Below are 45,333 nucleotides of genomic sequence, written 5' to 3'. Positions count from 1 at the left end.
CCCCGGCAGTGCCCCCGGCCGGATCAGGGCGTGTCGGGGCGCATACGGAAGTCGTGGCGGCCGGGCAGCGGATCGTCGCCGAGGCGGGCCCACAGCCGGCCGATCGTCTCGTCCCCCTCCCGCAGGTCGGCCACCTCGAAGCCGTCGTCGAAGACGGCCCTGGCCTCCTCGCGCCGGCCCTCCACGAGCAGCAGCTCGGCCTCCAGGAGCCGGAACCGGCCCCGCTCCCGGACGGCCGGAAGCAGCCGCTCCCACACGGCACGCGCCTGGGCCGCTCGCCGGACCCTGAGCAGTGCGTGCAGGGTCTCGCGGCCGAGCGCGGCGGTGGCGGCCGTCCACAGGCCGCCGTCGTCGCGCCGCTCCTGGCACAGGTCGTCGAATGCCTCGGCGTACCGGTCGGCGGCCCGCTCGTGGTGGCCGGACTCCTGGTCGGCCACGGCCAGACAGCGCAGCAGCGGCCACAGCGAGGGCGCGAGCGGCAGGGCGCGCTCCCAGCTGCGCACCGCCTGCGCCCGGTCGCCGGAGTGCCACTGGGCGACGCCGAGGTGGTACTCGGTGAGCGGGGTGGCGGGCGCGGTCTCCAGCATGTCCCGCCAGTGCGCGGCGACGAGCGTCTGGCCGGGCGGCCGCACCCGGCGCGGTTCGGGCAGGGACCCGGAGCGCAGCAGCTCCAGCCAGGGCGTCTGGGCATCGCCCAGCGTGGCCTCGTCGAACGGAGTGCCGGGCAGCTTCAGATCGCCGCGCAGCACCTCCAGCGCGCCCCAGCCGGAGCCGGTGGCGAGCCGCTCGCCCGGTTCGGTGTCGGCGCACGGCTTCCAGGCCGCGTACGCGGCATCGACGTCCGCGCGCGGCAGGGCCGTCTCCAGCCGTGCCTCCGCCGTGCGCAGCACCGAGGGCCACTCGCCCCGCGGCGGCGCGTCGAACGGCCCGTACGCCTCCAGCCAGGACACCTCGCTCTCCGCCTCCAGCCGCACATGCTCCAGCTGGGTGCGGGCGAGCCCGGCCTGGATCTCGCAGTAGCCGCCGGTACCGGGTTCGGTGAGCCACTCCTGCCAGCGCCGGCCGCCCGGCCCCGAGCCCCACACGAACAGCTTGCGGCCGCGCAGCGCATCGGTCGAGGTCTGCACCAGCCCGTGCCCGTCCGCGTCGAGCGCGGCGATCCAGCGCCGCCGGCCGTCCGGCACCTCGTAGAAGTAGTCGGCGGCGTAAGGGCTGTTGAGCGGGTACGTGCGGTCGATGCCGTCGTACGACGGGACGGGCACCCGGTGCAGTCGGCGCTCGTAGCCGAAGTGCCAGGCCTCCTCGGCCGGGGCGAGCACCCGACACTCCTCGGGCACGGCGATGTTGGACCACCAGTAGGTGGGCACGGGCCGCTCGTGGGGGTTGCGGATCCGGACGCCGACGTACAGGAAGTCGGAGCCGTCGGGCAGCCACAGGTCGACCTGGAAGGGCAGGTCGCGCAGCCGCTCCCACTCCCACAGGCGCAGCATCTGGCCGCCGTCGGGGGCGGGGACGCGGGCGGCGTGCAGGGGTGCGCAGGAGAGGGTGGTGTGGCCGGTGGCGCCGATGTTCCACTCGATGCCGCCGGAGTACCAGGCGCCGTTGAGGGCGAAGTTCGCGGGCTGGAACACCGGGTTGCGGTAGAGGAGTTCACGGCCGGACGGCAGCTGGACCAGCGACACGACGCGGCCGCCGAGGCCGGGCAGGACCGTGGCGCGCAGCCGGTCGTTCTCGATCACGAGCGCGTCGACGGCACGGGGTTCGCGCACTCTTCCGTACCCGTCCCGGACGCGCACGGGCAGCAGACTGCGCAGCGGCTCGTAACCGAGCTGCCGGGCCATGTCCCGGGGCAGGTCCCCCCGGTCGCGGTCCTCGATGCGGTGGACCTCGTCGAGCGGCCGCAACGGGGGCAGCGGGTTGTCCGTTCCCAACTCCGCGGCGGGCAGGGTCAGTACGTCACGTCGGATCGTCGTCACGATCACCATGGAACCCGCCGACCGCCGAACCGGCCAGGGGACGTACCGGTCAGGATTCCGCAAAGGCCGCCACGAGGCCGGGTCGGAGGGGGCGTCGGGGGCCGTGAAATTTTGTGTGGGGGTGCGTCCCGCCGACGTACAGTCGGTCGTCCATCGGTATCGGCAAGGGACGGAACGGCGCAATGAGCGAGCAGCACACCTACCGGGTCATCGTGCGGGGCACCTGGGACGGGCTGAGCGACGAGAGCCGGGAGCGGCTGCTGGCCGGGGCGGCCGAGCACGGGCTGACCAGCATGCGGTTCACCGAGGAGGGCACGCTGTCGTACGAGCCGTCGCCGCTGAAGCACTTCTCGATGCGGTACGTGGTGGTGTCGGACGCGGCCGACGGCGAGGAGATGGCGGCGGCGATCGCCGAGGACCGCGCCGAGACCACGCTGCGGGGCCTCGGCCACGGCTTCACGGGTCTGAAGTCGACGGTCACCGACCTCGACACCATGAAGATCAACCGGAAGCCCGCATCTCGGCGGTGATCGCCCACCGCTCGTGGTCCCGCCAGGCGCCGTCGATGTAGATCATGTCGGGCGAGAAGCCCTCGTGCCGGAAGCCGGCGCCGCGGGCGAGGGCGATGGAGGCGGCATTGCCGGGCTGTGCGTTGATCTCCAGCCGGTGCAGCCGCATCGGTCCGAAGGCATGGCCGATCACCAGGTCCAGGCCCTCGCGCATCAGCCCGCGCCCGGCCGCGTGCGCGAAGGCGCCGTAGCCGAGGGCGCCGCACTGGAAGCCGCCCCCGACGATGTTGTTGATGTTGATGAACCCGGCGATGGCCCCGCTGTCCTTCTCGCAGACCAGGAAGCCGGCCTTGGTCGGGTCCTCGATCAGCCGCCCCGCGTAGGCGGCGTACGCCTCCTCCGTGGCCGGCGGGAACAGCCACGGGTGGTGCAGGTCCTTGCTCTCCCGGGCCCGGGCCGCGAACTCCGGACCGTCGTCGTAGGTGAAGTGGCGTATACCGACGCGGGGGCCTTCGGCGAGATAGCGGGATGCGGTGTGCGGCATCTCGCCACCCTACGGCCTGGCCGAGGAGCCCGCCGCCGGACGCGACCTTCCGGGTGAGGATCAGCGCAGGGCGGGCTCGTCCAGCGTCAACGTGCCCGCGTCCGCGTCGAGTTCTGCCGCCGACCCGAACGGGATCGTCGACGCCCCCTCGCAGTGGCCGAATCCGAGCTCCTCCAGCACGGGCACCCCGAGGCCGCCGAGCCGGTCGGCGAGCACGGCCCGCACCCGCTCATAGGGTCCGCAGCCGCTCCAGGACCCGAGCCCGATCCCCGAGACCCCGTCCAGCCAGCCGGTGCGCAGCAGCTGGGTCAGCAGCCGGTCGATCCTGTACGGCTGTTCGCCGACGTCCTCGATCATCAGCAGCCCGCCCCGGGCACCCGGGTGGGCGTGGGGTGTGCCGAGGTCGCTGGCGAGCATGCTCAGACAGCCGCCGAGCGTGACCCCCCGGGCCCGCCCCGGCACGAGGGCCGTACCGCGGGAGGTGAGGGTGCGCACCGTCTCCGGGGCGAAGAGCGTGGCCCGCAGATGCTCGCGCGCCCGCTCGTTCTTGATGAAGTCGACACCGGCAGCCGCCGGGCCGTGCAGGGTGACCAGGCCCAGCCGGGTGGCGAAGGCCTGGTGCAGGACGGTGATGTCGCTGAAGCCCACGAACACCTTGGGCCCGGCGGCGCGCATCGCCTCCCAGTCGAGGAGGTCGACCATGCGCTGTGCGCCGTAGCCGCCGCGGGCGCAGAACACGGCGTCCACGGACGGGTCGCACCAGGCGCGCTCCAGGTCCGCGGCGCGGTCGGCGTCGGCGCCCGCCAGATGGCCGAGGTCCGCGTGCACGTCCAGGGCGTGGGGGGCGAGAACCGGTTCCAGGTCCCACCCGCGCAGCAGGTCGAGACCGGCCTGCAGGCGCTCCTCGGCGACCGGTCCGCTGGGAGCGACCACGGCCACCCGGGCGCCCGGGGCCAGCCGGGACGGCCGTCGGAGTCGTTTCACTTGGCCAGCTCCAGCTTCGGTACTCCGGGCGGGTTCAGCCCGAACACCTGAGCGTACAGCGAGAGCTCCGCCTCCAGCGCGCGCACCAGGGTGTCGGCCCGCCGGAACCCGTGTCCCTCCCCCTCGAAGGCGATGTACGCGTGCGGCACCCGCCGCCCCTCGATGCGGGCGAGGAAGCGCTCGCACTGCGCGGGCGGGCAGATGACGTCGTCCAGGCCCTGGAGCAGCAGGAAGGGCGCGGTGAGCCGGTCGGCGTGCTCGACGGGCGAGCGCTGCGCATACCGGCCCGGGACCTCGGCGAGCGGCCCGACCAGGCTCTCCAGGTACCGGGACTCGAAGTCATGGGTCTCCCCGGAGCCCCAGGACGCGAGGTCCAGCACGGGATAGCGGATCGTGCCGCAGGCGTAGACGTCGGTCGCGGTCAGGGAGACCGCGGTGGTCCAGCCGCCGGCGCTGCCGCCCCGGATCGCGAGCCGGGCCCGGTCGGCGGTGCCCTCGTCGGCGAGGGCCAGCGCCACCGCCGCGCAGTCCTCGACGTCCACGACGCCCCACTGCTCGCGCAGCCGCTCGCGGTACGCGCGGCCGTACCCGGTCGAGCCGCCGTAGTTCACCTCGGCGACCCCGATGCCGCGCGAGGTGAAGTAGGCGATGTCCAGGTCGAGCACCAGTGGCGCCCGGCCGGTGGGTCCGCCGTGCGCCCAGACGACATACGGCGGCAGCTCACCGGGTGGGGCGACGCAGCCGGGATGGTGGGGCGGGTAGATGTGGGCGTGCACCTCGCGTCCCTCGGGTCCGGTGAAGGTGCGGATCTGCGGTTCGGGGTAGAAGGCGGGGTCCACCGGGTCCTGGTGCGGGGCACCGGCCACCCGGGCCCGGCCGGTCCGTATGTCCAGCTCCACGACCTCGTACGCGCTGCGCGGGCTGGCGCCGACGCCGACGACCCGCTCCCCGTGCACCGCGAGCGTGGGCGTGAACTCGGTCCATGGCCCGGCGGCGTCGACCACCTCGCCGGTCTCCGGGTCCAGTATCCCGAGGGCGGTGGTGCCGCGGCCGTGCACGACGGCGATCAGCCCGCTGCGCAGCGGGGCGAACCAGCGGTGGCCGAGCTTCCACAGCGGTCCGCCGAACTCCTCCTCGCGCGGGCACAGCGGTTCGCCGTCGCGGTAGAGGTTCCACCAGCCGCCGCGGTCGCTCGCGTAGAGCAGACGGCCGTCCGCCGACCACTCGACCTGGGCGACGGCCTCCTCGGCTCCCCCGGCCACCGTCCGCGCCCCGTGCAGCGTGCCGTCGTCGCCGATCTCGGCCAGGACCAGCTCCGTGCCGTCCCACGGCATCCGCGGATGGTCCCAGGCGAGCCAGGCGGCGCGCCGCCCGTCGGGCGAGATCCGGGGGCCGGTGACGAACCGGTGGCGTTCCTCGGTGAGTTCACGTACGGCGCCCCGGTCCGCTGCCGCCGATCCGTCCAGGGGCACCGCGGCCAGGACCCGGCGCAGATCGCCGGGGCCCTCTCCCGTGAACTCCTCCAGCACGCACCACACTTCGCCGCGTCGCAGGTCCAACTGCGGCTCCGCCCAGCGCAGTCCACCGCCCACGGAGGAGACGGGGGTCAGCGGGCGCGGCTCGCCGCCGGGCTCGTACGCGTACAGCCGCTGGTCCGCGAAGTGCGTGAACACCACGAACGGCGCCTCGCCCCGCACGGTCCCGGCCCACGGCCGTCCGCCGTACTCGACGACCCGGCTGCGCACGTTCCACGGAGCGGCCAGGACGGACTCCTCCCGGCCGTCCGCCCGCCTGCGCACCAGCGTCCGGCGGCCGTTCTCCTCGGGCCGCGGCTCGGTCCACCACGTCTCGTCCCCGACGAAGTCGACCCACTCGGGGGATCCGTCGTGCGCGGCGGCCAGGGCCGCGTCGACGGGCGAGGGCCAGGAACCGTACGCCAGGGTCCGCACGTCGTCTTCCACCGCCTCTAGGCCGTCCGCAGGAAGCGGTCGAGGACCCGGACGCCGAAGTGCAGCGCCTCGACCGGGACGCGTTCGTCGACCCCGTGGAACATCGCCTGGTAGTCGAAGCCCTCGGGGAGCCTCAGCGGTGTGAAGCCGTACCCGGTGATGCCCAGCCGTGAGAACTGCTTGGCGTCCGTGCCGCCCGACATGCAGAACGGCACCACGTGCCCCTCGGGCGCGAACTCCTGCACGGCGGCACGCATCTTCGCGTACGTCGGCGAGTCCACCGGGGCCTGCAGGGCGACCTCCCGGTGGTGGAACTCCCACTCCACGTCGGGTCCGGTCAGCCGGTCGAGCGTCGAACGGAACTCGTCCTCGCCGCCGGGCAGATACCGCCCGTCGACGTAGGCGACCGCCTCCCCGGGGATGACGTTGACCTTGTAACCGGCCTCCAGCATCGTCGGGTTGGCGCTGTTGCGGACGGTGGCCTCGACGAGCTTCGCGGCCGGGCCGAGCTTGTCCAGGAGCCGGTCCACGTCGCTCAGGTCCGCCTCGATGCCGTACAGGGCCGCGAGTTCGGTGAGGGAGGCCCGCACGGTCGGGGTGAGCCTCAGCGGCCACTCGTGCGCGCCGATCCGGGTGATCGCGGCGGCGAGCCGGGTCACCGCGTTCTCCCGGTTGACCTTGGAGCCGTGCCCGGCCCGCCCGCGCGCGGTGAGCTTCAGCCAGCCGGTGCCGCGCTCGCCCGCGGCGATGGGGTAGATCTGCCGTCCGGTCCCGTCGTGGAAGGTGTACGCGCCCGACTCGCTGACGCCCTCCGTACAGCCCTCGAACAGCGCGCCGTGCCGGTCGGCCAGGAACCCGGAGCCGTCCTCGGCGCTGGCCTCCTCGTCGGCGGTGAACGCGACCACGATGTCGCGCCGGGGCCGTACGCCTTCCCGGGCCCAGGCCCGTACGACCGCCAGGACCATCGCGTCCATGTTCTTCATGTCGACCGCGCCCCGGCCCCACACGACCCCGTCGCGGACCTCCCCGGAGAACGGGTGCACACTCCAGTCCTCGGCCCGCGCGGGCACCACGTCGAGGTGTCCGTGCACGAGCAGCGCGTCGGCGGACGGGTCGGTGCCCTCGATCCGGGCGACGACGTTGGTCCGCCCGGCGGTGCGCTCCAGCATCGAGGGCTCGAGACCGGCCCCGGCCAGCTGCTCGGCGGCGTACTCGGCGGCCGGCCGCTCGCGGCAGTCCCCGCCGCCCCGGTTGGTCGTGTCGATCCGGATCAGTTCCGAGGTGAACCGGACGACCTCGTCCAGCGCCTGCGCGTCAGCCATACTGCTCCTCCACCGCGGCCGAGACGATCGTGGTGACCGCCTTGAACGTCCGGATCCCCTCGTACATGGTGCCGCTGGTGTACGCCACCTTCCGCTCCCCGACCCGTGCGACCCCCGGTACGACGGTCGCGGCCTGCGCCAGGTGCTCGGCGTCGAATTCCAGGGCGATGGTGAACGGCCCGCCCCGCACCGGCTCGTGACGCACCGCCAGCGCGGCCGCCTCCTTGGCCGCGGCGCGGATGTCGGCGGCGGTCCTGGCCGGGGTGCGGCACACGGCCGCATACCGCGACACATGGTCCTTGACCGCGACCTTGAGCGCCTCCGGGGCGTAGCCGAGCGCGTCCTCGCAGGCCACGTCGTCGCCGGTGACGAGCACGACGGGCACCCCGTACTCGGCGACGACATGCGCGTTCAGCAGCCCCTCACTGGCCCGTACGTCATTGAGCCACACCCCGGTGATGGAGTTCGCCAGGTAGGTGTGCGCGAGGACGCCCTCCGCGCCGGCGCCCGCGTGGTAGCCGACGAACGCGATGCCGTCCACGTCCCCGTGCTGCACGCCCTCCACCATGGACAGCGACTTGTGCCGCCCGGTGAGCATCCGCACCCGCTCGTCCAGCCGCTCCAGGAGCAGGTTGCGCATGGACGAGTGCGCCTCGTTGACGATCACCTCGTCCGCGCCGCCGTCGTAGAACCCGCGCACCGCGGCGTCGACGTCCGAGGTGAACATCGCCCGGCACCGCTCCCACTGCGGTGTCCCCGGCAGTACGTCCGCCGGCCAGGTGACACCCGTGGCGCCCTCCATGTCCGCAGAGATGAGGATCTTCATGCTCCGTCACGTTACGCGCGAACGGCGGGGCAGACCAGCAGGCGGGACCCGCGCCCGGGGCAGGGGCCGGGGACCCGGCCTACGCCACCCTGCCGCGGCCGGCCAGGACGAACCAGCGTGCGGGCAGGTCGATCCGGGTGCCGTCGGACATGTACTCGGTCTGGGGCAGGGTCGTTTCGCCGCTCGCGAGGATTTCGAGTCCCGCTTCCCCCAGCAGCTTCGGAATCTCCTCGTCCGACGCGTCGGCGGGCTTGAGCCCGTGCTGGAACACCCGGCGCAGCTTGGGCGGCGGCCCGCCGGGATCCGCCGCCGCGCGCTGCAGCACCTGCCGGGAGGCCGACGTGAGTTCGACGACGAACGCCCGCCCCCGGGCACCGATGATCTCGGCGACCGCGTCGGCCACCAGGGGCCGGGCCGACGGCTCGCTCTGATGGATGACGGCGCGCATGTACACGTTGCTGTCGCCGAGACGGGCGTGCAGCGCGCGCACCGCTTCGGTCTCGGTGAGGTCGAGTTGCTCGAACTCGACGGTGTCGCCGCCCGCCGCACGGCGGGCGTGGTCGATGGCGGCGTGCGAGAGATCGACGCCGACGGCCTTCGCGAACCGGGTGGCCAGATACCGCGTCTGGGTGCCGTTGCCGCAGCCGAGGTCGACGATGGCGCGCGCGTCGTCCGCATAGTGCAGAAGCAGTTCACTGTGCGGCACCGCCGTCAGTGAGGGGTCCGAGTCCCAGATCGCCTCACCCGGTCTGTCGGAAGTCTCCCGCCAGTAACTCTCCCAGGAATTGCGGTAGTCCGCCGAAATGTTCATATCCGCTCCCCACCGGTCGGTTCCGTGATCGGAGTATCGCGGTGAGCGGGCGCACGGCAAGAGGGAAGCGCCAACCTCCACCAGAACTTCCGGCCCGCGCACGCCCAGGGGCGCACTCTGTTTGGACGCGCGCCCCTCAGGTCCCGCCCCTCAGGTCCTGCGCCGAGGCGGTGTCAGGGACTGCTCGAACCACACGGTCTTGCGGTGCCCGGCAGCGCTGGCGCCCCACTCGCGGGCCAGGCGGCTGACCACGCGCAGGCCGCGGCCCGACTCGTCGTACACGCCCGCGCCGAGCAGGGCGGGCAGCTCCGGTTCGTCGTCCGTGACCTCGAACAGCAATGCGTCGGTGCGGACCAGCCGCAGCCCGATCCGGGCACCGCCCGCGTGCTGTACGGCATTGCTGACGACCTCGCTGATCAGCAGCTCCGCCGTGTCCACCGCGTCGTCGAGGCCCCACTCCAGCAGCTGGGCGCGGACCAGTCGACGGGCACGTGCCACCTCGCGCGGGTCGCAGGACAGGTGCCACTCGGCGACGTCCTCGGCCGGGATGCCGTTGAGCCGGGCCATGAGCAGCGCGACGTCGTCCTTGCGGCCGCCGCGCGTGTTCAGTGCCCGGATGATCGTGTCGCAGGCGTCGTCCATCGAGGCCGCGGGGTGTGCGGCCGACTCGCAGAGCGCGGCGAGGCCCTCGCCGATGTCGGCTCCGCGCACCTCCACCAGGCCGTCGGTGCACAGCACCAGCCGGTCCCCGGGCGAGACCGGCACGACGACGGCCTCGAAGGGGACGCCGCCCACTCCTATGGGCGCGCCGGTGGGCAGTTCGAGCAGTTCGCTGCTGCCGTCCTCGGCGCGTACCAGGACGGGCGGGATGTGCCCTGCGTTGGAGAGCTGCAGCTCACCGCGGATCGGGTCGTACACGGCGTACAGACAGGTGGCGAGGTAGTTCTCGCCGAGCCGTCGGGCCAGGTCGTCGAGATTGCGCAGCAGTTGGGCGGGCGGGGTCTCCATGGTGGCCATGGTCTGCACGGCCGTCCGCAACTGGCCCATCATCGCGGCGGAGTTGAGGCCGTGTCCCATGACGTCACCGACCACGAGAGCGGTGCGCGAGGCGGGCAGTTTGATGGTGTCGAACCAGTCGCCGCCGATCCGGCCGAGCCGGGTGCCGGGCAGATAGCGGGTGGCCACGTCACAGCCGGGCATGCGCGGGGTGACCTGCGGCAGCATGCTGTCCTGGAGGGTGTCGGCGACGTTCTCCTGGTACGTGTACATGCGGGCGTTGTCGAGCACGAGGCCTGCCCGGGCGGCGAGTTCGGCGCCGGTGGTCCGGTCCATGTCGTCGAAGGCCGCACGGTCGGGGCGGCGCATCAGCACCATGAAGCCGAGGACGACGTTGCGCGCCTTGAGCGGGACGATCAGGAGGGAGCGTCCGTTGATCAGCGGCCTGAGGTCGCGCTTCTCGAACTCGCCGGAAATGCGGTTGCCCAGCTCCTCGGTGACCCTCTCGATGAGGACCGGTTCGCCGGTGACCATGCACTTGTAGAACGGGGTGTGCTCGGGGAAGGCGAAGGTCTCGCCGACCGGCACGGTGTCGTCCCAGCGGCCGGGCTCGTCGTTGTGCTCGACCCAGACCCGGTGCATCACGGTGGTCGCGTCGGGCGGGCCGTCCGGGAAGCCCTCGCCCGCCAGGACCGCCGAGCGCAGATGGGTGCCGGCGAAGTCGGCGAAACGGGGCACGGCGGCGTTGGTGACCTCGCGAATGGTCTCGCCCAGGTCGAGGGAGGAGCCGATGCCGGAGCTGACCTCGTTGAGGAACTCCAGCCGCTCGCGCACGGCGGCGTACTCCAGCTCGTGCTCGGCGCCGGCCGGGACGACGACCGCCGTCCCCTCCCGCGGCACGGACTCGGCGCGGCTGCGTCCGGCGCGTCGGGGCACGCCCCAGTCGGGTGTCACCGGCACCCGGTCGTACTGGCTGAACTCCATGACCGGGTAGCCGAGTTCGAGCACCTGGGAGACGATGCGGCCGCTCAGTCCTGGACCCATGTTGGGCAGGATCTCGGGCAGCCGCCGGGCGAGTTCGTCGAACGCGGGGAGTTCGGTGTAACGGGCGAAACCGGGTGAGATCCGTTCGGCGGTCTCCGCGTCGTAGCCGCGCTCGGCACGCAGGCGCGCCGCGTCGGCGGCGAGCACCAGGAGCCGTGCGGGCCCCGGGCCGACCAGCGGGTAGGCCCACCACAGCACGTCGAGCCGCCGGTCGCCGGGCCCGGAACCGGGGTCGTCCCGTGCGGGCCGTTCGCCGTCCCGCTGGGAGATCCGGGCCCGGCCCGCCGTCGCGTAGGCGGTACGGCCGCCGAGCGAGGCCTCCAGATCGGGCCCCAGCCCGTCGTAGGCCTCGTAGGGTCCGGAGGAGTCCAGCAGCGGTTCGGCCTGGGGGCCGTCGGGCAGTGCGCCGGAGACCGGCAGGAGATCGCCGGCGGGACGCCCCACGGCGTCCTCCCTGGTCACGCCGAACAGCCGCCGCGCGCCGCTGCTCCAGTGGGAGACCAGCCCGTCGCGGTCGACGACCACCACGGCCAGCGGGATGCGCCCGGACGCGACGGTGCCCGCCGCGCCGTCCCCAGCTCCGCGGCTGGGAGGTGTGTCCCTCTCGGTGCCACGGTCCATGGCCAAGGCCCTCTCTCCCCACGGCTCCGCATAGATCTGTGCCGCCCGCCACTACCGTACGGGGACCGCTCGTCGCGATGTGTGGCAATCCTGGAATTGGTTTCACTTGATCGCCCGGGAGCGCCCCCGATGGTGCGTCAGTCCTCGTGTCCCAGCTGGAGATCCCGCTCCGTCCGTCCTCCGCCCGCCACTTGGAGCACGGTGGCAACCGGCGGGTAACCGGCCGCGATGACGGTGTATTCGCCGGAGGAGAGGTCGACGAACCGGAACGTTCCGTCGGCACCGGTGGTGAGCGTGTCCACGACGTTCCCGGCCGCGTCGAGCAGGGTCACGCGCGCGTCCTCGACGGGCCGTCCGTCGCCGGCCCGCACGGTGCCGCGCAGCAGGGCACCGCCCGCGAGCTCCACGTCCTGCCGGGTCTCCCGGGAGGCCTGCACGCTGACGGGGAGCGCGGCGGGCCGGAAGGCGGGCGCGCTGGCGGCGAGGGTGTACTCCCCGGCCACCAGCTCGCCGATGACGTATCCGCCCTCGCGCCCGGTGCGGGTGCTCGCGACGACCTCGCCGTGGACGTTGGTGAGCGTGACGGCGGCGTCCCGCACGGGGGCGCCGTCCGCGGTCAGCACGGTGCCCGCGAGGCGTCCGGCGCCGCCGAGGACGACGTCGAGTTCGACGGGCCGCTCGCCGACGGTCACGGACACCGCCTGCGGCTGATGGCCGCCCGCCGCGGCGATCAGGACGTACGCCCCCGAGCCGGGCGTGGACAGCGCATACCGGCCGTCCTCCCCGCTCGCGCCGCGCCCGATCTGCTGTCCCGCCACGTCGATGAGGGTGAGCGCGGCCCGGGGCACCACGGTTCCGTCGGAGTGCTGCACCGTGCCGCAGACGGGGACTCCGGCGGCGAAGGGCGAGCGAAGCGAGCTGGGGGTCCCCCCGGCCGAAGGCTGGGGGCGTGCCTGCGGGATCGGGGCGTTCACCGGTGCGGCCTGCTGGTGGGTGGCGGGGGTGTTGTGGGACACCAGCGGTTTCTCCTTGAGGAAGAAGGCGATGAGCAGGCCGAGGCCGAGCACCGGGACGAGGTAGAGGAAGATCCGGGGCATCGCGTCGGCGTAGGCGCGGACGTAGGCGTCGCGCAGCTCCGGGGGCAGCGCGTGCACGAGCTGCGGGGTGAGGGACTCCGGGTCGGGGAGCCGGGCGCCCGTGTGTGCGGGCAGACGCCGGTGCAGGGCGTCGGCGAGCCGGTCGGCGAAGAGGGTGCCGAAGACGGCGGCGCCGACGCTGCCGCCGATCTGCCGGAAGTAGTTGTTGGCGCTGGTGGCGGTGCCGAGGTCGGCGGGGCGCACGGAGTTCTGCACGGCGAGGACCAGCACGGGCATCACCATGCCGATGCCGGCGCCGAGGACGGCCATCCAGATGCTGTAGTGCAGCCGGGGCGTGTCGACGCCGAGCCGGGACAGCAGCCACATGCCGGCGACCGAGAGCAGGCCGCCGAGGACCGGGAAGAGCTTGTAGCGGCCGGTGTGGCTGATGAGCTGCCCGGAAAGGATCGAGGCGCCGACGATACCGGCCATCATGGGCAGCATCAGCAGGCCCGACTCGGTGGCCGAGGCGCCGTCGACCATCTGCAGGAAGGTGGGCAGATAGCTGGCGGCCCCGAACAGCGCGACGCCGGTCACCAGGCCTGCCAGACCGGTGACGTTGAAGACGGAGTCCTTGAACAGTCTGAGCGGGATGAGGGGTTCGGCGGCGCGCAGCTCGGCCACGAGGAAGAGGACGGCGGCGGCCAGCGCGCCCGCGCCGAGGCCGAGGATCTGCCGCGAGTCCCAGGCGTACTCGGTGCCGCCCCAACTGGTCAGCAGGACCAGGCAGGTGGACACCGCGGCGAGCAGCAGCGCGCCGACGACGTCGAAGCGCGCCCGGACCTCTGGCTTGGGAAGCTTGAGCACCATGGTGACGACGGCCAGGGTGAGCAGGCCGAAGGGCACGTTGACGTAGAAGCACCAGCGCCAGGAGAGATGGTCGGTGAAGTAGCCGCCGAGCAGCGGGCCGGCGACGGAGGCGAGGCCGAAGGCCGCGCCGATGAGGCCCATGTAGCGGCCGCGCTGCCGGGGCGGCACGATGTCCGCGATGATCGCCTGCACGCCGATCAGCAGGCCGCCCGCGCCGATGCCCTGGACCGCGCGGAAGGCGATCAGCTGGTCCATGCTCCGGGCCCGGCCGGCGAGCGCCGAGCCGATCACGAAGACGGCGATGGCGAACTGGAAGACGCCCTTGCGGCCGAGGAGGTCGCCCAGCTTGCCGTAGACGGGCAGGCCGACGGTCGCGGTGAGCAGATACGCGGTGATCGCCCAGGACATCCGGTCCAGGCCGTGCAGTTCACCGACGATCCTGGGCAGCGCGGTGGCGACGATCATCTGGTCGAGCGCCGCCAGGAGCAGGGCGAGCATCAGCCCGAAGAACACCAACCGGACGCGACGCGGGCGGAGTTGGGCCGCGGACCCGGGGAGCGGAACGGGGTCGTCCGAAGGTGCCACGGCCGGTTCGTCCTGCACCAGCGTCCCGCCCACGTACCGCTCCCCTCGTCGCGCTGCCGCACGAATTCCGCGTAAATCCACGCGTAAATCGACAACTGCGAGCAAGCGCGACGAGTTACGGCCACTCAGGGCGGCGAATCGGAGATCCACTCGAACCGGTGAGGGATCAACCCGCCTTCCCTGCTTGTCGTTTGGCCCTTCGGGGCTACTTCTCGACCTCAGTGGCGAGCTTGGCGAGGATCGCGTCGTAGATCCGGCCGAGACCCTTGGGCGCGAACGTCCGCTCGAAGAAGCCGCCGATGCCGCCGGCACCCTTCCAGGTGCTGGTCACGACGACCCTGCACCTGTCCTCACCGGCGGGGGTGACGCGCCAGGTGGTGACCATGGAGGAGTTGCGGTCCTTCTCCACCAGCTCGCCGTCGGTCGGCTCGCTGACCTCCAGGAGGCAGTCGCGGACGCGCTTGCTGGTGGCCTGGAGCTTCCAGTGGACGACGGTGCCCTCGCCGTCGCCGCCCTCGCGCACCTCGTACTCGCTGAAGTGCTCGGGCAGCAGCCGCTCGCGCGTGCCGCTGTAATCGGCGAGGGCGTCGAACACCTTCTCCGCGTTCGCCGCGACGACCCGCTCCGTAGTGGCCTCGACCTGCGCCATTGACTTCCTCCAGGACCTGAGTTCTCGGGGTTGGGCAAAGCCAACCACCCCGGTCCCCGGCCGCCCAAATCGGGGTGCCTCCGGCTGTCCGAAGCGATCGGAAAACACCCTTGCACGATCATGCGAACAGGTGTTCTATTCTGTGCGCAGTACTACCGAGGAGGCGTCATGCGCTGGGAGAACCTCACAGTGGAGTCCGAACACGGCCGGGCCGCCGACGCGGCGCTGTTCGGCGCGGACGCGGTGACCACCCGCACCTTCGACACGCCCGAGTTCCGCGGGATCACCTTCCACGAGATCCGGGCCCGCTCGATCCTCAACCGGGTGCCGGGCGCCTCGCGCATGCCGTTCGAGTGGACGGTCAATCCGTACCGGGGCTGCACGCACGCGTGCGTGTACTGCTTCGCGCGCAAGACGCACAGCTATCTGGACCTCGACACCGGGATCGGCTTCGACACCCAGATCGTGGTCAAGGTGAACGCGCCGGAGCTGCTGCGCCGCCAGCTCGGCTCGCGCCGCTGGCAGGGCGAGCACGTCGCGATGGGCACGAACGTCGACTGCTACCAGCGCGCCGAGGGCCGCTACCGCCTGATGCCGGGCATCATCTCCGCCCTGCGCGACCACGCGAACCCCTTCTCCATCCTGACGAAGGGCACCCTGATCCTGCGCGACCTCGACCTGCTGAAGCAGGCGGCCGAGGTCACGGACGTCGGCATCTCGGTCTCCGTCGGCTTCACCGACCCCGCCCTGTGGCGCACGGTCGAGCCGGGCACGCCCGCGCCCGAGCGGCGTCTGGAGGTCGTGCGGACGCTCGGCGAGCACGGCATCGGCTGCGGGGTGCTGATGGCGCCGGTGGTCCCGTTCCTGAGCGACGACCCGGCCCAACTGCGCGCCACGGTGCGGGCGATCGCGGCCGCCGGGGCCACCTCCGTGACCCCGCTGGTGCTGCATCTGCGGCCGGGGGCCCGTGAGTGGTTCATGTCCTGGCTGTCGGCGCACCATCCGCACCTGGTGCGCCGCTACGAGCGGCTGTACGCGGAGGGCGCGTACGCGCCGAAGTGGTACCAGCGCCGGATCACCCGTCAGGTCCATGAACTGGCACAGGAGTACGGCATCGGCCCCACGCGCGCGGGGATGCCGCGCCGGATCCGCCCGCCCGAGCCGGCCGAACCCGCCGGTTCCGCCGGGTCCACACCCCCTGGGGCCGGAATGTCCGAACCGACCCAACTCACTCTGCTCTGAGAGCGTTCGAGGGCAACATCCAACCCAATTGGGTCAATTATTGCCATAACATGTTCTTCCGGGCTCCCACTCCGGGACGATGCGGCGAGGACCGTGGCCCTCGCGGTCCGCACACCCTGCGTCCCGGGAGGACCCATGGGAACACGCGCAGCCGTGCTGTGCGCTGCCGCGGTCGTGCTGGCCGGTTCGTTCACGGCCGTCCCCGCGCAGGCGGCCCCGGCCGCGAAACTCACCTGGAAGAAATGCGGCACCGCCGACTATCCGACGCTCCAGTGCGCCTCCGTGAAGGTGCCGCTCGACCACACGCACCCGTCCGGACGGCAGATCACGCTCGCCGTCTCGCGCGTCCCGCACACCGCCAAGACCTACCAGGGCCCGCTGCTGGTCAACCCCGGCGGCCCGGGGGCCAGCGGGCTGATGCTCGCCGGGTTCGTGGCGTCCGCGCTGCCCAAGACGGTGGCCGCGCAGTACGACGTCATCGGCTTCGACCCGCGCGGCGTCGGTGCGAGCACCCCCGCCCTGAACTGCGAGCCGGGGTACTTCAAGCCGGTGCGCCCGGACTCCGCCCCCCGCACGGCCGCCCTCGAACGGGCGGGCCTCACGCGCGCGGCGGGGTTCGCCGCCGCGTGCGCCAAGAAGTACGCGAGCGTCCTGCCCTTCATCGACACCGTCAGCTCCGCGCGGGACCTGGACGCGATCCGGCAGGCGCTCGGCGCGAAGAAGATCAACTACCTGGGTTACTCGTACGGCACCTACCTCGGCGCCGTCTACGCCAAGCTGTTCCCCGAGCGGGTACGCCGCCTCGTCCTGGACTCGATCGTGAACCCCAAGGGCGTCTGGTACGACGACAACCTCGCCCAGGACCACGCCTTCAACGACCGTCACCGCGCTCTCATGGCCTGGATCGCCAAGTACGACTCGACGTACCGGCTCGGCACCGATCCGGCGAAGGTCGAGGCCAAGTGGTACGCGATGCGGGCGGCGCTCGCCAAGAAGCCGACCGGCGGCAAGGTCGGGGCCTCCGAGCTGGAGGACACGTTCATGCCCGGCGGCTACTACAACGGCTACTGGCCCTATCTGGCCGACGCGTTCGCGGCGTACGTGAACCACAAGAGCCCGGACCTGCTGGTCGCGTTGTACGGCAAGCTCGCCGCCGTCGACTCCGTGGGCGAGAACAACTACAGCGTCTACGCCGCGGTCCAGTGCCGTGACGCCTCCTGGCCGCGCAGCTGGGACCGGTGGCGCGGGGACGGCTGGGCGGCGTACGAGAAGGCGCCCTTCATGACCTGGAACAACGCCTGGTACAACGCACCGTGCGCGTTCTGGCCGACGGCCTCGCTGAAGCCGGTGAACATCGCCAACGCCCAGCTCCCGCCGACGCTGCTCTTCCAGGCGACGAACGACGCGGCCACCCCGTACGAGGGCGGTGTCACGACCCACCGTCTGCTGGTCGGCTCCAGCCTGGTGGTCGAGGACGGCGGCGGGAACCACGGCGTCACCCTGAGCGGGAACAACTGCCTGGACAAGCACCTGGCCACCTACCTGACCAACGGCAAGGTCCCGCGCGGCACCGGCGAGGCCGACGCAGTGTGCCGCAGGACACCGGACCCGACGCCACTGACCACCAAGACGGCCTCCATCTCCTCCGGCGGCTCGACCCTGCACGGCCTGCTCGGCATCCGGCACTGATTCCGGGGCCGCTGCGACACAGGTGATCAACTGGCCACGGCCAGGCGCTTGACGAGGCGCTCGGCCGGGCCCCGGTCGAGCGTCCGCGCCCGCCAGGTCATCGGGGCGTGTGCGGACAGGTAGGCCGTCGGCGTCCCGTTGGACCCGCGCTGCGGGCTTCCCGGATCTCGAAGCCTCTCGCACCCCTTGAGCCGGGGTGCTGCGACGACCATGAGAACGGAAGGCCCACCGGGGGCGTTGTCAGACCCCTGGTCCACCATGGACCCATGAGTGAGCCGACCAGGATTCCCGCCCCCGAAGGCGTCGCGCCCGCGGCCCAGTACAGCCATGTCGTGCTGGGCACCGGGCGTTTCGTCGCCGTCTCCGGTCAGCTCGCCCTGGACGAGGAGGGCCGGCTCGTCGGCGAGGGCGATCCGGCGGCCCAGGCACACCAGGTGTTCGAGAACCTGAGGCGCTGTCTGGCCGCCGCCGGGGCGACCTTCGAGAACGTCGTCAAACTCACCTACTTCGTCACGGACATGGCACACATGCCGGCGATCCGCACCGCTCGCGCCGCGCACATACCCGACGACCGACTCCCGGCGGCGTCGGCCGTACAGGTGGCCGCGCTGGTGGGGCCGCAGTTCCTCATGGAGATCGAGGCGTTCGCGATCGTGGACGAATAATCACGGGCCACTGCGCCGGACCGTTCCTTAGAGTGCGGCCATGGACGGCACTCCTCCTCTCATCCGCGTCATGGCCCTCGCCGACTGCGACCGCGTCTCCGAGATACGGGTCCGTGGCTGGCAGCGCGCCTACCAGGGGCTCATGCCGCAGTCCCACCTCGACGGGCTCAGCGTGGCGGAGGACGCCGAGCGGCGGCGCGCCCGCTTCTCCCGGCACACCGGGGACGGGGTGGTGAACCTCGTCGCCGAGCGGGGCGGCGAGGTCGTCGGCTGGGCGGCGTACGGGCCGTACCGGGACGGTGAAAGGCGTACCGGGGACGGTGAGCTGTACGCGATCTACGTCGACTCCGCGCATCTGGGGAGCGGGGTCGGACGGGCGCTGCTGGAGAGCTCGGTGCGGCGGTGCGTGCCCCTGCACGCCCGTATGTATCTGTGGGTCCTCAAGGAGAACAAGCGCGCCCGGCGCTTCTACGAGCGGGCGGGATTCCGTGCCGACGGCGCCGAGGAGCCCTTCGAGGTGGACGGTGTCGCCGTGCCCGAGGTGCGGTACGCGATGGAGCTGCCCCGCTGACCGCAGGTCACCGTGGCTTCGGGATTCGGGACAGTGCGTGTACGGCTGCCTCGGCGAGGGTCGGGTGGGCCAGTGCCTCGCTGAGGACGCGTCTCGCGCGGACGTCGCCGAGCGTGCCGAGGCCCTCCACGCAGGCGAGGGCCACCCGGCGATAGGGGTCGTGCGGGCGCAGCCGGCGCTCCAGGGTGGTGATCAGCGCGGGCACGGCCTCGGGGGCGCGCAGCTCGACCAGGAGCCGTACGGGATGCAGGGCGTAGGCGACGCGCAGTTCGTTGGTGGCCAGGGCGGCGGCCGCGCGGGCGGTGCGGGGGTCGTCGAGCCGGGCGAGGGCGTAGGCGGCGGAGGCGCAACGCGGCGGATCGCGGTGGTTGAGCAGCAGCACGAGGGACTCGAAGGCGCGCCGGTCGCCCACCACCCCCAGCCGGAACGCGGCCAGCTCCCGCGCCCACAGCGGCTGTCCGGGCGCGGTGAGCACATCGGCCAGTTCGTCGTGGTCCCCGGTCGCCAGCAGACGCTCGTACGCCGCCGTGCCGCGCGACTCCTGCCGTAGACGCTCCGTGAGCGATCGCAACTCTTCGTCCACGAAGCCCACATTAGGCGGGTCCTGCGGCAGTGGGGACCTACATCACAAACTCGGGGGCTGGCGCGCTCGTTACCCACCGGTTAAGCTCATACGAGCGAGTCACCCACTCGCGCATCTGCTTACGACGGTTTGGTGACGCAGCCGTCGTGAGTGCAGGTCGGTTCGGTACCCCGCGTACCACCAGTACGACTCGGCTTCGGGACAGAGCCGGTCGGTTCTCAGCCGCTCCCCGGGCGTGTGCGCGCCCGCGGCGGACGGCACCGGGCGTGTGCGCTTGCAGCCCGGCTACACCCGCACTCCATTCCGCACCCGGTGCGCCTCTTCGGCGCACCTGGGCGCGTTCATCAGTCGTCACCCTCTTCTCCAGGAGTCCCGCGATGGCCACTCCCCTGTCCGACACCCCTCTGTCCCCGCTCAAGACCATTGCCGTCGTCGGCCTCGGCACCATGGGCACCGGCATCACCGAAGTCCTCGCGAAGGCCGGCCGCCAGGTCGTCGGCATCGACATCAGCGAGGCCGCCGCCGCCCAGTCGCTCGCCGCCCTGGAGTCCTCCACCGCCCGCGCCGTGGAGCGCGAGCGGCTCACCGAGCAGGAGCGCACGGAGCTGCTCGCCCGCGTCCGCACCTCCACCGACCTGCGTGCCGCCGCCGACGCCGACCTCGTCATCGAGGTGGCCCCGGAGTCGTACGGGACCAAGCACCAGATCTTCCGTGAACTGGACGGCATCGTCCGCCCGGAGACCATCATCGCGACCGGCACCAACGCCCTCTCGGTGACCCGGCTCGCCGCCGACTCCGCGCGCCCCGAGCGCGTGCTCGGCCTGCACTTCTTCAACCCGGCCCCGGCGATGCGCCTGGTCGAGGTCGTCTCCTGCGTGCTGACCGCGCCGCAGGCCGTCGCCGCGGTCACGGACCTCGCCATCGAGCTCGGCAAGGAGCCGGTCGCCGTCGGTGACCGCCCCGGGTTCGTCGCGGACGGGCTGCTGTTCGGCTACCTCAACCAGGCCGCCGCGATGTACGAGGCGAAGTACGCCTCCCGCGAGGACATAGACGCCGCGATGCGGCTCGGCTGCGGTCTGCCGATGGGCCCGCTGGCCCTGCTCGACCTGATCGGCATCGACACCGCCCGGACCGTCCTGGACGCCATGTACGCCGAGTCCCGCGACCGGCTGCACGCTCCCGCCCCGATCCTCAAGCAGCTCAGCGAGGCGGGCCTGACCGGCCGCAAGTCCGGCCGCGGCTTCTACACCTACGAGGCGCCGGGCAGCGCCACGGTCGTGCGGGACGCGCTGACCCCGCTGGAGGGCGGCACCCTCACACAGGGCCGTTCCGTCCACTCGGTCGGTGTCGCGGGTTCCGGCACCATGGCCTCCGGCATCGCCGAGGTCTTCGCCAAGGCCGGCTACCAGGTGGTCCTCGCCGCGCGCAGCGACGAGAAGGCGCAGGCCGCCAAGGCCCGCATCGGCAAGTCCCTGGCGCGCAGCGTCGACAAGGGGCGGATGACCGCCGAGGCCGCCGCGAAAACCCTCGACCTGATCACACCGGCGGGCTCCTACGAGGCCTTCGCCGAGGTCGACCTGGCCGTCGAGGCCGTCGCCGAGGACCTGGAGATCAAGCAGCAGCTGTTCGCGACGCTGGACAAGGTCTGCAAGCCGGGCGCGGTCCTGGCGACCACCACGTCCTCGCTGCCCGTCGTGGCCTGCGCCCGCGCCACCTCGCGTCCGCAGGACGTGATCGGCATGCACTTCTTCAACCCGGCGCCGGCCATGAAGCTCGTCGAGGTCGTCCGTACGGTGCTGACCACCGACGACGTGCACGCCACGGTCCGCGAGGTCTGCGGCAGGATCAAGAAGCACGCCGTCGACTGTGGCGACCGGGCCGGATTCATCGTCAACGCGCTGCTCTTCCCGTACCTCAACAACGCGATCAAGATGGTGCAGGAGCACTATGCGTCTCTTGACGACATCGACGCGGCGATGAAGCTGGGCGGCGGCTACCCGATGGGCCCGTTCGAGCTCCTGGACGTGGTCGGGCTCGATGTCTCCCTGGCGATCGAGAAGGTCCTGCACCGCGAGTTCCGCGACCCGGGCCTCGCTCCGGCACCGCTCCTGGAGCACCTGGTGGCCGCGGGCTGCCTCGGCCGCAAGACCGGCCGCGGCTTCCGCGAATATGCCCGCCGCTAGGGGGCGTCCCGTGGATCCGGCCGACTCCGAGGAGCAGCCTCTCTCAGCGGACCCGAGCGGGGTCATGGGGGTGCCCCCTGGTCGAGCGAAGCCGAGAGCTTGGGGGAGCGTGCAGCTGCAAGGCGGAGGAGGGAGTCGACGCGGAGCGTCGGCGAGTGACGACAACGCGGCAGATGTGCGTGCCAGACCCCGCGACCCCGGCGGGATCCACGGGACGCCCCCTAGGCGTCCAGGCGACTGGTTCGACGACGAGAGAGAGTGGGGCGGGCTGCTCGGCCCCACTGGCGGCCCCCCGCCCCTCGCGGGTGGGGGAAACCCGGGGCATGCGCATCGAGCTGCGCACATGCAGTACGTTCGGGGCATGTCCCAGCCCGCCAAGTCCTCACGTACACCAGCTACGCCCGACGCGCCGGAAAGTGCCGCAGGCAGTCGCGCGGCCGCCCAGCGGCTCAAGATGCGCCGAGAACTGGCGGCCGCGGCGATGGAGCTGTTCGCGACCAAGGGGTACGAGGCGACCACCGTCGACGAGATCGCGGCCGCGGCCGGGGTCGCGCGCCGCACGTTCTTCCGCCACTTCCGCTCCAAGGAAGAGGCGATCTTCCCGGACCACGACGACACGTTGATCCGCGCCGAGGCGGTGCTCAATGCCGCCCCAGCGCACGAGCATCCGCTCGACACGGTGTGCCGTGGGATCAAGGAAGTCATGAAGATGTACGCGGGCCGGCCGGAGATCTCGGTCGCCCGCTACAAGCTCACGCGCGAGGTGCCCACCCTGCGCGAGGCCGAGATCGCGTCGGTGGCCCGCTACGAGCGCCTCTTCACCCGCTACCTCCTCGGCCACTTCGACGAGCACGCGCACGACGACGACGCCAACGACGACCCGCTGCTCGCCGAGGTCGCCGCGTCCGCCGTCGTCACCGCCCACAACCACGTCCTGCGGCGCTGGCTGCGGGCGGGCGGCCAGGGGGACGTCGAGGCACAGCTCGACCACGCCTTCGCGATCGTACGGAAGACGTTCGGCACCGGGATCGAAGCCGGGCGCACCTCGGTGCCCAGGCCCGCGGCCGTCCCGGAGGCGGTCGCCGCCCACGGCGAGGTCCTGGTCACCGTAGCCCGTACCGACGCGCCCCTCGACGAGGTCATGCGGACCATCGAGGAGGCACTCAGGGACCGCTGAGGCCTCCTCGCCACTGTGATCACGGCCACCCCTCGGGGTGGCCGTTTTGGCATGTCAGGGGAGCTTTTCGAGCGGATTTCAAGAGGCGTTCGATCGATCATCGCTCATTTGTTACGTAAAGATTTCATCTGAGGTCAAGTTCTGGCACTCAGTGCCTTGCCGGATGACACGCGGTGTCATACGTTGAAGGAGTCCGGGCGGCCGGCGCGCAGAGACCATTCGTGCGCCGGCTGTCCCAGCAAGCCGATGGCCTGCACGCCCGGACGCCTGCGTCACAGGCAACCTCCCGCGCCACAAAGCGCTGCCGAAGCACCACCCAGCCGAACCGACGGCACTTCTCCACCAAACCCTCAGCAGCACCGACGAACCCTCAGCGCCCCTCCCTCAGGGCGCTCACCGCCGGAGGCAACACCGTGACCGTGAAGGACATCCTGGACGCGATCCAGTCGCCGGAATCCACACCGGCCGACTTCGCCGCTCTGCAACTCCCCGAGTCGTACCGTGCCATCACCGTGCACAAGGACGAGACGGAGATGTTCGCGGGTCTCCAGACCCGCGACAAGGACCCGCGCAAGTCGCTCCACCTCGACGAGGTCGCCGTGCCCGAGCTCGGCCCGGGCGAGGCCCTGGTGGCCGTCATGGCCTCCTCGGTCAACTACAACTCGGTGTGGACCTCGATCTTCGAGCCGCTGCCGACCTTCGGCTTCCTGGAGCGCTACGGCAAGCTCAGCGAGCTCACCAAGCGCCACGACCTGCCGTACCACATCATCGGCTCCGACCTCGCGGGCGTCGTCCTGCGCACCGGCCCGGGCGTCAACGCCTGGAAGCCCGGTGACGAGGTCGTCGCCCACTGTCTGTCCGTCGAGCTGGAGTCCAGCGACGGCCACAACGACACGATGCTCGACCCCGAGCAGCGCATCTGGGGCTTCGAGACCAACTTCGGCGGCCTGGCCGAGATCGCCCTGGTCAAGTCCAACCAGCTGATGCCGAAGCCCGGCCACCTCAGCTGGGAGGAGGCCGCGGCCCCGGGCCTGGTCAACTCGACCGCCTACCGCCAGCTTGTCTCCCGCAACGGCGCCGGCATGAAGCAGGGCGACAACGTCCTGATCTGGGGCGCGAGCGGCGGCCTCGGCTCGTACGCCACCCAGTTCGCGCTGGCCGGCGGCGCCAACCCGATCTGTGTCGTCTCCAGCGACCAGAAGGCGGACATCTGCCGCTCGATGGGCGCCGAGGCGATCATCGACCGCAACGCCGAGGGCTACAGGTTCTGGAAGGACGAGAACACCCAGGACCCGAAGGAGTGGAAGCGCCTCGGCAAGCGCATCCGCGAGCTGACCGGCGGCGAGGACGTCGACATCGTCTTCGAGCACCCGGGCCGCGAGACCTTCGGCGCCTCGGTCTACGTCACCCGCAAGGGCGGCACGATCGTCACCTGCGCCTCCACCTCGGGCTACAACCACGAGTACGACAACCGCTACCTGTGGATGTCCCTGAAGCGGATCATCGGCTCGCACTTCGCCAACTACCGCGAGGCCTGGGAGGCCAACCGGCTCGTCGCGAAGGGCAAGATCCACCCGACGCTGTCGAAGGTGTACTCCCTGGAGGACACCGGCCAGGCCGCGTACGACGTGCACCGCAACCTCCACCAGGGCAAGGTCGGCGTGCTGTGCCTGGCCCCCGAGGAGGGCCAGGGCGTGCGCGACGAGGAGATGCGCGCCAAGCACATCGACGCCATCAACCGCTTCCGCAACATCTGAGCACACCCGAGGTCACAGATGACTGAGCGTCAGCCCGCCGAGGTGAAGCGGGAGAAGGACCGGCCGTGGCTCATGCGCACGTATGCCGGCCACTCCACCGCCGAGGCGTCCAACGAGCTGTACCGGCGCAACCTCGCCAAGGGCCAGACCGGCCTGTCGGTGGCGTTCGACCTGCCGACGCAGACCGGCTACGACCCCGACCACATCCTCGCCCGCGGCGAGGTCGGCCGGGTCGGGGTCCCGGTCTCGCACCTCGGTGACATGCGCCGGCTGTTCCAGGACATCCCCCTGGAGCAGATGAACACCTCGATGACCATCAACGCCACCGCCATGTGGCTGCTGGCGCTCTACCAGGTCGTCGCGGAGGAGCAGGGCGCGGACATCACCAAGCTCCAGGGGACGACCCAGAACGACATCGTCAAGGAGTACCTGTCCCGGGGCACGCATGTGTTCCCGCCGGGGCCCTCGCTCCGGCTGACGACGGACATGATCGCGTACACGGTCTCCCACATCCCGAAGTGGAACCCGATCAACATCTGCAGCTACCACCTGCAGGAGGCCGGGGCCACGCCGGTGCAGGAGATCGCGTACGCGATGTCCACCGCGATCGCCGTCCTCGACGCCGTGCGCGACTCCGGCCAGGTGCCGCAGGAGCGCATGGGCGACGTGGTCGCGCGCATCTCCTTCTTCGTGAACGCGGGCGTCCGCTTCGTCGAGGAGATGTGCAAGATGCGCGCCTTCGGCCGCATCTGGGACAAGGTCACGCACGAGCGGTACGGCATCGAGAACCCCAAGCAGCGCCGGTTCCGCTACGGCGTCCAGGTCAACTCGCTCGGGCTGACCGAGGCGCAGCCGGAGAACAACGTCCAGCGGATCGTGCTCGAAATGCTGGCGGTGACCCTCTCCAAGGACGCACGCGCGCGTGCCGTCCAGCTTCCGGCCTGGAACGAGGCCCTGGGCCTGCCCCGCCCCTGGGACCAGCAGTGGTCGCTGCGCATCCAGCAGGTGCTGGCGCACGAGAGCGATCTGCTGGAGTACGAGGACATCTTCGAGGGCTCGCACGTCATCGAGGCGAAGGTGGCCCAGCTGGTCGAGGAGTCCCTCGCGGAGATCGACCGGATCCAGGAGATGGGCGGCGCGATGGCCGCCGTAGAGTCCGGCTACCTCAAGTCGCAGCTGGTCGCCTCGCACGCCGAGCGCCGGGGCCGGATCGAGTCCGGCCAGGAGAAGATCGTCGGCGTCAACATCTTCGAGACGACCGAGCCGAACCCGCTGACCGCCGATCTGGACACCGCGATCCAGACCGTCGACCCGGCCGTCGAGGCACAGGTCGTCGAGGCGATCGGCCGCTGGCGCGACACCCGCTACCAGCCGCCCTTCAACCACCCGCGCCCGTGCAAGGCGCTGGAGCGGCTGAAGGAGGCCGCCAAGGGCACCGACAACCTCATGGAGGCCACTCTGGAGTGCGCCCGCGCCGGAGTCACGACCGGCGAATGGGCGGGCGCGCTGCGGGAGGTGTTCGGCGAGTTCCGCGCCCCCACGGGCGTCTCGTCCGCGCCGGTGGCCGTCCCCGTCGAGCAGGGCTCGGCACTGGCCGAGGTCCGCGCCAAGGTGGACGCCACCGCCCGCGACCTGGGCTCCGGCAAGCTGCGCTTCCTGGTCGGCAAGCCCGGCCTGGACGGTCACTCCAACGGCGCCGAGCAGATCGCCGTACGGGCCCGTGACGCCGGCTTCGAGGTGGTCTACCAGGGCATCCGGCTGACGCCCGAGCAGATCGTGGACGCGGCCCTGGCCGAGGACGTGCACGCGGTCGGCCTGTCCATCCTCTCCGGCTCGCACGCCCAGCTCGTTCCGGACGTACTGGAACGCCTCCGTGTGGCCGGTGCCACAGATATACCGGTGATCGCCGGTGGCATCATCCCGAATGGCGACGCGGAAGAGCTGCGGGCCGCCGGAGTCGCCGCGGTCTTCACCCCGAAGGACTTCGACATCACCGGCATCATCGGCCGCATCGTCGACGAGATCCGGAAAGCGAACAAGCTCGACCCCCTGGAGGTCCCCGCATGACCACGCCCGTCAACCGTCTGCGTCCGCGGCGCTCGTGCCTCGCGGTCCCGGGAAGCAACCCGCGCTTCCTGGAGAAGGCGCAGGGCCTCCCGGCCGACCAGGTCTTCCTGGACCTGGAGGACGCGTGCGCGCCGCTCGCCAAGCCCGAGGCGCGGCACACCATCGTCAAGTTCCTCAACGAGGGCGACTGGACCGGCAAGACCCGGGTCGTGCGCGTCAACGACTGGACGACCGAGTGGACGTACCGCGACGTCGTGACCGTGGTCGAGGGCGCGGGCCAGAACCTCGACTGCATCATGCTGCCGAAGGTGCAGACGGCCCAGCAGGTGGTCGCCCTGGACCTGCTGCTGACGCAGATCGAGAAGACCATGGGCTTCGAGGTCGGCAAGATCGGCATCGAGGCGCAGATCGAGAACGCGCAGGGTCTGAACAACGTCAACGAGATCGCGACGGCCTCCCAGCGCGTCGAGACGATCATCTTCGGCCCGGCCGACTTCATGGCGTCCATCAACATGAAGTCGCTGGTCGTGGGCGAGCAGCCGCCCGGCTACCCGGCGGACGCCTACCACTACATCCTGATGAAGATCCTGATGGCCGCCCGCGCCAACAACCTCCAGGCGATCGACGGCCCCTACCTGCAGATCCGCAACATCGACGGCTACCGCGAGGTCGCCCAGCGCGCCGCCGCCCTCGGCTTCGACGGCAAGTGGGTGCTGCACCCGGGCCAGGTCGAGGCGTCCAACGAGATCTTCTCGCCCTCCCAGGAGGACTACGACCACGCCGAGCTGATCCTGGACGCGTACGACTACTACACGTCCGAGGCGGGCGGCAAGAAGGGCTCCGCGATGCTCGGCGACGAGATGATCGACGAGGCCAGCCGCAAGATGGCCCTGGTCATCTCCGGCAAGGGCCGCGCCGCCGGCATGCAGCGCACGTCGAAGTTCGAGATCCCCGGCAACTGAGGAGCCCTGAGCACGATGCAGTTCGGACGCACCTACGAGGAGTTCGAGGTCGGGGCGACGTACAAGCACTGGCCGGGCAAGACGGTCACGGAGTACGACGACCACCTGTTCTGTCTCCTCACCATGAACCACCACCCGCTCCACATGGACACCAACTATGCGGAGAAGACGACGGACTTCGGCAAGAACGTCGTCGTGGGCAACTACATCTACTCCCTCCTGCTCGGCATGTCCGTCCCGGACATCTCCGGCAAGGCGATCGCCAACCTGGAGATCGAGTCGCTCAAGCACGTGGCGCCGACCTTCCACGGCGACACGATCTACGGCCAGACGACCGTGCTCGACAAGTGGCCGTCGAAGTCGAAGGACGACCGCGGCATCGTCTACGTCGAGACCAAGGGCTACAAGCAGGACGGCACCCTGGTGTGCGTCTTCCGCCGCAAGGTCATGGTGCCCACCGAGACGTACATCAAGGAGCGCGGCGGCGAGCAGCCGGGCCGCCCTGAGCTGAACGCACCTACCGAAAAGACGGAGAAGTAGGCCATGGCCCGACTCGCCCAGACCGCCGGTCTGACCGACGTCCAGCAGGAGATCCTCTCCACCGTCCGCGACTTCGTGGACAAGGAGATCATCCCGGTCGCGACCGAGCTGGAACACCGCGACGAGTACCCGCAGCAGATCGTGGACGGCCTGAAGGAACTCGGCCTGTTCGGTCTGATGATCCCCGAGGAGTACGGGGGCCTGGGCGAGTCGCTCCTCACCTACGCCCTGTGCGTCGAGGAGATCGCCCGTGGCTGGATGTCGGTCTCCGGCATCATCAACACGCACTTCATCGTCGCGTACATGCTCAAGCAGCACGGCACGCAGGAGCAGAAGGACCACTTCCTGCCGCGCATGGCGGCCGGCGACATCCGGGGCGCGTTCTCGATGTCGGAGCCGGGCCTCGGCTCGGATGTGTCGGCGATCACGTCCAAGGCGGTCAAGGACGGCGACGAGTACGTCCTGAACGGCCAGAAGATGTGGCTGACCAACGGTGGCACCTCGTCCCTGGTGGCCGTTCTGGTCCGAAGTGACGAAGGACACCCCGAGGGCACGGCGCCCCACAAGTCCATGACGACCTTCCTGGTGGAGAAGGAGCCCGGCTTCGGCGAGGTCCGCCCGGGTCTGACCATCCCCGGCAAGATCGACAAGATGGGCTACAAGGGTGTCGACACCACCGAGCTCATCATGGACGGTCTGCGCATTCCGGCCGATCGGGTGCTCGGCGGCGTCACCGGCCGAGGTTTTTACCAAATGATGGACGGAGTCGAGGTCGGCCGGGTCAACGTGGCCGCCCGTGGCTGCGGTGTCGCCCAGCGCGCCTTCGAGCTCGGCGTCCGGTACGCCCAGCAACGTCACACTTTCGGCAAGCCGATCGCCCAGCATCAGGCCATCCAGTTCAAGCTCGCGGAGATGGCCACCAAGGTCGAGGCCGCGCATGCCATGATGGTCAACGCGGCACGCAAAAAGGACTCCGGGGAACGAAACGACCTTGAGGCTGGGATGGCGAAGTACCTCGCCTCCGAGTACTGCAAGGAGGTCGTGGAGGATGCCTTCCGGATCCACGGCGGCTACGGCTTCTCCAAGGAGTACGAGATCGAGCGCCTCTACCGCGAGGCCCCGATGCTGCTGATCGGTGAAGGTACCGCCGAGATCCAGAAAATGATCATCGGGCGCAGGCTGCTCGAAGAGTATCGGTTCCAAGGCTGATTGTCCGGGTACGGGGTGTTTTCTTCGAGAAGAAGATCACACCCCGTTAACGGTCTTCAGCTGCCGACTCGGCTTCCTGGCTTGCCCAGTTGCGGCCCAGGACCGGTACGATCCCGGAAAGCCGCCGTCCCCTGTTCTTGCGCGGCATCATCCGCTACGAAGGTCATCCATGCCCCACAGCCAAACCTCTGCACATCGAGACAGCCTGGCCGGCGTACGCCTCGCGCGCGGAGCATCGCCGTGGCTCCTCCCGACCGTCGCCACCGCAGCCGTCAGCCTTCTGCGCGCCCGCCGCTCGGGCGCCGCCAAGGCCGTCGCCGTGCCCGCCACCGCGCTCGCGGCGGGCATGCTCTGGTTCTTCCGCGACCCCGAGCGAGAGATCGCCGCGGGCCGCGTCATCTCGCCCGCCGACGGTGTGGTGCAGAGCATCATGCCCTGGAAGGACGGGCGCACCCGCGTCGCGATCTTCATGAGCCCGCTCAACGTCCACGTGAACCGTGCGCCGCTCTCCGGCACGATCACGTCGGTCGAACACGTCCCCGGTGGCTTCGTTCCTGCCTTCAACAAGGAGAGCGAGAACAATGAGCGCGTAGTCTGGCATTTCGACACCGAACTCGGCGACATCGAGATGATCCAGATCGCCGGCGCGGTGGCCCGCCGTATCGTCCCGTACGTGCCCCAGGGCACGAAGGTCGAGCAGGGCGACCGTATCGGTCTGATCCGCTTCGGCTCGCGTGTCGACCTCTATCTGCCCGAGGGCGTGGAGGTCGCGGTCGAGGTCGGCCAGAAGACGGTGGCTGGGGTGACTCGCATTGACCGTGATTGATCCGGAGACACAGGCGGGCTGGGTGCCCGAGGCCGACGAGGTGGACGACGAGGAGGAGATGCCCCTCTCGCTCCGCCTCTCAATAGCGGACACCCTCACCCTCGGTAACGCCACGTGCGGCTTCATGGCGGTGTACTTCACCACCACCGGCATTCTGATCCCGCACCTGACGGGCAACGACGAGTCGGCCGGCATGGCTCGCCACTCGGCCGCCACCGCAGTCATCCTCATGCTCTGCGCGGCGGTCTTCGACCTGTTCGACGGCCTGGTGGCGCGCAAGCTGCGCAGCTCGCCGATGGGCGCGGAGCTGGACAACCTCTCCGACCTGATCAGCTTCGGCCTGGCGCCCGCGTACTTCGTCCTCGTCTACGGCATGGTGGCGGACGACGCGCACCAGAGAGTGGCGGCGCTCGGGGCAATCGTGGTGCTCCTGGCCGTCGTGCTCCGACTGGCCCGCTTCTCGTGCGTGACGCCGAGAAACGGCATGTTCCAGGGCATGCCGTCCCCGTTCGGCGCGCTCACGGTGGTCTCCATCGTCCTGCTGGAGCTTCCCTTCGTGGCGACGCTCCTGGCCATCCTGGGCACGGCATGGCTGATGGTGAGCCGGGTGGAGTACCCGAAGCCGCGCGGCCGCCTGGCCGTGGCCATGCTGGCCTGGATCGTCCTGTCGATGGGCCTCCTGGCCGCCTGGGCCTTCGACGCCCCCAGCGGCCAGCTCCTCCTCCAGACGGGCTGCGCGCTGCAGCTGGTCATGGGCGCGGTGATCCCCCTGTTCGCCACGGCTCGCCGGGTGAACAACTTCCGCGACAACCGACGGGAGGCGCGGGCGGCGCAACTGCCGTAACGCCGGCCGCGAAGGGCCCCGGACCTGTTTGGGTCCGGGGCCCTTCGCTTTGCGGTCACCCGGCGCTGGTTCCGGCGTCCACTGGGGGGCGCCCCCAGACCCGGCTGTCGGCCTGAACGGCCTCGTCCTCAAACGCCGGACAGGCTGGGTTGTGCCGGGCGGCGCGAGGATTGGTCAGGGGTGCAGGGGACGGAGTCCCCGCCTGGGGGTCCGGGGCGGAGCCCCGCGACGGGCCACCGCTTGAGCCACCGAGTCAGGTGGGTGGGAAACAAGGGTGCAGGGGACGGAGTCCCCGCCTGGGGGCCGGGGCGGAGCCCCGTGGCGGGGACTGCTCGAGTCACCGAGTCGGGTGGGTGGGTGGGCGCAAGAAGTCCTCGGCTATCAGAGACGCGACCCGCTCAAGAATCGGCCCCGCATCGGCGATGCACTTCGCGACATCCGGCTCGACGGACGTCAACGGATAGGCCCGCACGATCCCCGCACCCTCCAGCTCCGCCGACGCAAGCGCGAGCCTCCCGCACACGGCGACAACCTCCTTGCCCGCACGCCGCGCGGCCGCCGCAACCCCCGCCGGAGCCTTCCCGTGCAGCGTCTGCTCGTCCAGGGAACCCTCCCCGGTGATCACCAGCGACGCCCGCTCCAGCGCGGGCGCGAAGCCCAGGACGTCCAGCATGACCTCGATACCGGGCCGGAACCGCGCCCCCAGCAGCAGCGCCCCGTACCCGATGCCACCCGCCGCCCCGGCCCCCGCCGACGCCGCATACTCCGCCGCCCGCGGCCCGACCGCGGCCTCGACCACCTTCGCGAAGTGCCCGAGCGCCGCGTCCAGCGCCTCCACATCGTCCGGCGAAGCCCCCTTCTGCGGGCCGTACACCGCCGGCGCACCCTTCGGACCCGTCAGCGGATTGTCGACATCGCTCGCGAGCACCAGGTCGACCGAGGCAAGCCGAGGATCCAGACCGGACAGGTCCGCCCGCGCGAGATCGGCGAGCCCGCCCCCGCCCGGCGGCACCGGCTCCCCGTCCTCGTCCAGGAAGCGCGCGCCGAGCGCGGACAGCATCCCCGCCCCACCGTCCGTCGTGGCACTGCCCCCGACGCCGAACACGATCGTCCGCGCCCCCGCGTCCAGCGCGGCCAGCAGCAGCTCCCCCGAGCCGTACGTCGACGCCGTGAGCGGCGCGAAGACCCCGGCAGGCAGCCGCTGCAGCCCGCTCGCCTCCGCCATCTCCACGACCGCGGTACCGCCGCGCAGCGCGAACGCGGCGGTGACCTCCTGCCCCAGCGGCCCCGCGACCCGGATCTCCCGCCGCTCGAAGCCGGCGGCGACCGCCGCGGCCACCGTCCCGTCACCGCCGTCGGCCACCGGCAGTGACTCCACCTCAAGGCCCGGCACGACCCGGCGCAGTCCGGCCGTCACCCGCTCGGCGACCTCGACGGCCGTCAGTGAGCCCTTGAACTTGTCCGCGGCGATGAGCACCCTTCGGGTCCCGTTCACAGCAGCGTCCGCCACCTTGCATTCCCCTTGCTCTCCGGGCCCTCGCACAGCGGGGCCAGTCGCGCCGCTGCGACCATAACCGCAGGACACCCCCGCCGTCATGCCCCGACCGAACCCTGGGAAGCTCCTGGGACGTCCCTGGGGAGCGCCTGGGATGCCGCTGGGAACTCCCTGTGCCACTCGCCCTGAACAGCCCCCGATACGGCACGCCCGCCCCCGAAATCGGGTAAACCGGAGCCATGACCCCTGTGGGCACTGAGCCAGAGCTCGCCGACCGCATTCTCGGGGGCTGGCTCGGCCGGATCGCGGGCAACATGCTCGGTAAACCGGTCGAGCAGGGCGACCTGTGGACGCGCGACCGCATCGACCGCTACCTACGGCAGGCCGCCGCCCTGCCCCTGACCGACTACCTCCCCGAGCCCGCCGACGACACCGACGGCCTCCAACTGCGCCCGGAGTGGCGCCAGTGCGTCCGCGGCCGTATCCACGGCAGCTGCCGCGACGACGACGTCGACTACGCGATCCTGGGTCTGCACCTCCTGGAGACCCACGGCTTCGACTTCAGCACCGAGCAGGTCGGAGACCTGTGGCTGCTGCGGCTGCCGTATCTGCAGACCTTCACGGCGGAGCGCGCGGCCTACCGCAATCTCGCCAACGGTCTGAAGCCGCCGCTGACGGCGACGTACGAGAACCCGTACCAGGAGTGGATCGGCGCCCTGATCCGCGCCGACGTCTACGGCTGGACCTGCCCGGACGCCCCGCAGCGCGCGGCCTCCCTGGCCCGCCGGGACGCGGTGCTGTCCCACACCGGCAACGGTGTGTACGGCGCGATGTGGGCCGCGGCACTGATCTCGGCGGCGTTCACGGCGCCGACCGTGCGGCACGCGATCGACACCGCGCTCACCGTCGTACCGGCGACCTGCCGCCTGGCGCGTACCGTACGCCGGGTCATGTCCCTCCATGAGACCCGCCTGACCTGGGAGGACACGCTCACGACCGTCTCCGAGGAGACCGCGGGCCTCGGCTGGATCCACACCATCCCGAACGCCGCCGTCCTCACCGCCGGGCTCCTGTACGGCGACGGCGACTTCACCCGCACCATCACGCTCACCGTCCGCGGCGGCCTGGACACCGACTCCAACGGCGCGACGGCGGGTTCGGTGGCCGGGGTGCTGACCGGCGCGGCGGCCATCCCGGCCCAGTGGAAGGACCCGCTGGAGGACACCGTGCGCAGCGCGGTGTTCGGCTTCGACGGCGTCCGGATCAGCGACCTGGCGGAGCGGACGCTGCGCCTGGCCGGGGCGGCGGTCCGGCCGACCCATACGGCGGTCTAGCCGACGTACGGCCGAGGGGTACGGCGACAAACCGGTCGACAAACCAGTCGACGAAACAGTCGACAAACCGGTCGACGAACCGGTCGACGAACTCCTCGCCACCGGCCCCGAGTTCGCCACGCTGTGGAACGACCGGGCTGGTTACCCTTCCTCGAGTGACCACCATTCAAGACTTCGCCACGTACATCGCGGGCCTCCCCCGCGTCCTCGCCGGGGCGGCCGCCCTGTTCCGTGACGCCGAGGACCGGGTGCTGCTCGTCGAGCCCAACTACCGCGAGGGCTGGGCGCTTCCGGGCGGCACCATCGAGTCCGACGACGGGGAGACACCGCGCCAGGGCGCCCGCCGTGAGACGGCCGAGGAGATCGGCCTCGACCGCGAGCTCGGGCGACTGCTCGCGGTGGACTGGGTGCACGGCACGGGACGGCCGCCGCTGGTGGCGTATCTGTACGACGGCGGGGTCCTCGCCGAGTCCGAGTTCGCGGCGATCAGGCTCCAGGAGGAGGAGCTGCTGTCCTGGCGTCTGGTCCCCCGCGAGGAGCTCTCCGCGCATCTGCCCGGCGCCCTGGGCCGCCGCGTCCTGGCCGCACTGGACGTCCTGGCCCAGGGCTCGGGAACGGCGGAGCTGGAGAACGGCCACCGGGTGGTCTGACGACGGCCCCGCGGCCACCGCTCGCGGGTCATGCGGGCGGCAGGGGCTGCTCCGTCCAGACGGTCTTGCCGTCGTGGGTGTAGCGGGTGCCCCAGCGCTCCGTGAGCTGCGCGACCAGGAAGAGCCCGCGCCCGCCCTCGTCCGTGCTGTGGGCCCGTCTGAGGTGCGGGGAGGTGTGGCTGGTGTCGGACACCTCGCAGATCAGGCACTGCGTACGGATCAGGCGCAGTGTGATGGGGCCCTCCGCGTACCGGTAGGTGTTGGTGACGAGCTCGCTGGCGACCAGCTCGGTGGTGAAGGCCAGTTCCTCCAGCCCCCATTCGGTGAGTTTCGCCGTGGCCAGCTCCCTGGCGCGGGCGGCGGCGGTCGCCTCCAAGGGCAGCTGCCACGAGGCGACGTTCTCCGGCTGCAGTACCCGGGTACGGGCGATGAGCAGCGCGATGTCGTCGGCGGGGACGTGGCCGACGGGCAGCAGCGCTTCGATCACGGCGTGGCAGGTGTCGTCCAGCGGATCGGTGGAGTGGGCGAGGCATGCGGAGAGGTTCTCCAGCGCGGCGTCGATGTCGCCGCTACGCGCCTCCAGGAGGCCGTTGGTGTAGAGCGCGAGCAGGCTGCCCTCGGCGAGGTCGAGGTCGTACGTTTCGAACGGCAGTCCGCCCAGGCCGAGCGGTGGCCCCGCGGGCGGGTCGAGCACGGTCACCTCGCCGTCCGGTGTGGACACCAGGGGTGCCGGGTGGCCGGCGCGGGCCAGGGAGCAGTGCCGGGAGACCGGGTCGTAGACCGCGTAGAGGCAGGTGGCGCCGAGCACCTGCTCGTCCACCGACCCGTTGCCGTCGGCGTTCGCCTCCACCTCGGTGGCCAGCAGGCTGACCAGGTCGTCCAGCCGGGCCATCACCTCGTCGGGTTCGAGGTCGAGGCTGGCCAGGGTGCGCACGGCGGCCCGCAGGCGGCCCATCGAGGCCGCGGCGTGGATGCCGTGGCCGACCACGTCCCCCACGACGAGCGCGACCCGGGCTCCTGACAGCGGGATCACGTCGAACCAGTCACCGCCGATACCCGGTTCACCGCTCGCCGGGAGATACCGGCAGGCCACCTCGACGGCCGGCAGGTCGGTCACCGCGCTCGGCAGCAGACTGCGCTGGAGGGTCAGCGCGGCGCTCTGCTGCTGGGTGAATCGGCGCGCGTTGTCGATGCAGACGGCCGCACGCGAGGAGATCTCCTGGGCCACCGCGGCATCGTCGTCCTCGAAGGGCTCCGAGTGGCGCGCCCGCCACAGGCTCACCACGCCCAGTACCAGTCCGCGCGCCACCAGGGGCACCGCGATCAGCGAATGGACGCCGAGTCCCGCGGCGACCTCGACCCGTCGCCGGTCCATGGCGTACCACTCGGCGCGGAGGGACAGCTGCCGGTCGAGAATCGTGCGCCGCTCGGCCAGGCACCGCGCCTGCGCCGACTCCGGAAGGAGCGGGACCACCTCGCCCTCGTGGAACGGTATGCGGCGCTCCGGGGGCGAGAGGGCCACTCGGAGCAGCGGGCCCTTCACACCGGGGGGTGGTTCGTCACCCAGTGTCACCGGCTTCAGGAGGTCCACGGAGCAGTAGTCGGCCAAGCCGTCGACGGCCACCTCGGCCAGTTCCCGGGCGGTGCGGGTCACGTCCAGTGAGTTGCCGACCCGGGCGCTCGCCTCGTTCAGCAGGGCGAGCCTGCGCTGGGCCCGGTGGCGGTCGGTGACGTCCTCGATCGTCTCGGCCACGCCGAGAACCCGGCCCGAGGGGTCCTCCATCCGGAACGCGGAGACGGACACGATCCGCTCCCGGCCGGGGTCGTGGCGTGCCCGGGCGGACTGTTCCGTGAAGATCAACGGCTCGCCGGTCTCCAGGACGTGCCGTACCCGCTCATCGGCGGGACCCGCGTCCTCGTCGACCATGAATTCCCGGGGGTGATGGCCCACCGGTGCCTCGGCCGGGACGCCGCTCGCCTTTTCGACCGCACGGTTGACCCGGAGCACTCTCCTGTCCGGGCCGTAGGTGACCAGACCGATCGGGGACCGGCGGTACAGGCCGTCCAGCAGCGCACGGTCCCGCTGCCAGGCGATGACTTCGGCGGCAGGGGCTCCGACGAGGATCCACTCCCGGCTGTCGCCGTCCCGGGTGATGGCACGGGCCCGAAAGCCCATCTGGACCCGCCGTCCGTCGCGGTGCCGGACGGACAGGACCCCGAACCATCCCCCCGTCCGCACGGCGTCCACGACGACGGACCGCGCGGCAGGCAGATCACGGGCGTCGATCAGCACGTCCCGCCACGCCCGTCCGATCACTTCCTTGGCCGAATAGCCCAGCAGTTCCTGTGCACGTGCACTCCAGCCGACCACGGTGCCGTGGTCGTCGAACACGGCCGAGGCGCCATGCCCGAGAGCGAACGGATCCTCCGGACTCTCACTGAAAAGCATCGACGGCGTCCCCATTAGCCACCACCTTGCCTCCGTGATTCCGATGTTCCTCCCCCCGCTCTCCGTCCGCGACTCCCCGTCCGTCCCGGCGCCCCGAATATCCGTTCGCCCCACAGGGGCAGCCGTCCTACTCTCGGCCCATGACCAAGCCCCTCGTCGCGATCCTGAGCGGCGCCGGTATCTCCACGGACTCCGGCATCCCCGACTACCGCGGTCCGAACGGCCTGTGGCGGCGGGACCCCGAGGCCGAGAAGCTCGTGACGTACGAGTACTACATGGGGGACCCCGACATCCGGCGACGCTCCTGGCAGATGCGGCGCAAGAACCGCACCCTGAAGGCCGAGCCGAACGCCGCGCACCGTGCCGTCGCCGAGTTGGAGCAGTCCGGGATCCCGGTGCGGGTGATCACGCAGAACGTGGACGGCCTGCACCAGCTCGCCGGGATGCCCGCCCGCAAGGTGCTGGAGCTGCACGGCACCGTCCGCAGTGTCGTGTGCACAAGGTGTCACGCCCGCGGGCCGATGGACGACGCGCTGGCCCGGGTCGAGGCCGGCGAGGAGGACCCGCCCTGCCTGGAGTGCGGCGGCATCCTCAAGTCGGCGACCGTGATGTTCGGCGAGCGGCTCGACCCGGTCGTGCTCGGCGAGGCCCTCGCCATCACCAAGGCATGCACCGTCTTCATCGCCGTCGGCTCCAGCCTCCAGGTACAGCCCGCCGCCGGGCTCGCAGGCGTCGCCGCCGACAACGGCGCCCGGCTCGTCATCGTCAACGCCGAGCCGACGCCGTACGACGACCGGGCCGACGAGGTGATCCGCGAGCCGATCGGCAGCGCGCTGCCCAAGCTGCTGGAAGGGATGCGGAACGGTTAGAAGAGGCCGGCGCCCCGTTCGAAGTCCAGCAGGCGCTGCTTGCGAGGCAGGCCGCCGCCGTAGCCCGTGAGGCTGCCGTTCGCGCCGATGACGCGGTGGCAGGGGACGATGATGCCGATCGGGTTCTTCCCGTTGGCGAGGCCGACCGCGCGGGAGGCCTGGGGATTGCCGAGGGCTTCGGCGAGTTCGCCGTACGAGCGGGTCTCCCCGTAGGGGATCAGCCGCAGTTGTTCCCAGACGCTGCGCTGGAAGGGGGTGCCGTTCAGGCGGAGTTCGAGGGTGAACTCCTTCAACTCGCCCTTGAAGTAGGCGGTGAGCTGTGACTCCGTCTCGGTGAACAGGTCGTCGTCGCGGGTGCCGAAGGTCTCCTCGGGCGGGCGGTGGCGTTGGTCCTCCATGTAGAGACCGCAGAGGGTGCCGTCCTCGGCGACGAGGGTGAGGGGGCCGTACGGGCTGGCGGTGACGGTGTGGTGTTTCACGGCAAGGTCCTTACACGGGAAGGAAGTTGATCGGGTGGCTGTCCGTCGCCCACAGGTACTGGACTGCGTAGGCCCGCCAGGGCCGCCACGCCGCCGCGCGCGCGGTGAGCGCGGCGGGGGTCGAGGGCAGGCCCAGCTCCTGTGCGGCACGCCGGATTCCGAGGTCGGTGGGGAGGAAGGCGTCGGGGTCGCCGAGGGCGCGCATCGCGATGACGTCGACCGTCCAGGGGCCGAACCCGGGCAGCGACAGCAGCTTGGCGCGGGCCTCCGTCCAGTCGCTCTCCACGCCCAAGTGGAGGTTTCCGTCGGCCAGTTGCTCGACCAGTGTGGTGAAGGTGGTGCGGCGGGTGCGTGGCATCGCCAGCTGGTCGGGATCGAGGGCGGCGAGCGCCTCGGGGGCCGGGAAGAGATGGGTCAGGCCGCCCTCCGGGTCGTCGACCGGTTTGCCGTACGCGGTGACCAGGCGGGCCGCGTGGGTGCGGGCCGCCGCGGTGGAGACCTGCTGGCCGAGTACGGCGCGGACGGCGAACTCGGCCTCGTCGACGGTGCGCGGCACGCGCCGGCCGGGGGCCTTGTCGACCAGCGGCGCGAGGAACGGGTCCGTGCGCAGCTGGTCGTCGACCGCGACCGGGTCGGCGTCCAGGTCGAGCAGGCGTCGGCAGCGGCTGATGGCGACGGTCAGATCGCGCAGGTCGCTGAGGGTGAGGCGGCAGGCGATGTGGTCGGGTTCGGGGGTCAGGGCCACGATTCCATGGCCGTACGGCAGGCGCAGCGTCCGCCGGTAGGCGCCGTCCCGCCACTCCTCGACGCCCGGTACGGCGGTGGCCGCGAGATGGCCGAAGAGGTTGTCGGGGTTGAGCGGGGCGCGGAAGGGCAGGCGCAGGGACAGCGCGCCCGGGGCGCTTCCGGTCTGCCGCTTCGGTGCGCGGGCGCGCAGCTCGCTCGGGGAGAGGGCGAATACCTCGCGCACGGTGTCGTTGAAGGTACGGATCGAGGAGAAGCCGGCCGCGAAGGCGATCTCCGCCATCGGCAGCGGGGTCGTCTCGACGAGGATCCGGGCGGTCTGGGCGCGCTGGGCGCGGGCGAGCGCGAGGGGGCCGGCGCCCAGTTCGGCGAGCAGTTGGCGTTCGACCTGCCGGGTGCTGTAGCCGAGGCGGGTGGCGAGTCCGGGCACGCCCTCGCGGTCCACCACGCCGTCGGCGATCAGCCGCATGGCGCGGGCCACCAGGTCGGCGCGCTGGTTCCACTCCGGGGAACCGGGGCTGGTGTCGGGCCGGCAGCGCTTGCAGGCCCGGAAACCGGCCTGCTGACAGGCGGCCGCGCTCGGGTAGAACGTCATGTTGTCCGGCTTGGGCGGTACCACCGGGCAGCTGGGCCGGCAGTAGATACGTGTCGTCACCACGGCCGTGAAGAACCATCCGTCGAACCGCGCGTCCTTGGACTGCACGGCCCGCACACATCGATCCCGATCGAGGTGCATCCCTTTCTGCATGTGTCCAGCATCGGCCACGGGCCGGGCGTCCGCTGGCGAGAATCCGACACCTACCTTGCCGGACCAGGACAACGAGTAGGGCCGGGCCGGAGCCGTCAGGAGCAGGCGTAGCCGAAGGTCGCCTGTGCCTCGACCGGCTTTCGCTGGTGCGCGATCCGCAGGCGGGCGGTGCCCCGGAAGCTGCCGGGGCCGCGGACCGTCCAGCGCAGGTGCACGGTGACCCTGCGGTCTCCGCGGTGGGTCATGTGCACCAGCTCGCCGGAGTCGTGGCCGTCGCTGCGCAGCCAGTGGTACGTCACCGGGCCGCCGCGGCCGTCGGTGGTCACGACGCCCACCAGATCGGCGGTCTGCCCGCAGTGCAACCGCCCGGCGGGCGCCTGGACTTCGACCGCCGTGACCGTCGGGGCGGGGCTCGGGCGCAGAAGCAGCCAGAGCAGGACCGCGGCGATCGTCAGGACGGCGGTCGTGGCCATCCAGCCCCGGCGTCTTCGGCGTTGGCGGCGGTCGGGGTCATCAGGCAGGTGCGGCGTGCCCCACTGCGCGCGGAGGGCGTCCTGGGCCTCGACGGGGATGCCGGGGCCGAAGCGCAGGAGGATCTCGCCGTCGTCCTGCGAGGGCGGAGAGGGTGCGGCCGCCGGGGATTCGGCCGGGACGCGGTTGCGTCTGCCGAGGACGGTGGCCTGGTCGTCCGGGGCGGCGGTGTGGTGGGCCTGGTCCGGGACGGAGCGGGAGCGGGCGCGGCTGGGCATGGTGAGCTGATCGTCCGGCGTGGCACGGTCGTCCGCTTCGGGTGCTACGGGCTCGGCGGCGGTGGGGGCGGGGTCGGGGTCGGCGCCCCCGCTGTCCGGCCCCGTGCCCGCCGCCGACGGCGCCTCGGTGATCTCCGGTGCCGCCGCTGCCACCGCCGCGCGGAGCGCCGTACGGAGCAGGAAGTCGGCCGGAAGCGCCGTTCGCCCGGCGACCAGTGCCGCCCGGGCCGCCGCAAGGCCCTCGGCGGCGGCCGTGGTGGAGCAGTGCGCGAACAGGGCCGCGGCGGGCGTGCCGCCGGGCGCCCAGGCCTCGCCGAGAATGCGGCACAGCCCGGCCCAGGCCACGGTGTCGGCCTCGCGGCGCGCGCGGTCCGGGACGTCGCCCAGCACCGCGCCCAGTGCGGCCCCGGCGAGCAGGGCGACACCGTCGGGGGCGAGGACGACGGTGTCCGTGTCCAGGGCCCCGTGGGCGAGGCCGGCCGCGTGGAGCGCGAGCAGGGTCTGCGCGGTCTCGTTCAGGACACTGGCCGCGCTCCCCGCGTCGAGGTCCGGTCCGCCGCCGGCCAGCAGGTCCGCGAGCGTGGGAGCCGGTGGCCGGGCGGTGATCAGCCAGACCTCCCCGGCCTCCCCGACGAGGTCGACCGTGCCGAGCACCCCGGGCAGCCGGAGCCGGGCCACGGCGAGCACCGCGGACGCCAGTCGCTCCCGCGTGCCCTCCGGGGCGAGCAGGGCGCGGTCGATGCGCAGCGCGCCGAGCGCGGGCTCGCCGGACCCGGCCGGGAGCAGCGCGTGCCAGGTGCCGTGGCGGGCGTCGCGCGACCAGCCCGACAGGGGTCGTCCGGCGAGGGTGGTGGCTGTCATCGTGTCGGTCCGTTCTCGTTCTCGCTCGGTACGGCGCTCAGCACGGCGGCGCGTCCAGGGAAGCCGTCTGCGGTCCGTTCGCGGCCGCCGGAGTGCTGGTGAGCGTGACCATCCAGGTGCCCCGGCACGGGTGGTTGGAGAAGTCGGCCACGAAGGTCACGGGGTAGTGCGTGCTGCCGGACAGCTTCTGGGTCTGGTGGCCGTAGGGATCGGCGGGCGTGTCCACGTAGTAGTCGGCCGTGACGGTCACGGGCCCGGTGCCGGTGGTGTCGACGGTGACGTCGGCGACCAGTGTGCCGGGGGTCTGCCCCCGCTGCCAGGAGCCGATGGTGATGGTGATCGTGCCGGGGGTGGGTGTGGCCGGGCTAGCGGTGCTCGGCTCGGGGGACTCCGTCGGCGGGGCGGTGCTCGCGGTGGGGGTGGGCGAGGCCGTCGGGCTGTCCGAGGGGGTTGCGGTCGGGGTGGTGTCGGCCGTGGGGGAGGCACCGGTCGCGGACGTGGAGGGCGAAGAGGCCGGGAGAGTCGGGGAGTTGACTTCTGACGGCACCGAACTGGCCACCGTCGTCGATGTGTCGTGCGGGCGGGCCGCTACGGATGTCAGCCCGCCCGCGACGACCGCCAGCGCGGCGGCTCCGGTGGCGGCCTTCCAGCCGCTGCGCCTCAATCGGCCGAGCAGCGTCAGGGCCCGGGCCGGAGGGTCGAGGGTCGCCGTCGCGGTGAACGGGAACAACAGGGCGAGCAGCGCGGTGAGTTCGGCGAGCCTGCGGCGTCCGCGCTCCTCCCAGTCGGCGCCGTACCCCTCGACGGCGGACCGCTCCAGGTCGGCGAGGAAGTCCTCGATGCCCGGCCGCTGCGCCGGGTCCTTGGCCATCCCCCGGCGCAGCAGGCCGCGTACGGGCGCGGGTACGTCGTCCAGGGGGACGGAAGCCCTGAGGTGCTGCAGGCGCAGGGCGGTCACGTCGTCGCCGGTGAACGGGCGGCGCCCGGTCAGGCACTCGTGGAACACCGCCGCCGCGGCGTACACGTCGCCCGCGGGTCCCGCCGGTTCGCCCTCCCACTGCTCGGGAGCCATGTAGGCGGGTGTGCCGGCGGCCTCGGTCTCGCGTCCGGTGCGTACGGCGATGCCGAAGTCGGCGAGCGCGCTGGTGCCGTCGGCGCGGACCAGCACGTTCTCCGGCTTGTAGTCGCGGTGGACCACCCCGGCCGTGTGGGCCGCGCCGAGCCCCAGCAGCGAGCCCTTGAGCAGCACCAGGGCGGCCTCGGGACCGGTCGCCCCGTGCCGGCGCAGCAGGTGGCGGAGGCTGACGCCGTCCACCGCCTCCATCACGATGGCGGCACCGCCGCGCGCCTCGACGTACTCGTACAGCCGCACGACGCACGGGTGCCGCAACTCGCCCAGCAGCCGGGCCTCCGCGCGGAAGCGGGCGAGGAACTCACGGTCTCCGCGCAGGCGTTCGCCGAGGTACTTGATCGCCACGGGTACCCCGGTCGCGGTGTGCCGGGCCAGTACGACCCGTCCGCCGGCGCCCTCGCCGAGCGTACGCACGCCTTCGTAACCGGGGACGGCCCACTGGCCGGGTCTGCCGGTGTCCTCGGTCATGCCGCTCCCTCCACGGCCGCGCCCACTGTCGCGGCCGGTGCCGCGTCCCGTGCGTCACGTCGGCGCCGCACCCGGCGGGCCAGCCACCGCACCGGCGCGGACCACACCGGCAAGGCCACCAGGGCGACCACGACGGCTTCGACGACCGTGGTCCAGGGCTGGGACAGCCATCCGTCCAGCAGGTCGCCGATCCGGGAGCGCCAGGCCAGCAGGGCGAGGACCAGGAAGCCGTACGTCCCGACGACGACCGCGAGGCCGTACGCGGCCATGCCCGCCTGCCGCGGGCCGGGCCTGCTGCCCGCGCGCAGGTCCTGCCAGAGGCCCTTGCGGAAGTACGCGCTCGCCTCCTCACGCAGGCGCGGCACGCGCAGTGCGTCGGTCAGGGCCTGGTAACCGTCCAGCGGCATAAGGGGGTTGAAGTTGTAGAGCGTGTTCAGATAGAGGCCGAAGGCCAGTTGGAAGAGGACGGCCGAGGCCGGTCCGGCGGGCAGGAAGGCCGCGCCCGCCGCGCACCAGCCGGCCAGTGCCGCCGTCGACAGCGGTCCGGACAGCGCCACGACGACCCGCGACCGGCGGGTGCCGAACCACATGTCGCTGGTGTCCACGAACGCGAACGGCATGCCCATCATGAGCAGGAACCCGCCGCGCCGGACCTTGCGGCCGTACGACTTCACGGCCAGGGCGTGCGTCAACTCGTGCACGACGAGGGCGGAGACGTATCCGGCGGCGAGCAGCACCGGGCCCCAGACGCCCGCTCCGCCGAAGTCCAGCAGGTGCTGCCTGCCCTGGGCGACGAAGAACGCGGCGAGGCCGGCGACCACCGACAGCCAGACCAGCGTCACGCCGGTCCGGGTGAAGAACCGCCAGCCGAAGGCGTGGTAGACGCGGGTGACGGACCTGTCGAGGCCGGGGACCGAGACCTCCAGCTTCAGCAGCGCCCGGTACACGGCGTGTGCCACGCGCCGCCAGCCCTTCCGCTCCGCCTCCTCGGGGCGGCCGGGCAGGCCGCGCAGCAGTCCCGCGTTCGCGAACGCCGCGAGCGCCGCCTCGATGCGCGGCAGGGCCAGCTCGCCGAAGCGGGCGGCGTAGGCGAACAGCAGGTCCCGTACGGTGTTCTCGCCGTCGACGGCGTGCCAGAGGAAGACCTCGCGCTCGTCCAGCTCCAGGTACACGCCGGTGCGGGTGTTGTTCAGCACCCAGCGGGGTTCGCCGCGGTCGGTGGGCACCTGCTTCAGCGCCCAGCCGGAGCGGCGGCGGGGGCGTGCGGTGAGCGGGCCGTTCGCCTCCGGCGCCGCCTCCTGTACGGCGGTGGGGAGTTGGGTGAGCTGGGTGCCGACGACCTGGGTGCGCTGGCCGATGTGGGCCTCGCGGGGCTGTTCGAACAGCAGGCGTACGTCGCCGACGGACAGCTCGGTGCCGTCGGCGAGGTGGGCCGCGCCGCCGTGCAGATCGACGCCGGCCACGGCCGTGCCGTTGAACGAGTCCAGGTCCTCGACCCGGAAGCCCGACTCGGTGCGGACGATCCGGGCGTGGCTGCGGGACACGCTGGCGTCGGACAGGACGACGTCGTTGTCCGCGCCCCGGCCCAGCGTGGTGACCGGGCCGGTGAGCGGGACGAGCAGGGTGGGGTCGTCGAGGCCGCGCAGCTGCGGCGCGGCGTACGACGTCGGTGCCGCACTGCGGCGGAGGGTGCCGCAGTGCAGGCAGTAGGGGAAGTCGCGTCGCACATGGACGCGGCAGGCGTGGCAGAGCATGCGTCGGCTCAGCCCGCGCCGGATCCGCTGATGAACGTTCCGCCGGAGAAGCCGCCGTCCGTGTCGGGCGCGGGCGCGGAGGGCGACAGGTGTGTGGCGATGTCGCCGATGCGGGAGGCACCGGGGAGGTTCACACCGCCGCGCACGGTCTCGGAGCCACCGCCGATGGTTTCCCGGCCACGGCCGCCGTTCTCACCACCGCCGCCTTCACCGCCACCTTCACCGCCGCCGGAGGGACGGTCGCCGTTCTCTCCGCTTCCGGAGGGACGGTCGCCGTTCTCTCCGCTGCCACCGCCGCCTTCGCCTCCGCCGGAACCGCCGCCGCCGTCCTCGCCGCCACCGCCGCCTTCACCGCCACCATGGCCGCTGCCACCGGAGGGACGGTCACCGTTCTCACCGCTGCCGCCGCCCTCACCACCACCGCCGCCACCGGTGCCGCCACCCTCGCCACCGCCGTCACCGCCACCATGGCCGCTGCCACCGGAGGGACGGTCACCGTTCTCACCGCTGCCGCCGCCCTCACC

The 45,333-nt window shown here is 71.8% G+C and carries 35 protein-coding genes and 1 pseudogene; 18 read left to right on the top strand and 18 right to left on the bottom strand.

The window, feature by feature from the left end; genetic code table 11:
- Nucleotides 1-23: 23 nt before the first annotated feature.
- Entirely contained in the window at nt 24-1,985 is a 1,962-nt protein-coding gene (locus AB0I54_RS06125) for a DUF5107 domain-containing protein (protein WP_363294697.1), read from the bottom strand.
- Between the two features lie 173 nt (nt 1,986-2,158).
- Here AB0I54_RS06125 and AB0I54_RS06120 point away from each other — a divergent pair, with 173 nt between their 5' ends.
- On the top strand, nt 2,159-2,506 hold the full coding sequence (locus tag AB0I54_RS06120) for a DUF6204 family protein (RefSeq protein WP_363294696.1): 348 nt from the start codon (nt 2,159-2,161) through the stop codon (nt 2,504-2,506).
- Here the strand turns inward: AB0I54_RS06120 and AB0I54_RS06115 are convergent.
- The 9 genes from AB0I54_RS06115 to AB0I54_RS06075 form a co-directional block, all read right to left on the bottom strand.
- The gene (locus AB0I54_RS06115) at nt 2,478-3,029 is read right to left on the bottom strand and encodes a GNAT family protein (RefSeq protein WP_363294695.1); all 552 of its coding nucleotides are present in this window, start codon (nt 3,027-3,029) and stop codon (nt 2,478-2,480) included. The two genes, AB0I54_RS06120 and AB0I54_RS06115, sit on opposite strands and share 29 nt — an antisense overlap.
- A 60-nt stretch (nt 3,030-3,089) precedes the next feature.
- Complete coding sequence (locus AB0I54_RS06110) at nt 3,090-4,013, bottom strand: LD-carboxypeptidase (protein WP_363294693.1); 924 nt, start codon at nt 4,011-4,013, stop codon at nt 3,090-3,092.
- Nucleotides 4,010-5,974 (bottom strand): prolyl oligopeptidase family serine peptidase, encoded by a 1,965-nt coding sequence (locus tag AB0I54_RS06105; protein ID WP_363294692.1) that lies wholly within the window; start codon nt 5,972-5,974, stop codon nt 4,010-4,012. Before AB0I54_RS06105 ends, AB0I54_RS06110 begins: the two co-directional genes overlap by 4 nt.
- Before the next feature lie 5 nt (nt 5,975-5,979).
- Nucleotides 5,980-7,284, bottom strand: a complete 1,305-nt coding sequence (locus AB0I54_RS06100; protein WP_363294691.1) for a M20/M25/M40 family metallo-hydrolase — start codon at nt 7,282-7,284, stop codon at nt 5,980-5,982.
- The gene (locus tag AB0I54_RS06095) at nt 7,277-8,110 is read right to left on the bottom strand and encodes a M55 family metallopeptidase (RefSeq protein WP_363294690.1); all 834 of its coding nucleotides are present in this window, start codon (nt 8,108-8,110) and stop codon (nt 7,277-7,279) included. Before AB0I54_RS06095 ends, AB0I54_RS06100 begins: the two co-directional genes overlap by 8 nt.
- Before the next feature lie 79 nt (nt 8,111-8,189).
- The gene (locus AB0I54_RS06090; RefSeq protein ID WP_363294689.1) at nt 8,190-8,921 is read right to left on the bottom strand and encodes a methyltransferase domain-containing protein; all 732 of its coding nucleotides are present in this window, start codon (nt 8,919-8,921) and stop codon (nt 8,190-8,192) included.
- A 150-nt stretch (nt 8,922-9,071) separates the two neighbouring features.
- On the bottom strand, nt 9,072-11,582 hold the full coding sequence (locus AB0I54_RS06085; RefSeq protein WP_363294688.1) for a SpoIIE family protein phosphatase: 2,511 nt from the start codon (nt 11,580-11,582) through the stop codon (nt 9,072-9,074).
- A 137-nt stretch (nt 11,583-11,719) separates the two neighbouring features.
- Nucleotides 11,720-14,146 (bottom strand): MFS transporter, encoded by a 2,427-nt coding sequence (locus tag AB0I54_RS06080; RefSeq protein ID WP_363294687.1) that lies wholly within the window; start codon nt 14,144-14,146, stop codon nt 11,720-11,722.
- Between the two features lie 172 nt (nt 14,147-14,318).
- Nucleotides 14,319-14,762: an SRPBCC family protein gene (locus AB0I54_RS06075; protein ID WP_363294686.1), complete on the bottom strand. Its 444-nt coding sequence runs from the start codon at nt 14,760-14,762 to the stop codon at nt 14,319-14,321.
- Nucleotides 14,763-14,930: 168 nt separating this feature from the next.
- On the opposite strand from AB0I54_RS06075, the gene AB0I54_RS06070 reads away from it, so the two are divergent.
- From AB0I54_RS06070 to AB0I54_RS06055, 4 genes are all read left to right on the top strand, one after another.
- Nucleotides 14,931-16,004 (top strand): Rv2578c family radical SAM protein, encoded by a 1,074-nt coding sequence (locus AB0I54_RS06070; protein ID WP_363294685.1) that lies wholly within the window; start codon nt 14,931-14,933, stop codon nt 16,002-16,004.
- Nucleotides 16,005-16,139: 135 nt separating this feature from the next.
- Nucleotides 16,140-17,693 (top strand): alpha/beta hydrolase, encoded by a 1,554-nt coding sequence (locus tag AB0I54_RS06065; RefSeq protein WP_363294684.1) that lies wholly within the window; start codon nt 16,140-16,142, stop codon nt 17,691-17,693.
- Between the two features lie 266 nt (nt 17,694-17,959).
- Nucleotides 17,960-18,358, top strand: a complete 399-nt coding sequence (locus tag AB0I54_RS06060; protein ID WP_363294683.1) for a RidA family protein — start codon at nt 17,960-17,962, stop codon at nt 18,356-18,358.
- Between the two features lie 40 nt (nt 18,359-18,398).
- Nucleotides 18,399-18,929, top strand: coding sequence for a GNAT family N-acetyltransferase (locus tag AB0I54_RS06055; RefSeq protein ID WP_363294682.1), 531 nt, complete (start codon nt 18,399-18,401; stop codon nt 18,927-18,929).
- A 7-nt stretch (nt 18,930-18,936) separates the two neighbouring features.
- On the opposite strand, the gene AB0I54_RS06050 is transcribed toward AB0I54_RS06055, so the two are convergent.
- Complete coding sequence (locus AB0I54_RS06050; protein WP_363294681.1) at nt 18,937-19,512, bottom strand: adenylosuccinate lyase; 576 nt, start codon at nt 19,510-19,512, stop codon at nt 18,937-18,939.
- A 377-nt stretch (nt 19,513-19,889) separates the two neighbouring features.
- Between AB0I54_RS06050 and AB0I54_RS06045 the strand changes: the two genes are divergently transcribed.
- The 9 genes from AB0I54_RS06045 to pssA all read left to right on the top strand — a co-directional run bounded on the left by AB0I54_RS06045 (nt 19,890) and on the right by pssA (nt 31,077).
- Nucleotides 19,890-21,695, top strand: a complete 1,806-nt coding sequence (locus AB0I54_RS06045; RefSeq protein ID WP_363294680.1) for a 3-hydroxyacyl-CoA dehydrogenase family protein — start codon at nt 19,890-19,892, stop codon at nt 21,693-21,695.
- Between the two features lie 361 nt (nt 21,696-22,056).
- The gene (locus AB0I54_RS06040) at nt 22,057-22,872 is read left to right on the top strand and encodes a TetR family transcriptional regulator (RefSeq protein ID WP_363294679.1); all 816 of its coding nucleotides are present in this window, start codon (nt 22,057-22,059) and stop codon (nt 22,870-22,872) included.
- Between the two features lie 413 nt (nt 22,873-23,285).
- Nucleotides 23,286-24,629, top strand: coding sequence for a crotonyl-CoA carboxylase/reductase (gene ccrA, locus AB0I54_RS06035; protein ID WP_363294678.1), 1,344 nt, complete (start codon nt 23,286-23,288; stop codon nt 24,627-24,629).
- 18 nt (nt 24,630-24,647) lie between these two features.
- Nucleotides 24,648-26,696, top strand: coding sequence for a protein meaA (locus tag AB0I54_RS06030; RefSeq protein ID WP_363294677.1), 2,049 nt, complete (start codon nt 24,648-24,650; stop codon nt 26,694-26,696).
- The gene (locus tag AB0I54_RS06025) at nt 26,693-27,658 is read left to right on the top strand and encodes a CoA ester lyase (protein WP_363294676.1); all 966 of its coding nucleotides are present in this window, start codon (nt 26,693-26,695) and stop codon (nt 27,656-27,658) included. The genes AB0I54_RS06030 and AB0I54_RS06025 overlap by 4 nt, the downstream gene beginning before the upstream one ends.
- A 15-nt stretch (nt 27,659-27,673) precedes the next feature.
- The gene (locus AB0I54_RS06020) at nt 27,674-28,198 is read left to right on the top strand and encodes a MaoC family dehydratase (RefSeq protein ID WP_363294675.1); all 525 of its coding nucleotides are present in this window, start codon (nt 27,674-27,676) and stop codon (nt 28,196-28,198) included.
- Nucleotides 28,199-28,201: 3 nt separating this feature from the next.
- A complete protein-coding gene (locus AB0I54_RS06015; protein WP_356940999.1) occupies nt 28,202-29,407 on the top strand; it encodes an acyl-CoA dehydrogenase family protein in 1,206 nt (401 codons plus the stop codon).
- Between the two features lie 169 nt (nt 29,408-29,576).
- A complete protein-coding gene (locus tag AB0I54_RS06010; protein WP_363294674.1) occupies nt 29,577-30,233 on the top strand; it encodes a phosphatidylserine decarboxylase in 657 nt (218 codons plus the stop codon).
- 22 nt (nt 30,234-30,255) lie between these two features.
- On the top strand, nt 30,256-31,077 hold the full coding sequence (pssA, locus tag AB0I54_RS06005; RefSeq protein ID WP_263216781.1) for a CDP-diacylglycerol--serine O-phosphatidyltransferase: 822 nt from the start codon (nt 30,256-30,258) through the stop codon (nt 31,075-31,077).
- A 337-nt stretch (nt 31,078-31,414) separates the two neighbouring features.
- Here the strand turns inward: pssA and AB0I54_RS06000 are convergent, their stop codons facing one another.
- Nucleotides 31,415-32,587 carry a glycerate kinase gene (locus AB0I54_RS06000; RefSeq protein ID WP_363294673.1) on the bottom strand — a complete coding sequence of 391 codons (1,173 nt, stop codon included), beginning with the start codon at nt 32,585-32,587 and terminating at the stop codon, nt 31,415-31,417.
- A 224-nt stretch (nt 32,588-32,811) separates the two neighbouring features.
- Between AB0I54_RS06000 and AB0I54_RS05995 the strand changes: the two genes are divergently transcribed.
- Both AB0I54_RS05995 and AB0I54_RS05990 read left to right on the top strand, forming a co-directional pair.
- Nucleotides 32,812-33,906, top strand: coding sequence for an ADP-ribosylglycohydrolase family protein (locus tag AB0I54_RS05995; protein WP_363294672.1), 1,095 nt, complete (start codon nt 32,812-32,814; stop codon nt 33,904-33,906).
- Between the two features lie 155 nt (nt 33,907-34,061).
- Nucleotides 34,062-34,556 carry an NUDIX hydrolase gene (locus tag AB0I54_RS05990; RefSeq protein ID WP_363294671.1) on the top strand — a complete coding sequence of 165 codons (495 nt, stop codon included), beginning with the start codon at nt 34,062-34,064 and terminating at the stop codon, nt 34,554-34,556.
- 28 nt (nt 34,557-34,584) lie between these two features.
- Here the strand turns inward: AB0I54_RS05990 and AB0I54_RS05985 are convergent, their stop codons facing one another.
- Nucleotides 34,585-37,005 (bottom strand): SpoIIE family protein phosphatase, encoded by a 2,421-nt coding sequence (locus AB0I54_RS05985; protein ID WP_363294670.1) that lies wholly within the window; start codon nt 37,003-37,005, stop codon nt 34,585-34,587.
- A 140-nt stretch (nt 37,006-37,145) separates the two neighbouring features.
- Here AB0I54_RS05985 and AB0I54_RS05980 point away from each other — a divergent pair, with 140 nt between their 5' ends.
- A complete protein-coding gene (locus tag AB0I54_RS05980) occupies nt 37,146-37,874 on the top strand; it encodes a Sir2 family NAD-dependent protein deacetylase (protein ID WP_363294669.1) in 729 nt (242 codons plus the stop codon).
- Here the strand turns inward: AB0I54_RS05980 and AB0I54_RS05975 are convergent.
- The 5 genes from AB0I54_RS05975 to AB0I54_RS05955 form a co-directional block, all read right to left on the bottom strand.
- Nucleotides 37,871-38,353 (bottom strand): methylated-DNA--[protein]-cysteine S-methyltransferase, encoded by a 483-nt coding sequence (locus AB0I54_RS05975; protein ID WP_363294668.1) that lies wholly within the window; start codon nt 38,351-38,353, stop codon nt 37,871-37,873. The two genes, AB0I54_RS05980 and AB0I54_RS05975, sit on opposite strands and share 4 nt — an antisense overlap.
- Before the next feature lie 10 nt (nt 38,354-38,363).
- On the bottom strand, nt 38,364-39,833 hold the full coding sequence (locus AB0I54_RS05970; RefSeq protein WP_363294984.1) for an AlkA N-terminal domain-containing protein: 1,470 nt from the start codon (nt 39,831-39,833) through the stop codon (nt 38,364-38,366).
- Between the two features lie 107 nt (nt 39,834-39,940).
- Nucleotides 39,941-41,455 (bottom strand): hypothetical protein, encoded by a 1,515-nt coding sequence (locus AB0I54_RS05965; protein ID WP_363294667.1) that lies wholly within the window; start codon nt 41,453-41,455, stop codon nt 39,941-39,943.
- Nucleotides 41,456-41,492: 37 nt separating this feature from the next.
- A complete protein-coding gene (locus AB0I54_RS05960) occupies nt 41,493-43,055 on the bottom strand; it encodes a serine/threonine-protein kinase (RefSeq protein ID WP_363294666.1) in 1,563 nt (520 codons plus the stop codon).
- Nucleotides 43,052-44,809 carry an FHA domain-containing protein gene (locus tag AB0I54_RS05955; RefSeq protein WP_363294665.1) on the bottom strand — a complete coding sequence of 586 codons (1,758 nt, stop codon included), beginning with the start codon at nt 44,807-44,809 and terminating at the stop codon, nt 43,052-43,054. The genes AB0I54_RS05960 and AB0I54_RS05955 overlap by 4 nt, the downstream gene beginning before the upstream one ends.
- Nucleotides 44,810-44,898: 89 nt before the next feature.
- Between AB0I54_RS05955 and AB0I54_RS05950 the strand changes: the two are divergent.
- Nucleotides 44,899-45,333 (top strand): annotated as a pseudogene (locus tag AB0I54_RS05950) (hypothetical protein); the annotation flags it as partial.

It is taken from the genome of Streptomyces sp. NPDC050625 (assembly GCF_040654755.1).
Lineage (GTDB): Bacteria > Actinomycetota > Actinomycetes > Streptomycetales > Streptomycetaceae > Streptomyces.
The sequence above is the reverse complement of the archived record's forward strand: the minus strand, read 5'-3'. Positions and strand labels throughout refer to the sequence as shown.

Excerpts from the sequence above, each read along its gene's own strand:
- AB0I54_RS05970 (WP_363294984.1), bottom strand. The coding sequence starts at position 39,833 with ATGCACCTCGATCGGGATCGATGTGTGCGGGCCGTGCAGTCCAAGGAC.
- AB0I54_RS06075 (WP_363294686.1), bottom strand. The coding sequence starts at position 14,762 with ATGGCGCAGGTCGAGGCCACTACGGAGCGGGTCGTCGCGGCGAACGCG.
- AB0I54_RS05955 (WP_363294665.1), bottom strand. The coding sequence starts at position 44,809 with ATGCTCTGCCACGCCTGCCGCGTCCATGTGCGACGCGACTTCCCCTAC.
- AB0I54_RS06100 (WP_363294691.1), bottom strand. The coding sequence starts at position 7,284 with ATGGCTGACGCGCAGGCGCTGGACGAGGTCGTCCGGTTCACCTCGGAA.
- AB0I54_RS06015 (WP_356940999.1), top strand. The coding sequence starts at position 28,202 with ATGGCCCGACTCGCCCAGACCGCCGGTCTGACCGACGTCCAGCAGGAG.
- AB0I54_RS06020 (WP_363294675.1), top strand. The coding sequence starts at position 27,674 with ATGCAGTTCGGACGCACCTACGAGGAGTTCGAGGTCGGGGCGACGTAC.
- AB0I54_RS06095 (WP_363294690.1), bottom strand. The coding sequence starts at position 8,110 with ATGAAGATCCTCATCTCTGCGGACATGGAGGGCGCCACGGGTGTCACC.
- AB0I54_RS05965 (WP_363294667.1), bottom strand. The coding sequence starts at position 41,455 with ATGACAGCCACCACCCTCGCCGGACGACCCCTGTCGGGCTGGTCGCGC.
- AB0I54_RS05995 (WP_363294672.1), top strand. The coding sequence starts at position 32,812 with ATGACCCCTGTGGGCACTGAGCCAGAGCTCGCCGACCGCATTCTCGGG.
- AB0I54_RS06085 (WP_363294688.1), bottom strand. The coding sequence starts at position 11,582 with ATGGACCGTGGCACCGAGAGGGACACACCTCCCAGCCGCGGAGCTGGG.
- AB0I54_RS05960 (WP_363294666.1), bottom strand. The coding sequence starts at position 43,055 with ATGACCGAGGACACCGGCAGACCCGGCCAGTGGGCCGTCCCCGGTTAC.
- AB0I54_RS06040 (WP_363294679.1), top strand. The coding sequence starts at position 22,057 with ATGTCCCAGCCCGCCAAGTCCTCACGTACACCAGCTACGCCCGACGCG.
- AB0I54_RS06010 (WP_363294674.1), top strand. The coding sequence starts at position 29,577 with ATGCCCCACAGCCAAACCTCTGCACATCGAGACAGCCTGGCCGGCGTA.
- AB0I54_RS06115 (WP_363294695.1), bottom strand. The coding sequence starts at position 3,029 with ATGCCGCACACCGCATCCCGCTATCTCGCCGAAGGCCCCCGCGTCGGT.
- AB0I54_RS06065 (WP_363294684.1), top strand. The coding sequence starts at position 16,140 with ATGGGAACACGCGCAGCCGTGCTGTGCGCTGCCGCGGTCGTGCTGGCC.
- AB0I54_RS06055 (WP_363294682.1), top strand. The coding sequence starts at position 18,399 with ATGGACGGCACTCCTCCTCTCATCCGCGTCATGGCCCTCGCCGACTGC.
- AB0I54_RS06090 (WP_363294689.1), bottom strand. The coding sequence starts at position 8,921 with ATGAACATTTCGGCGGACTACCGCAATTCCTGGGAGAGTTACTGGCGG.
- AB0I54_RS06025 (WP_363294676.1), top strand. The coding sequence starts at position 26,693 with ATGACCACGCCCGTCAACCGTCTGCGTCCGCGGCGCTCGTGCCTCGCG.
- AB0I54_RS06045 (WP_363294680.1), top strand. The coding sequence starts at position 19,890 with ATGGCCACTCCCCTGTCCGACACCCCTCTGTCCCCGCTCAAGACCATT.
- AB0I54_RS06060 (WP_363294683.1), top strand. The coding sequence starts at position 17,960 with ATGAGTGAGCCGACCAGGATTCCCGCCCCCGAAGGCGTCGCGCCCGCG.
- AB0I54_RS06120 (WP_363294696.1), top strand. The coding sequence starts at position 2,159 with ATGAGCGAGCAGCACACCTACCGGGTCATCGTGCGGGGCACCTGGGAC.
- AB0I54_RS06030 (WP_363294677.1), top strand. The coding sequence starts at position 24,648 with ATGACTGAGCGTCAGCCCGCCGAGGTGAAGCGGGAGAAGGACCGGCCG.
- AB0I54_RS06070 (WP_363294685.1), top strand. The coding sequence starts at position 14,931 with ATGCGCTGGGAGAACCTCACAGTGGAGTCCGAACACGGCCGGGCCGCC.
- AB0I54_RS06125 (WP_363294697.1), bottom strand. The coding sequence starts at position 1,985 with ATGGTGATCGTGACGACGATCCGACGTGACGTACTGACCCTGCCCGCC.
- AB0I54_RS05980 (WP_363294669.1), top strand. The coding sequence starts at position 37,146 with ATGACCAAGCCCCTCGTCGCGATCCTGAGCGGCGCCGGTATCTCCACG.
- AB0I54_RS05985 (WP_363294670.1), bottom strand. The coding sequence starts at position 37,005 with ATGCTTTTCAGTGAGAGTCCGGAGGATCCGTTCGCTCTCGGGCATGGC.